The sequence below is a fragment of the Frigoribacterium sp. AC394 genome (assembly GCF_979258095.1).
Genome location: NZ_OZ409834.1, coordinates 1036779 through 1092493 on the forward strand (window position 1 = coordinate 1036779; position 55715 = coordinate 1092493).

A 55715-nucleotide genomic window follows, 5' to 3' on the forward strand; every position below is an offset into this window, starting at 1 on the left:
TCCGGCGTTGTTCGCCGCGATCTTGCTGAGCGTGTTCTTCACCACGGCGTACGTCGCGTCTGCACTGATGGACTTGCGGAGCTCTTTCAGCTCGGCAACAGTGAGACCGCGGTACTCGGTGAGCAGAACGGCGGTCGAGTCACGGAAGTTCTCCGTGAGCTCGGCGACCGATGCTTCCTTGTTCGCCATGGCTCTCCTAAAACGTGGGTGTGCCGGTAGCCCCCCGGTCTCGAACGCTGCACGCCTCAGGTCTGAGATCAGAGGACTGATCTCGGGTCTGAGGTGTTCAGCACAAAGAAAAAAGCTCCGGCGCGAGGGGCACGGAGCTGGATCTCTTCGAGAAGAGGAACGACTTCACACACCTGCGCTGGTCGCTCTCTCTCGAGAACCTTCGGTATCCGTCTGCGAGCAGGCGGACACGACCGGCGGTCTTGGGCTGTGATCAGAGTAGACGCAGGAGGCGCGATCACGCAAGTCGCGCCTCCTGCGCCCGCGTCAGCTCGCGTCGGGCCGAGCCGCGGCCGTCGCGGGGAACGGCAGTCGGATGGTGAAGACGGCCCCGGCCGGCGAGCTGTCGACGTCCACCCGACCGCCGTGCGCCTGCACCACGGCCTGCACGATCGCCAGGCCGAGACCGGTCGAGCCGGCCTTGCGCGACCGCGAGCTGTCGGCACGGGCGAACCGCTCGAACAGCACGGGCAGCACCCCGGGGTCGATGCCCGGGCCCTCGTCGGCGACCCGGACGACGGCGGCGGCCGACTCGACCGAGAGCGTCACGTGCACGCGGGTGCCGTCGGGAGTGTGGGTGCGGGCGTTCGTCAGCAGGTTGGCGACGATCTGGTGCAGCCGCATGCCGTCGCCCGAGACCACCACGGGCTCGTCGGGCACGTCGACGTCGACGTCGTGCGAGGGCCCGGCCACGTGCGCGTCATTGACCGCGTCGAGCACGATGCGGGTCAGGTCGACGTCGGCGAGCACGAGGTCGCGCCCCTCGTCGAGTCGGGCCAGCAGCAGGAGGTCCTCCACGAGCGAGGTCATCCGCAGCGCCTCGGACTCGATCCGCCCCATGGCGTAGACGACGTCGTCGGGCAGATCGGTGTTCATGCGACGGGTGAGCTCGGCGTAACCGCGCACGGACGCGAGCGGGGTGCGGAGCTCGTGCGAGGCGTCGGCGACGAACTGCCGCACCTTGTTCTCGGACTGCTGCCGCGCCTCCAGCGCTCCGGCGACGTGGCCGAGCATGCGGTTCAGCGACGCGCCGACGCGACCGACCTCGGTGCGGGTGTCGGTGTCCTGCTCGTCGACGCGCTCGGCGAGCGCCACCTCGCCGCGGTCCAGCGGGAGCTCGGCGACCCGCAGAGCCGTGTCGGACATCCGCTGCAGCGGCCGCAGCGCCGAGCGGACCACGGCGAACGCGATGGCTATCGCGACCGCGAGACCGACGATCGTCACGGCGGCGATGGCGACGACCATGACGGTGATGGTGCGGTCGACGCTGCTGGTGGGCAGACCGACGACGAGATAGGCCGGCGTCGAGCTCGACAGCAGGGTGCCCCGCAGGGCCTCGACCCGGTACGACCCGAGATCGCCGCCGAGGTCGACCGTCATCGCCGGCGTGCGCCCGTCGCCGTCGACGGGGCTCTCGACGACGGCGGCCAGCGAGTCGCCGGATCCACCGAGGTCGACGGTCTCGAGGTCGCCCCCGTCGGTGATGCGGTAGGCGGCCCGCACCGCTCCGTCGACGACCACGGCGGTCACCGTGCCGGGAGCCTGACGCGGTCCGTTGAGCTCGTCGCCGTCGGGCGAGAGGGAGGGTTCGGAAGCGCCGCCCGGCGAGGCCGCGCGCGTGGTCGCCCCGGCGAGCTCGCCGTCGAGCTGGTCCATCAGCGACACGCGCAGCACGAGGACGCTGAGCGAGCCGATCACCACGGTCAGCAGCACGACCAGCGCCACGATGCTGAGGATCAGGCGCTGCCGCAGGGTGAGGGGGCCGGCGACGCCGGGCAGGCTCCGCCCCAGGCTCCGCCAGGAACTCCGGAGGCGCGACCCGGCCGGAGCGGGGAGGGGTCGACTCACGAGACGGGCTTGATCACGTAACCCACACCGCGCACGGTGTGGATCATGGCCTCCTCGCCGGCGTCGATCTTCTTGCGGAGGTACGAGATGTAGATCTCGACGACGCTCGACTTGCCGCCGAAGTCGTAGCTCCAGACCCGGTCGAGGATCTGCGCCTTGCTCAGCACACGACGCGGGTTCCGCATCAGGAACCGGAGCAGCTCGAACTCGGTCGCCGTCAGCTCGATCTCGCGATCGCCTCGGTGCACCTCGTAGCTCTCCTCGTCGAGCACGAGGTCGCCCACCGTGATGCGCGAGTCGGCGCTCTCGCTGAGGGCGGACGCCGAACGGCGGATCAGCCCGCGCAGGCGAGCCACGACCTCTTCGAGGGAGAACGGCTTGGTGACGTAGTCGTCGCCCCCGGCGGTGAGCCCCTGCACGCGGTCCTCGACGGCGTCCTTCGCGGTGAGGAACAGGATCGGGGTGTCGTCGCCGCCCTGTCGGAGGCGGCCGAGCACCTGGAGACCGTCGATATCGGGCAGCATCCAGTCGAGCACCATCGCGTCGGGCTTGAACTCGCGGGCGAGCGTGAGCGCGCTCTGCCCGTCGGAGGCGGCCTTGACGTCCCAGCCCTCGTACCGGAGCGCCATCGAGAGCAGGTCGGTGAGGCTGTTCTCGTCGTCGACGACGAGGACTCGGAGAGGCGATCCGTCGGCCCGGGTGAGTCTCGGGGCGGCTGCGGTGGCGGGGGTTGTCGTGGTCACGCTCTCCAGTATCGGGAGATTCCTATGAGCGGACTGTGCAGCGCCGATGGAGGAGCCGTGACGGCGTTCAGGCGAGGGGGTAGTCGGCGCAGGCGAAGCGGGACGAGTCGGGCGACCAGCCGGGCACGTTGACCGTGCCCTGGCCGCCGAACAACGCGAGGACGTCGTGCGGCGTCGCGCCCGGCTCGGGCAGTCCGTCGCCGCCGAGCGGGAGGGTTCGCAGCACGACGTCGCGGTTCTCGGGGTGGCCGAGCGTCCCCGGCTCGAACGAGACGTACAGCAGCGTGCGACCGTCGGGCGACACGTGCGGGAACCAGTTCACCCGCTCGTCGTGCGTCACCTGCACGGCCTCCGTGCCGTCGAGACCAGCGCGGAACAGCTGTGCGTGACCGGCGACTCCCCCGGAGGCGCGCTCCGAGTTGAACCACAGCCGGGCGCCGTCGGGAGCGAACTCGGCCCCGTCGTCGGGGTGCTCGTCGTCCGTGACCGGGGTGGCCGCGCCGTCGGACACCGTGACGAGGGCGACGTTCGTGCGCCAGTCGACCCGAGCCTCCTCGGCTCCGGGGTCGGCGACCGGCGCGGGCAGGGCTCCGACGATCACGCTGAGCGTGCTGCCGTCGGGCGAGACCCCGTGCAGGTAGTTCTTGTGGTTCCGCCCCTCGGGGTGCGCGCTCGTGACGCGGCGGGCCGACTCCCCCGCGGGCACCCCCTCCCACGGGATCTCGTAGACGTGCCCGTCGCGGGCGCTGACGAAGACGACCGACCCGTCGGGCGCGATCACGTGGTCGTTGTTGATCTCCGGCACGTCGCCCATCGGCACGGCCTGGAGCGCGGTCTGGTCGGCGGCCCGGGCGTCGACCGGCAGGCGCCAGAGCAGACCGTCGCCGTTGACGACCAGCCAGCGGCCGTCCGGGCTCCAGTTGGGGGCCTCGACGAGCAGGGTGCCGCTCTCGAAGACGGTCTCGGTCGCCCCGGTCGCGGGGTCGACGATCAGCACGCGGCAGCGCTGGCCGGGAAGGAGGGTGCGGGGCATGTCGGGGTCTCTCGGGCTACTGGTTCGAGAAGGCGGAGTCGAAGGAGGCGGTGGGCCGCTTCCAGAGCAGCGAGCGGATGTGCGCGAGCGCCTCGGGAGCGCCGTGCAGGCGGTCCATGCCCGCGTCCTCCCACTCGATCGAGATGGGACCGTCGTAGCCGATGGAGTCGAGGGCGCGGAAGGCGTCCTCCCAGTTCATGTCGCCGTGACCGGTGGAGACGAAGTCCCAGCCGCGCCGGGGGTCGCCCCAGGGCAGGTGCGAGCCGAGCACGCCCGACCGACCCGACGGCGGCTTGATCCGGGTGTCCTTGCAGTCGACGTGGTAGATCCGGTCGGCGAAGTCGGTGATGAAGCCCACGGTGTCGACGCCCTGCCAGAGCATGTGCGAAGGGTCCCAGTTGAAGCCGAACGCCTGACGGTGCTCGATGGCCTCGAGGGTGCGGACGCTCGTCCAGTGGTCGTAGGCGATCTCGCTGGGGTGCACCTCGTGCGCGAACCGGACCCCCTCGGCGTCGAAGACGTCGAGGATGGGGTTCCAGCGGTCGGCGAAGTCCTGGTAGCCGGCGTCGATCACCGACGCGGGCACCGGGGGGAACATCGCGACGTAGGGCCAGATCTTCGAGCCGGTGAAGCCGACGACGGTGTCGACCCCCATCTTGCGGGCGACCCGCGCGGCGCGCTTCATGTCCTCGGCGGCGCGCTGCCTCACGCCCTCGGGGTCGCCGTCGCCCCAGGTCGAGGGGCGGACGATGGCCTGGTGTCGGAAGTCGATCGGATCGTCGCACACGGCCTGTCCGGTGAGGTGGTTCGAGATCGCCCAGACCTTCAGCCCGTGGCGGTCGAGGACCTCGAGACGCGACCGCAGGTACGCGTCGTCGACGTCGGCTCGCTCGAGGTCGAGGTGGTCGCCCGATGCGGCGATCTCGAGCCCGTCGTACCCCCAGCCGGCCGCGAGCGCGGCGACCTCCTCGAAGGGCAGGTCGGCCCACTGGCCGGTGAACAGGGTGACGGGGCGGAGCTCTCGGTCATGGGTCCTTCTCGTTCGGGGCGGTCGTCGGTCTCGGCGCGGGTGCGGGCGCCCTGCTCAGGGCACGTCGACCCAGGTGCGGCCGGCCGCCGAGTCGAGCACGGCCTCGGTGACCCGTGCGGCCCGCAGGCCGTCGGCGAAGGTGGGCAGCCCCTCGGGCGCGCCGCCGCGGACGGCGTCGTGCGCGTCGCGGACGAACGCCGCGAAGGCGTCGACGTACCCCATCGGGTGGCCGGCCGGCACGGTCGAGAGCCGTGCGGCGTCGGGCGAGAGGATCGACGCGTCGCGCGGCACCAGGCGTGCGCCCGAGCGGCGGCCGACCCAGAGGGTCTCGGGCTCCTCCTGCGAGAACTCGAGGCTCTCGGCAGTGCCCGACACGTCGAGCAGGAGGCGGTTCTTCCGACCCGGGGCGACCTGCGAGACGAAGAGGGTCCCGATCGCACCGCCGAGCGTCTCGAAGACCACCGCGGCCTCGTCCTCCGTGTCGACTCGGGTGCCGCCCCGGCTGTCGTGCGCACGGCTGGTGGTCGACGTCAGCCGCGCCAGCCGATCGCCGATCACGAACTCGAGCAGATCGACCAGGTGGCTGCCGATGTCGGCGAACGCCCGCGACGGCCCGCCGGCCGCCGAGTCGACCCGCCAGTCGACGTCGCCGCTGTCGAGCAGCCAGTCCTGGAGGTACGAGCCCCGCACGCTGAGCACCCGACCGGCCTCGCCCGCCGCGACCCGGGCCCTGGCCTCGCGCACCATCGGGTGGTAGCGGTAGACGAACGGGACCGCGCCGACGAGTCCGCCCGCGGCGGCGGCCTCGACGAGAGCCGTCGCCTCGGCGGCCGAGGTCGCCAACGGCTTCTCGCAGACGACGTGCTTCCCCGCCGCGAGCGCGGCGAGCGCCACCGGGGCGTGCGTCGCGTTCGGCGAGCAGACGTGGACCACGTCGACCCGCGGGTCGCGCACGAGGTCGTCGACCGTCTCGTGCGCGGTGTCCACGCCGAGGGCGCCGGCCGCGCGGCCGGCGCTCGAGGCGCTGGACGAGGCGAGGGCGACCACTCGGGCACCGGCCGCCCGAGCCGCGCCGGCGTGGACGCGGGCCATGAAGCCCCCGCCCACGATGCCGACACGGAGCGGTTCGACCGGAGCCGCGCCTCCGGCGGTCTCCCCCTGGAGGGCGAGACCGACCGCCGCGACCTCGCCCGGTGGGGTCACTTCACGGCCCCCGACGAGAGCCCGGTGATCAAGTGTCTCTGCACGAGCATGAAGCCTATGAGAACCGGGAGCGACACCACGACCGAGGCGGCCATGAGCTGGTTCCAGTAGACGTCCTGCTGCGACGCGTAGGCCCGGAGTCCGATCGACAGGGTGCGGGTGTCCTTGCTGGTCAGCACCGAGGCGAAGAGCACCTCACCCCAGGCGGTGATGAAGGCGTACACGGCGACGGCGATGATGCCGGGCTTCGCGACCGGGATGATCACGCGGAACAGGGCGCCGAGGCGACCGGTGCCGTCGATCATCGAGGCCTCCTCCAGCTCTTTCGGGATGGACGCGAAGTACCCCGTCAGCATCCAGATCGAGAACGGCAGCGAGAAGGTCATGTACGTGATGATCAGCCCGAGGTAGCTGCCCGTCAGCTGCACCCCGACCGTGCGCTGGATCTGCACGAAGATGAGGAACAGCGGCAGGAGGAACAGGATGCCGGGGAACATCTGCGTCGACAGGACGACCAAACTGAAGCTGCGCTGGCCGCGGAACCTCATGCGGGCCAGGGCGTAGGCGGCCAGCACGGCCATCGACACCGACAGGATCGTCGCCGACACCGTCACGATCAGGCTGTTCTTGAAGTACGTCGCCAGGGGCACCGTCTGCCAGATCTGCAGGTACGGCTCGAGCGTCACCCGCGAGGGGATCCAGGTGAACAGCCCCTGCACGTCGGCGAGCGGCTTGATCGAGGTCGTGAGCACCACGTAGAGCGGGATGACCACGACCAGCGACAGGAAGGCCAGCCCGAAGAAGCGGAAGATCTTGAATCCGCGGGTCTCAATCATTGTCGTTCTGTCCCTTCGGGAGCACCATGCGGATGTAGAACGCCGAGGCGATCAGCAGGACCACCAGGAGCATGACGCTCATGGCACCGCCGAGACCGAAGTTCCAGTTGTTGAACGACTGCTGGTAGATCAGCGGCGAGATCAACGTCGCCTGCTCGGGCGACGCCGGGCCGAAGAGCACGTACGGCACGTTGAACTGGTTGAAGATCCAGAGGCTCATGATCAGCAGCAGCACCGCGTTGGCGGGCTTGACCATCGGCAGCGTGATCTGCGTGAACTGCTTCCAGAGGCTCGCGCCGTCGAGGCTGGCGGCCTCGTAGACGTCGCCGGGGATGTTCTGCAGCGCGGCCAGCAGCATCAGGAACGCGAACGGCCAGAACTGCCACGCGGTGACGATGACGATGGCCCAGAACGAGTTGCCGCCGAGCAGCCAGAAGGGGCGGTCCTGCAGGATGCCGAGGTCGTCGACCAGGAACCGGTTGATGGCGCCGTCGCGCTGGTTGAACATGAACGCCCAGGCGATCGTGCCGACGTACGAGGGCAGCGCGTAGGGCACCAGGAAGAGCGTGCGGAGCACGCCGCGGCCCTTGAACGAGCTGGTCAGCAGCACCGCCCCGAGCATGCCCATGCTCCAGGCGATCGCGACGACGATCACGGTGAAGAGCAGCGTCCGCCCGAGCGCCCCGTAGAGCTGCATGGCGATCGGCGAGCTCGGGTCGAGCGCGGTGACGAAGTTCTGCAGCCCCACGAAGGGGGCGTTGACCCAGTTGGCGATGCTCAGCTGGTTCAGGGTGATGAAGGCGATCCAGATGCCGAGCACCATCGGGACGATGTGGACGAGCAGCTCGGCCAGGGCGGCCGGCGTGACCAGGAGGTACGCCAGGGGTGAGCGGTGCCTCTTGCGTTTCGCGGGCTCGATCGGAGCCCGCTGATGCGGATCGGGCGGCGTGTCCTTCTCGGACGTCGCGGGGGGCAGGACGTTGACGGTCATGAGGGTCCTCTCGGGGCCTCGGCCGGGGCGGCCGGTCGTCGATCGACCGGCCGCCCCGACCTGCAGCGGTGGGACGGGCTACTGACCCGAGCTCATCTGGCTGTTCGCGTCCTCGAGGGCCGACTTCACGTCGTCCTCGCTGACGGAACCGCCCTGGGCAGCGGTGGCGAGGAGTCCCTTGACGGCGGTGCCGACCAGGGTCTCCATCTGTCCCTCCGAGGGGAAGAGGGGCATCGGCTGGGCGTGGTCGGCGAGCGTGACCTGCTTCAGCTTGATGGTCTCCGACTGGAACGCCGGGTCGTCGTACGCGCTGGTGACGACGGGCAGCGAGCTGAACGACTGGTTCAGGTAGACCTGCTCCTCGTCGCTCGTGAGGTGCTTGACGAAGTCGATCGCCGCATCCTTGTTGTCCGAGTTGTCGAAGACGCTGACGTTGATGCCGGCGACATGGCTCTGGGTGCCGAGCAGACCCGTCGCGTCGGCGCTCTCCATCGGCACCGGTGCCGCGGCGTAGTCCGTGAAGTCACGGGCGGCGAGGTTCGCGTCGGGCGCCTGGTCGAAGAACATCGCAGCCTGACCGTCGGCGAAGGTCGCCGCCATGTCGGAGCCGTTGACGCTCTCCGCGTCGGAGGGCGAGACGACCTTGTCGACGGCCATGAGGTCGACCCACTGCTTGACGCCCGCGACGACGCCGTCGTTCGCGAAGTCGGGCTCGCCGCTGTCGTCGTACAGGGCCCCGCCGTTCTGCAGACCCCGGACGAACGCCTGGTGCGAGTTGTTCGAGATGCTCGAGCCCGCCATGGTCACGCCCCACTGGTCGATCTCGCCGTCGCCGTCGGTGTCGATCGTCAGCTTCTTGGCGTCCTCGACGAACTCGTCCCACGTGGCGGGCGGGTCGGTGATGCCGGCCGCCTCGAACATGGCCGTGTTGTAGTACAGCGAGTACGAGAGACCGTAGAGCGGCACCGACGTCGGAGCCTGCCCCTCGGCGCCACCGGTCGCGAAGCTGGACTGCACGAAGCGGTCCTGCCCGCCGACGGCCTCGAGCGGGTCGCCCTCCCACGGGACGAACGCGCCGCTCGACTGCAGCGACACCGCCCACGTGTTGCCGATGTTCAGCACGTCCGGGCCCTCGCCGCTCGACACGGCGGTGAGGATGCGGTTGTAGAGGTCGGACCACGGGATGACCTCGAGCTCGACCTCGACCCCGGTCTCCTCCGTGTAGCGGTCGATGGACTCCTGGAGGATCTCCGCGTCCTTCTCGACCGTGGGGGCCTGGTTGCTGGCCCAGTACGTGATCGTCTTGCTGTCGCCGTCGCCGCCTGAGGCGGAGCAGGCGGTCATCGACCCTGCGGCCACGACTCCTACGGCCAGTGCTGCGATCCAACGGGTCTTGTTCGTCATGACTTCTCCTGGTGTCTCATCTTCGAGATTTCTCTTCTTCGAGTAGGGAAGGTGCTGGTGGTGCTGTGTCTCTGGTGCTGTGTCTCTGGTGCTGTGCGTCGGTGGTGCGGTCTGTGGGGTGGGGTGGGGTGGGGTGGGGTGGGAGGTGCTGCGGCCCGGGGCCCCGGGTGCCGGTCTCGTCGTCGAGGGGCACCCGGAGCCGGGCGTCGGTGGCGGTTCAGCCGAGGGTCGCGACCGAAGGGTCCCAGTCCTCCGGCAGCTCGGGTGTCGGTTCGAGGGTCGAGTCGACGACGACGCCCTCGTGGCGATCGGCCGACTCGGCGAGCGAGACCATGACGTCGAGCACGTGGAACGCGAGCTCGCCGGGCACCCGCTCGCGTCGACCGCCGCGGATGGCCTGCGCCAGCTCGGCGACGCCGGTGCCGCGGGTGAAGGTCGACCCGCTCGACGGCACGACCGTCGGCTCGTCGGCGCCGGTGTGCACGAGCGTGTCGCCCTCGAACTCGTTCGGGTCGGGGAACACGGCCGTGCCCTCGGTGCCGGCGATCTCGACGAAGCCCGCACGGGCCAGCTTCGAGTCGAAGCTGAAGACCGCCTGCGCGCTCGCGCCGCTCTCGAACTCGAGCAGAGCGCTGATGTGCGTCGGCACCTCGACGGGGAACACCGTGCCCGCCTTGGGGCCCGAGCCGATCGTGCGGGTGTCGCGGGCCTTCGACGACGTCGCCGTGACCTTCGCGACCGGGCCGAAGACCTGCACGAGCGTCGTGAGGTAGTACGGCCCGACGTCGAACATCGGCCCGGCGCCGTAGGCGAACAGGAACTCGGGGCTCGGGTGCCACGACTCGGGGCCGGGCACCTGGAACAGCGCCAGCCCGGTGAGCGGCGTGCCGATGTCGCCGCGGCGGACGACGCGGAGACCCGTCTGGAGCCCGGCGCCGAGGAACGTGTCGGGGGCCACGGCCACCCGCACGCCGGCCTCCTTCGCCGCGGCGAGCAGTCGCGCCCCGCTCTCGCGATCGAGCGCGTACGGCTTCTCGCCCCAGACGTGCTTGCCGGCGGCGACGGCCTTGAGGGCCACCTCCACGTGAGCGGCCGGGATGGTCAGGTTGACGACGATCTCGACGTCGTCGACGGCGAGCAGGTCGTCGACCGATCCGCTGGCCGGGACGCCCCACTTCTCGGCCTGCGCCGCGGCGCGCGCCTCGTCGATGTCGGCGATGAACAGCACCTTCAGATCGGGGAACCGCGTCAGGTTGCCGAGGTACTGGTCGCTGATGACGCCGGCGCCGATGACGCCGACTCCGACGGGCCCGGTCTTCGCCGCGGCGGAGGGGGCCCCCGAGGAGGCGGTGGTCGCGGAGGCGGTGGTCGTGTCGGTCATGCGCGCACCCCGTCCAGGAACGAGTGGCTCTGCTCGAGCGCCGTGAACACGTCGCCGTTGTGGTCGTCGAGCTCGACGACGGCGAGCGCCTGAGGGGCGGCCCGCAGGATGTCGCGGACGGGCATCGTGCCCCGGCCGACGGCGACCTGCTCGGTGTCGTCCTTCGTCTTCGGGCCGTCCTTGATGTGCAGGAACCGCACGCGGTCGCCCAGGCGGGCGAGCAGCTCGGCGGCGTCCACGCCCCCGACCTCCACCCAGTAGGTGTCGATCTCGAGCACGACGTCGGCGGGCAGCGCAGCCGCGAAGACCTCGAGCGCCGGGGTGCCGTCGATGAGGTTCTCGAGCTCGAACGCGTGGTTGTGGTAGCCCACGGTGAGACCGTGCGCACGCGCCGCTTCGGCGACCTCGCCCAGCTCGGCGGCGACGGCCTCGACGTCTTCGCGGGTGATCCAGCGCGTCTCGTCGATGTGCGGGTCGATGACCGTGGAGACGCCGAGGCGCACCGCGGCCTCGAAGATCGGCTGGAGGTCCTGTCCGACGAGCTTGGCGTGGGCGCTCGGCGCGGTGAGGCCGGCGGCCGGGAGGGCCTCCGCGTACTCGTCGACCCGTTCGACGAACCCCCACGGCTCGACCTGCGTGTAGCCGATGTCGGCGAGGCGCTGGAGGGTGCCGGGCAGGTCGGCCGCGATGGCGTCCCTGACGGTGTAGAGCTGGACCGAGATCGGTGATGTCACCTGATGGACTCCTCTTCGAGTGGTGGCGGCACCGACGGGACCACCCCCGTTCGGGAGTCGATCGCCGGTGATCGAGACTCACCATAGGACCGCTTCTGTCGACGCGCAAGCAAAAGTCGTCGTGAATCGACGAGCTTGTCTCGATCGTCATCTCCGCCTGTGCTTTACTGCTCACATGTCCGACACGACCCGGTCGTCGGCGCTGGGGAGCGCCGGCGCGAGCGAGCTCTTCCAGCTGCTCCGCGACGGTCGGCCGCGGACTCGCGCCGAGCTCGCGACCATGACGGGGCTGGCCCGCTCGACGATCGGCCTGCGACTCGACGCGCTCATCGAGCTCGGTCTCGTCGGCCCCTTCGCCGACGCGGTCTCCACCGGGGGTCGCCCGCCGTCGCGGGTCGCCCTCGTCCCGTCGGCCAGGGTGGTGCTCGGCGCCGACTTCGGGGCGGGGCATCTGAACGTCGCCCTGACGGATCTGATGGGCGACGAGCTCGCCGTGCTGCGCACCGAGATCGACATCGCCGACGGTCCGGTCGCCGGGTTGACGGCCCTCCTCACCGCGGCCGACACGCTCCTCTCGGGCTTCAGCCGCAGTCGGGACGACCTGATCGGCGTGGGCATCGGCCTGCCCGGCCCCGTCCAGTTCGGCACGGGCCGCCCCGTGAACCCGCCGATCATGCCCGGCTGGGACGGCTTCGACGTGCCCGGCTGGATGCGGCGTCACCTCGACGTGCCCGTGCTCGTCGACAACGACGTCAACATCATGGCCCTCGGCGAGCGCGGTCACGCGTTCCCCGACACCGACCACTTCCTCTTCGTCAAGGTCGCAACCGGCATCGGCTCGGGCATCATCTCGGGCGGTCGCCTGCAGCGCGGCGCGCAGGGGATCGCCGGTGACATCGGGCACGTGCAGATCCCCCGCGGCGCGGGCATCGCCTGCCACTGCGGCAACGTGGGCTGCCTCGAGGCCGTCGCCTCGGGGCCGGCCATCGCCCGCGCGCTGCGCGCCTCGGGCCGCGACGTGGCCGGAGGTCGCGAGGTCATCGATCTCGTCCGTAGCGGCGACATCGAGGCGATCCAGGCCGTCCGCCAGGCCGGTCGCGATCTCGGCGAGGTGCTGACCGCCTGCGTCAACGTCATCAACCCGTCGGTCATCGCCATCGGCGGGTCGATGGCCCAGGCGGGCGAGCACCTCATCGCCGGGGTGCGCGAGATCGTGTACACGCGGTCGATGCCCCTCGCCACCGAGCACCTCAGCATCGTGCAGTCCCGGTCGGGCGACCGGGCGGCGATGATCGGGGCGAGCATGCTCGCGATCCACCACGCCCTCTCCCCCGCAGCCATCGACGAGCTCGCCGCCGCGGTCTGACCGCACGACGCAGGCGCCCGCTCCGAGCGACACGACCCGACTCCGGACGACACGGTCTCCCCCGGTTCGATCGAGCCGCCTCGACGAGCGACAATGGAGTCATGACCGTCGTCCAGCCCATGCTCTCCCTGTGGGACGACGACGAGACCGAGCCCGCGCCTCCTCGGCGACTCCGTCTCCCCGCGCACGAGACCCGCGTGCTGGCGGACTCGACCGACCGCATCGCCTGGCTCCGGGCCCGCAGCCAGGGCATCACGGCCACCGACGTGGCCCGCCTGTCGAGCGCGAAGGCCGTGCAGGCGGTCGTGCTCGACAAGCTCTACGGCAACGGCTTCGGCGGCAACGCCTACACCGATCACGGTCGTGCGCGCGAGCCCGAGATCGCCCGCTGGGTGCTGCGCGAGCACGGCATCGAGCCCAGCTCGAAGCTGTTCCACGCCGCCGACCAGCGCCGCCACCTCGCGACCCCCGACGGCGTCGCCGTGCGGCCCGACGGCCGTGTCGAGCTCTGCGAGATCAAGACGACCAAGAAGGCGTGGACGAGCATCCCGCGCACGTACCTGCGTCAGGTGTTCTGGCAGCAGTACGTTCTCGGTGCCGAGCGCACCCTCGTCGTCTGGGAGCAGCACCTCGACTTCGTGCCCGTCGACGAGGTGCCCCTCAGCCGCTGGGTCGACCGCGACGACGACGAGATCCACCGCCTCGTGACGCTCGCCGACCACGTGCTCGACACCCTCGCGCGGCAGGCGCCCGTCGACCCCTTCGCGCTCGGTCGCCGCGCGTACGAGCCCCCGCCGTACGACCCGCTGCGCTGACTCCGCGGCCGGGCCGCGCGAGGGTGCTCCGCGCGCCCCGTCGAGACTTCTCCGAGCAGTGACACCGCCGAAACACGTCCGACTCACGGTCGCCCTTTACTGGGGAGGACCCGCGAAGGCCGGCCGTGCACCTGACGTGCACCGCGCCCAGGGGTCCGAGGGAGAGCGATGACGACGACGATGGCGACGACGATGCGCGCGATGGTGATCGACGAGACGGGCGGTGCCGATCGGATCGTCGCCCGAGACGTCCCCCGGCCCCGACGGATCGGCAGCGAGGTGCTGATCGAGGTCGTGGCGGCCGGGGTCAACCGCTGCGACGAGGAGGCGCGCGAGGGTCTCGGGGACGGCGTCGCCCCCACCGCGTTCCCCGCCGTGCCCGGCCACGACTTCAGCGGGGTAGTCGTCGAGACGCCCTACGCCGCCCATCCCCTCCGGGTCGGCGACGCCGTCTACGGCATGACCGCCTTCCCCCGAGGAGGCGGCAGCTACGCCCCCTACGTCAGCGTGCCCGCGCAGTCGGTCACCCGCAAACCCCCCGCGCTCTCGCACGTCGAGGCGGCGGGTGTGCCGCTCGCGGCCCTGACCGCCTGGGGCCTCGTCGTCGACCTCGCCAAGGCCCACGAGGGCCAGCGCATCCTCGTCCACGCGGGCGCGGGCGGGGTCGGGCACTTCGCCGTGCAGTTCGCGTCGTACTTCGGGGCGCACGTGGTGGCGACGGGTTCAGGCCGGAACTCGGGCTGGCTCCGCGAACTCGGAGCGGCCGAGGTCGTCGACTACTCCGTCTCGGAGTTCGACCGCACGGTGCGGGACATCGACGTGGTGGTCGACCTCCTCGACGACGTCGACGTGGCCAGACGATCGCTCTCGGTGCTCCGACCGGGCGGGCTGCTCGTGCACGCGTCGCCGTCGACCTGGCCGGCCGTCGCCGAGCTGGCGACCGAGGCGGGCGTCCGCTCGACGGGCTTCGCGGTGACTCCCGACGCGGCGACCCTGGCGGTCGTCACGCGCCTCCTCGACTCGGGCGACGTCCGGGTGTACATCGACGACGTCTACGACCTCGCCGATGCGGCGGACGCCCAGCGGAGGCTCGCCCAGGGGCACACCCGCGGCAAGCTGGTGCTCCGCGTCGGCGACGAGTGACCCTGCTGCCGGCCGCGTGTCAGACGGCGCACTCGAGCACGAGGTCGTCGTGCTCGCGACCGCCCACGACGAAACGCCTCGCACCCACGGTCTCGAAGCCCCGGCCGGCGTAGAACGCCTGAGCGCGCGCGTTCTCGCCGTTGACGCCGAGCCAGACGGACTCCGCGCCATCGGTGGCGGCGGCCTCGAACACCGCGGCCATCATGCGCGCCGCCACGCCCTGCCCATGCCGGTCGGGCATCACGTAGAACTTGCTCAGCTCGACCGTGGGCCGGGCGGTCACGGCCGTGGCGACGTCGGCGTCGGACGGCTCGCCCTCGATCAGCATCGCGTAGCCGACGACATCGTCGATCTCCTCGTCGACGGCGACGAGGAGGGTCCGCGCGGAGTCGTCCAGGTACTCGGCGAACCGCTCGGCGCTGAGGGTCGTGGTGACGAACCGCGCGATCTCGACGAGGGGCGTGCCGGGTGGGCAGGCGAGAGGGAACGTGACGGCTGCGACGTGCGCGAGTCGTCGGACGTCGGGGGCGGCGGCGAGGCGGATGGAGACGGTCACCCGGCCATCGTGCCAGGGGACGACGAAGGCCGCCCCGCTCGAGAGCGGGACGGCCTGTCGTGACGATCGGTGTGATCGAGGCTGATGCCTAGAAGACGTTGATGTCGAGGGGGATGCCGGGACCGAAGGTGGTCGACAGCGTGCCCTTGGTGATGTAACGGCCCTTCGAGGACGACGGCTTGAGGCGGACGACCTCGTCGAGCGCGGCGTCGAGGTTGGTGTTCAGCTGCTCTTCCGAGAAGCCGGCCTTGCCGATGACGAAGTGCACGTTGGAGTGCTTGTCGACACGGAACTCGATCTTTCCGCCCTTGATGTCGTTCACGGCCTGGGCCACGTTCGGCGTCACGGTGCCGGTCTTCGGGTTGGGCATCAGACCACGCGGGCCGAGGACCTTGCCGAGACGACCGACCTTGCCCATGAGCTCGGGGGTCGAGACCGCGGAGTCGAACGACGTGTAACCGCCGGCGACCTTCTCGATGAGCTCGTCGCCACCGACCTCGTCGGCGCCGGCGGCGAGAGCCGCCTCGGCTGCCGCACCGGTCGCGAAGACGATGACGCGGGCGGTCTTACCCGTGCCGTGCGGCAGGATGACCGTGCCACGGACCATCTGGTCCGCCTTGCGGGGGTCGACGCCGAGCTTGAGCGCGACCTCGACGGTCGAGTCGAACTTCTTCGAGCCGGTCTCGCGAGCGACGGCGACGGCCTCGCTGGTGCTGTAGAACTTGCCTGCCTCGATCTTCTCGGCAGCGGCGCGGTACGCCTTGGACTTCTGAGCCATGCGGAAATCTCCTGATTTCGAGAGTGTGGTTACGAGCCTGGCCGGCTCTCCCACGGATGTCTGGGGTGGTGGGGTGCCCGGGGGCGAGTGCTTACGCGTCCACCGTGATGCCCATGGAACGGGCGGTGCCGGCGATGATCTTCGCCGCGGCGTCGATGTCGTTGGCGTTCAGGTCGGCCTGCTTGGTGGTGGCGATCTCGCGGACCTGGTCCATGGTCAGCTTGCCGACCTTGTCGGTGTGCGGGGTGCCGGATCCCTTGGCGACGCCGGCGGCCTTCTTGATGAGCTCCGCCGCGGGCGGGGTCTTCAGGATGAACGTGAACGAACGGTCTTCGTACACGGTGATCTCGACCGGGACGACGTTGCCGCGCTGCGACTCGGTCGCGGCGTTGTACGCCTTGCAGAACTCCATGATGTTCACGCCGTGCTGACCCAGGGCCGGGCCGATGGGCGGGGCGGGGTTCGCGGCGCCGGCGTTGATCTGAAGCTTGATCAGACCCGTGACCTTCTTTTTCGGTGCCATTCTTCTTTTCCTTCTTGTGGGTGTCGAGCCGGCTGCGGTCGCAGTCCGCTCTCCCGGTGGCCCGCGGGCGGACTCCGGTGATCTGTCGGCGTGGGGTGGTCCGCCCGGAGGCGCACCACGTCACGGAGGTGTTAGAGCTTGGTGACCTGGTCGAAGCTCAGCTCGACCGGTGTCTCACGCTCGAAGAGCGAGACGAGCACCGTGAGCTTGCCGCTCTCGGGTTTGATCTCGTTGATCGTACCGGGAAGACCGGCGAACGACCCCTCTTTGATCGTGATCGTCTCGCCGATCTCGAAATCGACCTCGGCGGGGATGACGCGCTGGGCCTGCTTGCCGCCCTTGGCGCCGCCCTTGACGGGTGCCGGGGTCGTGTCGATCTGCACGAGGCTCTTCAGCATGTTGAAGGCCTCCTCGAAGCGCAGCGGCGTCGGGTTGTGGGCGTTGCCCACGAAGCCGGTGACACCGGGGGTGTGGCGGACGACCGACCAGCTGTCTTCGTTGAGATCGATGCGCACCAGCACGTAGCCGGGGATCCGCACACGGGTGACCAGCTTGCGCTGCCCGTTCTTGATCTCGACGACGTCCTCCATGGGGACCTCGACCTGGTAGATGTAGTCCTCCATGGTCATGGAGACCATGCGGTTCTCGATGTTCTGCTTCACGCGGCGCTCGAAGCCGGCGTAGCTGTGGATGACGTACCACTTGCCGGGCTTGCCGCGCAGCTCGGAGCGGAACTCCTCATAGGGGTCGACCTCGACGGGCTCGGCCTCGTCGTCGGTGGCGACGTCGTCGCCGTCGAGGACCTCGTCGCCGAACGCGGCCTGCGCGTCGGCGTCCTGGACGGACTGCTCGGCCTCGGCGACGACCACGTCGTCGGACGAGGAGTCGATCTGGACGTCGGCGGTGTCCGCCGCGTCGGACTCGACCGCGGCGTCTTCGGCCTCGGTCTCGGCCTCGTCGTCGGTCGCCTCGACGGCGGCCTCCGCCTCGGCGGCGTCGTCGATGTCGAGAGCGTCGTCGACGATGGCGTCGGCCTCGGGGTCGCGGGCCTCGGCCAGCGTGTCGAGCAGACCATCGAGGTCGTCGGTGCTGTCGGTGCCGGCCTCGCCGTCGTCGACGACCGTGATGGCCTCGCTCTCGGCGGGCTCGACGGAGTCCTCGTCGGCGGCCAGCGTGCCGCCCTCTTGGGCCTCTTCGACCTCGGAGGACTGCTCCGCAGCGGTGGCGAGATCGATGTCGTCGCGCTCGTTGTCAGGCAAAGGGTTCTACTTCCGTTCGTGGGGTTCGGATCGGCTGGCCGTCGGGCGGGGCCGGATCACGTGTGGCGTCAGGAGCGACGCCGGACTCAGCTGCCGGTGGGGCCGTTGCCGAAGACGTAGCCGACGACGATGCCGAACACCGTGTCGAGACCGCTGACCAGCGCCATCATGATGACGACGAAGACGAGCACGACGCCCGTGTAGCTGAACAGCTCTTTGCGGGTCGGGGTGACGACCTTCTTGAGCTCGTTGATCACCTGCCGGATGAACAGGGCGATCCGGGCGAAGGGACCGCGACGTGCCGCGGTGTCTTTCTTCGCCTTGTCGACGACGTCCTCGCTGGGAACGTCAACGTCTTTTCTCGCCACTGTGGGTACCTTCCGAGCTCGGCCCGCGGGCCTGTGTCCGTGATTCGGGCCGTCGCGCTGAAACCTGCTGGATCAGTCGCGACGGCCCGACCGGGCTGCAGGGCGGACAGGACTCGAACCTGCAACCTGCGGTTTTGGAGACCGCTGCTCTACCAATTGAGCCACCGCCCTTCGGGGTCGATGCCAAGCCACCAGCGCCTGAACAACGGCGATGAACGACGCCGTGAGGCGCGCAAAAGCTTGGCGATCATCGACCGCCTCGACAAGTGTAGGCGACCGCCCGGGCCGGTGTAAAGCCGAGGCCGCGGGCTAGGCTGGCGGGCGTGACCACGCCAGCGCGCCGCCTCTCGTCCCGCATCGCCTCCATCGCCGAGTCCGCGACCCTGAAGGTCGACGCCAAGGCGAAGTCCCTCGTCGCCGCAGGGCGTCCGATCATCAGCTACGGCCCGGGCGAGCCCAACTTCGCCACCCCCGATCACATCGTCGAGGCGGCGGCGGCCGCGGCTCGCGACCCCCGCAACCACCGGTACTCGGCGGCCGCGGGTCTGCCCGAGCTGCGCGAGGCCATCGTCGCCAAGACGCTCCGCGACAGCGGCACGACGGTCACGACCTCGCAGGTGATCGTCACCAACGGCGGCAAGCAGGCCGTCTACCAGGCGTTCCAGGCGCTTCTCGACGACGGCGACGAGGTCCTGCTGCCGGCGCCGTACTGGACGACCTACCCCGAGGCAATCGCCCTCGCCGGCGGAGTGCCTGTCGAGGTCTTCGCGGGGGCCGACCAGGGTTACAAGGTCACCGTCGACCAGCTCGAGGCCGCCCGTACCGAGCAGACCAAGGTGCTGCTGTTCTGCTCGCCGTCGAACCCCACCGGGGCCGTCTACTCCCCCGCCGAGGTCGAGGCCGTCGGCCGCTGGGCCCTCGAGCACGGCGTCTGGGTGGTCACCGACGAGATCTACCAGAACCTCACCTACGACGGGGTCGTCGCGACCTCGATCACGCAGGCCGTCCCCGAGCTGGCCGACCAGACCATCCTCGTCAACGGCGTGGCGAAGACCTACGCCATGACCGGATGGCGGGTCGGCTGGATGATCGGCCCGACCGACGTGATCGCCGGCGCCGCGAATCTGCAGTCGCACCTGACCTCGAACGTGTCGAACGTGTCTCAGCGCGCCGCGATCGCCGCGCTGACCGGCTCCCAGGACGCGGTCGAGGCGATGCGCGCCTCCTTCGACGCCCGTCGCGCGACGATCGTGCGCGAGCTGAACGCCATCGAAGGCGTCGTCACCCCGACCCCCGAGGGCGCCTTCTACGTCTATCCCGACGTCACCGGTCTGCTCGGCCGCGACTGGAACGGCGTCATGCCCACCACGTCGCTCGAGCTGGCGGACCTCATCCTCGAGCAGGCCGACGTCGCCGTGGTGCCCGGCGAGGCCTTCGGGCCGAGCGGCTACCTGCGGTTGTCGTACGCGCTCGGCGACGACGAGCTGCTCGAGGGCGTCCGACGCCTGCAGCGCCTCTTCGCCTAGCACGGCGCCGACCGACGGGGGGTCGTCCGACCGGACGACCCCCCGTCGTCCGATCCACCCTGGTGCGCCGGTCGTCGACGGCGCACTCTGGTGACATGACCCCAGAACCCGTCGTGCGTGTGCGCGACCTCACGAAGAGCTACGGCACGACCAGGGCCCTGCAGGGCGTCTCGTTCGACGTCGAACCGGGCGAGACCCTCGGTCTGCTCGGTCCGAACGGCGCCGGCAAGTCGACCACCATCGAGATCCTCGAGGGCTACCGGGACCGCACCGGCGGCGACGTCTCCGTGCTCGGCATCGACCCGCGCCACGGGGGGCTCGACTGGAAGGCCCGGCTCGGCATCGTGCTCCAGAGCTCTGGCGACCAGGGCACCGCGACCGTCCGCGAGCAGATCGCTCACTTCGCGGGCTTCTACCCCCGGCCCCGCGACGTCGACGAGGTGCTCGTCGCCGTCGGGTTGGAGCACAAGGCCGACGCCCGGATCCGCTCACTGTCGGGCGGGCAGCGTCGACGCGTCGACGTCGCCCTCGGTGTCGTCGGCCGACCCGAGCTGCTGTTCCTCGACGAGCCGACCACCGGTTTCGACCCCGAGGCCCGGCGTCAGTTCTGGCAGCTCATCCGCTCGCTGTCCTCCGACGGCACGAGCATCGTCCTGACGACCCACTACCTCGACGAGGCGGCCCAGCTGAGCGACCGGGTCGCCGTGGTCACCGGCGGCCGGCTGGTCGCCCTCGGGCGACCGGACGAGCTCGGCGACGAGGAGGCGCGCACGCCCCGGGTGAGCTGGCTCGACGCCGACGGACGGCACGAGGTCCGCACCACCGAGCCCGGCGCCCTGGTCGCCCGCCTGCACGCCGACGGCGGCGAGCCCCGGTCGCTCGAGGTGATCCGGCCGTCGTTGGAGGACGTCTATCTCGACCTGGTGGCGCGAGCGGAACAGGAGGCCGGGGGCGTCGAGGAGGCGCGGGGCGCGACCGACGGACACCGCGCCTCCTCGGCGGGGGTGTCGTCGTGAGGACCCTCGCGCTCGGCGCCAGCCGTACGCGCTACGAGGTGCGCGCCTACTTCCGAGCCGGAGACACGGTGTTCTTCACGTTCCTGTTCCCGATCGTGATGCTGGCGATCTTCTCGACCGCCTTCAGCGCGTCGGGGTCGTTCGGCACCCGGCCCGACGGCAGCGAGGTCGGCGCCGCGGCGTTCTACCTGCCCGGCATGATCGCCGCGGGCATCCTGCTGTCGGGGGTGCAGAACCTCGCGGTCGACATCGCCCTCGAACGCGGCGACGGCACCCTCAAGCGCCTGGCGGGCACGCCGCTGCCCGTCGCCTCGTACTTCGTCGGCAAGCTGGGGCAGGTGCTCGTCACGAGCCTGCTGCAGGTCGCCCTGCTCGTGCTCGTCGCCCGCCTGCTGTTCGGGGTGCCGCTGCCCTCCGACGCCTCGTCGTGGGCGACCTTCGCCTGGGTGTACCTGCTGGGCATCGCCACGTCGGCGCTCGTCGGCATCGCTCTGTCGCGGGTGCCCCGCAGCGGCAAGAGCGCCACGGCGGTGATCGTGCCGATCACCCTCGTGCTGCAGTTCATCTCGGGCGTGTACCTCCCGTTCACCCAGCTGCCCGAGTGGCTGCAGAGCGTGGCGTCGGTGTTCCCGCTGAAGTGGCTGGCCCAGGGCATGCGCAGCGTGTTCCTGCCCGACACGTTCGCGGCGGCCGAGGCCGGCGGCTCATGGGACCTCCCGGGGGTCGCGCTCTGGCTGGCCGTCTGGCTCGTGGCCGGCGCCGCGGCCTCGGTGCTGACCTTCCGCTGGATCAGGAAGGACACGTGACGGGTGCCGGGGTGACCGGGCCGGCGTGGCGGGCGCTAGCGTGACGGGCATGGACAGAGGCCGCAGCGACGCCGAGCAGGCCACCCCGGCGGGCACCGCGATCTCGATGCGGTGGTGGGACGCGGGCCTGGGTCTCACCGTGGTCGTCCTGACCGTGCTCGGCTCGGCGTCGTCGGACCGGCCGACGGAGGCGTCTCTCGGGGTCGTGGCGGGGCTCGTGGTCGTCTGGGTCGCCGTCGTCCGACCGGTGATCCGCCGCGACGACGGGCTGCTGTCGCGATCGGCGGTCGTCGCGGCCTCGGCCGTCGTCGCGGTCGGCGGAGCGGCCGTCGCCACCACGCCCGGATTCGCCGCCGTGCAGGCGTTCCTCATGCCGACCCTGTGGATCCTCATGCCGACGATCCGATCGGCGATCACGGCGAACGTCGCACTCTGCCTGACGATCTCGACCGGCTTCGTGATCAGTCTCGGCTGGTCGCCCGAGACGCTGGCGACCGTGGTGACCAGCGAGGCCCTCTCGCTCGTCTTCAGCATCGCGCTCGGCCTGTGGATCACCACCATCGCCCGGGTCGGGACCGAGCGGGGCCGCCTGCTCGACGAGCTCCGCGAGGCCCAGGCCGAGCTGGCGGCGCGGAACCGCGACATCGGCGGCAGCACGGAGCGCGAGCGACTCGCCCGCGAGATCCACGACACCATCGCGCAGAGTCTCACCGGCGTCGTCATGCTGACCCAGCGCACCCGCCGCACGCTCGCCGAGGGCGACGTCGACGGGGCGCTCGACCGGCTGACCACGATCGAGTCGGCGGCGCGGGAGGCGCTCACCGAGGCGCGCACGCTCGTCGCGGCCACCGCCTCCTCGGGGCTGACCGGTCACGACGTCGCCGCGGCCGTCGAACGCGTCGCCGAGAGGTTCCGACGCGAGAGCGGCGTCGACGTCTCGGTGCGGGTCGAGGCGGTCGATCTGCCGCGCGACCTGCAGGTCGTGCTGATCAGGGTGGTGCAGGAGGCGCTGGCCAACATCCGCAAGCACAGTGCGTCGCCCACGGCTCGGGTCGTGCTCTCCACCCGGCCTGGCACGGCGGAACTGAGCATCGCCGACGACGGGCGCGGGTTCGACCCCGAGTCACCCTCCACCGGCTTCGGGCTGCCCGGTCTGCGCGAGCGGATCGCACTCGCCGGCGGATCGTTCTCGATCACCAGCGGCCCCTCGGGCACGACCGTCACGTGCGGGCTGCCGCTCGAGGCGGGCGCGACCGCCCCGACGCAGCCTACGACGGTCGACGCTCGGCCCGCCTTCGCCGGGGAGGTCCCGACATGACGGTGTTCCGGACGCTGGTCGCCGACGACCATCCGATCGTCCGCCAGGGCGTCGCGGCCCTGCTGGGGGCGACCGACGACTTCGACGTCGTCGGACAGGCGAGCGACGGGCTCGAGGCCGTGGCCCTCGCCGCCGCTCTGCAGCCCGATCTGGTCGTCATGGACCTCCGCATGCCGGGCCTCGACGGCGTCGCCGCGACGGAGGCCGTCCTGGCGGCGCGACCGACCACGCGCGTGGTCGTGCTGACCACCTACGAGACCGACGACCACCTGCTCTCGGCGATCGAGGCGGGTGCGAGCGGCTATCTGCTGAAGGCGTCTCCGGAGGACGAGCTGCTCGCCGGGCTGCGTGCCGTCGTCGCGGGTCAGGTCGCCCTGGCGCCGGCGCTGGCCGCTCGTCTCGTGGGTTCGGCCCGCCGAGGGCCCGCGCCGGACGACGGGGACGACAACCCGCTCAGCCCCCGCGAGACCGAGGTGCTGACCCTGGTCGCGGCGGGCTGCTCGAACCCCGAGATCGCCCGACGGCTGTTCATCGGCGAGCCCACCGTCAAGACGCACCTGGTGCACGTCTTCGGCAAGCTCGGCGTCGGCGATCGCACGCGCGCCGTGACCCTGGCCATCGAGCGGGGCTACCTGCCGAGCGACGGGCGGGGCTAGATCGCGAGGCCGAGGAGCACGGGCTCGGGGTGCAGCACGACTCCGAACTCGGCCGTGACCCGCTGCTGGACGAACCGTGCGAGCTCGACGACCTCGTCGCCCGTCGCCGAGCCCCGGTTCGTGATCGCCAGCGTGTGCTTCGAGGAGATGGCGGCTCCCGAGCCCGGGAGGCGGAAGCCGCGACCGATGCCGGCGTTCTCGATCAGCCAGGCGGCGCTGAGCTTGACCGCCCCCGTGCGTGCCGGCGGCGGCGCGGCCGGCTCTTCGCCGAGCGGCACGACGCGAGGCTCGGCGTCGGGCTCGAGTCGCCATCGAGGGGCGTCGGCAGGCAGCTCGGCCGCGACGGCCCGCGAGACGATCGGGTTCGTGAAGAAGGAGCCGCTGGAGGCGGTGTCGCGGTCGGTCGCGTCGAGCACCATGCCCTTGGCGGCGCGCAGGGCCAGGACGCTGGCCCGTACGTCGGCGACGGACACGCGCGCGCCGAGCTCGACCCCGAGGGCCTTGGCGAGCTGCGGGTAGGCGACCTGCTCGCTGACGCCGCCGTCGTCGACGAGGGCGAACTCGACGGCGGTGACGACGCCGCGTCGCCCCTTCTTGAAGACGCTCGTGCGGTAGCCGAGCTCGAGATTGGCGGCGGGGATGCGCACGAACTCGCCGCAGTCGTCGTCGAGGAAGTCGACGGCGACCAGGGTCGATGCGACCTCCTGGCCGTAGGCGCCGATGTTCTGGATCGGCGACGCCCCGGTCGAGCCGGGGATGCCGCTCAGGGCCTCGAGACCCGACAGCCCCTGGTCGACGGTGGCGGCGACGAGATCGTCCCACGGTTCGCCGGCGGCCACGCGGAGGTGCACGAGGCCGTCGTCGGAGGCGACCCGCTCGACGCCCCGCGTCGCGACGCGGACGACGGTGCCGTCGAACGGCTCGTCGGAGGCGACGGTGTTCGACCCGCCGCCGAGCACGAACCACGGCTCGCCGTCGGACGACGCGTCTCGCACGGCGGAGAGGAGCTCGTCGGTGGTGGTGGCCTCGACCAGGCGAGCGGGGGTGCCGCCCACCTGCATCGTGGTGAGCTCGGCGAGAGTCGTCACGCCAGCGTCACCCCGACCTGGGCCTTGCCCAGGACGGTCTTGTCGGCGTAGGTCACGGTCAGGTCGACGCGCGCGGTGCCCTCCGCCTCGTCGAGGCGGGCGATGGTCGCGATGACGGCGATCTCGGCGCCGACGATCGGGTCGACGACGACAGGACGCGTGAAGCGGACCTGGTACGCGCTGACCCAGCCGAGCACCCCGGCGTCGTCGCCCGCGCCCTCGAGCCACTCGACGACGGGTTGGACGGCGGTGCCCATCGTCAGCATGCCGTGGGCGAGCACGCCCGGCAGCCCGACCGACGCGGCGACGTCGTCGCGGTAGTGGATCGGGTTGAAGTCGCCCGACGCCCCGGCGTACCGCACCAGGGTGTCGCGGGTGACGAGGTACCTCTTGTCGGCGACGACCTGGCCGACCGCGAGCCCGCTCACGAGTCGGACCCGTCGTCTTCGGGGCGGACGACGAGCGTCGACACGGCGGTGACGACGTGAGCGCCGTCGGCGTCGACCATGTCGGACGACGCGGTGACCATCGAGTTGCCACCCAGCGTCTTCACGCCGGTGACCGTGAGGGTCGCCGTCAGCTCGTCGCCGGCGACGATCGGCCGGGAGAGCGAGAAGCTCTGCTCGCCGTGCACCACCCGCGAGAAGTCGATGCCCGCGTCGGGCTCGGCGAGCAGCTGGGCCAGCGTCGCCTCCTGGACGACGACGGCGAAGGTGGGCGGTGCCACGACATCGGCGTGGCCGGCGGCGCGAGCGGCCGCGACGTCGAGCGACAGCGGACTCGTCGAGCCGGTGGCCCGGGCGAATTCGCGCACTTTCTCTCGGCCCACCAGGTACGGCGGCGCCGGCGGGAAGACCCGCCCTGACAACTCGGGATTCACAGACACGCCGACGAGTCTAGCGAGCGGGGTACGCGAGCGGGCCGGTGTCGGTGGCACGGCGTACGGTCGCGTCATGAGCGACTCCAACATCGATCCCGACATCACCCCCGTCGATCCCGCTGCGCCCGAGGGCGACGAGACCACGGCCGACAGCACCACGACGACCCCCGGCGGCGAGACCCTCGGCGGTCAGGCCCCGAGCGGCGGCTCCCCCGCCGGCGAGACTCTCGGCGGCGAACGCCCCGACGCCTCGAACACCGCCTCGAAAGACCCCGAGCAGTGGGTCACGGGCGACGAGCCGATCACCGGCCCGCAGAAGAGCTACCTCGACACCCTCGCCCGCGAGGCCGGAGAAGAGCTGCCCGCCGACATGACGAAGGCCGAGGCGAGTGAGCACATCGACCGCCTGCAGCAGAAGACGGGGCGCGGCGCCTGAGTCCGCGCGGTCGGGGTCTGTTCACGACGACCGGGTCGACGTATGCTCGACCCACGTCTGGGATGGTAACTCGGCGCAGGTGTCCTCTCTCGGTCTGGAGCTGGTTCTGATCCGCTCGCTTCCGCGGCCGGTGGGCACCGGAACACGTGCCCGGGCCTTCCACGGTCCGGGCACGCTTTTCCGTGTCGCCTGCTCACTGCCCACAGCGACCGGGGTCGACAGGTGACGCTGCTCGGCGCCGTCTGGCGCTCATCGCACCCCGGGCCGACCCTGATGGTCACCGTGCTGACCATCGTGCTCGGCGTCGCCGTCGGTCTCCCGCCCGTCAGACTCGCCGTCATCGCCCTCGCGGTGCTGGCCGGCCAGCTGACCATCGGCCTGTCGAACGACCTCCTGGACGCCGAGCGCGATCGTGCCGTGGGGCGTCTCGACAAGCCGATCGCCCGGGGGCTGGTGTCCGCTCGTGCGGTCACGACCATCGCCGTGGCGTGCGCCGTCGTCGCGTTCGCCCTGCCCTTCTCCCTCGGCGTCGGAACGGGCGTGGCCCACGCCGTCCTGGTCGCCTCCGGTCTCGCCTACAACGCCGGGCTCAAGTCCACCGTGGCATCGGTCGTCCCCTTCGTCGTCAGCTTCGGCGTGCTGCCCGCGGTCGTCACGCTCGCCGCGGCGCCGCCGACGCCGCCCGCCGCCTGGGCCCTCGGAGTCGGTGCCCTGTTCGGCGTCGCCATCCACTTCACGAACGTCCTGCCCGATCTCGGCGACGACGCCCGCACCGGCGTCGTGGGGCTGCCGCACCGACTGGGTCGGCTCCGTGCGGGGCTCGTGGCGTTCGGCGCGCTCGGCACGGCGGCGGGTCTCGCGGTCGTCGGGCAGCTCACGAGCGGCGGCGCGGCCGAGCGGCCGTCCGCCATCTTCGCGGTGGGCGGGGCCGCGGTCGTCGTCGCCCTCGCCGCCGTCGGCGCGATCGCGGTCGTGCGAGGGGGCTCGTCGCGGTTGCTGTTCCGGCTGATCATGCTCGCGGCGCTCGTGCTCGTCGCGCAGCTCGCCACGAGCGGCGCGGCTCTCACCGCCGGCTGACCGCAGGCGCCGCGGCGTCGGGCCGACCCGAGGTCGATGGATCCCGGGTCAGGCGAACCGCATCGAGTAGGTGGCGGCCAGCAGCCGTGCGGTCGGCAGGGCGAGGGCGACGCGGAGCCCGTTCTGGCGGACCGCCGAGGCGACCGGTCCGCACGGGCGGCCGAGTGCGGTGTTCAGCTGCGCCTGACGGGCGGCACGCCGGGCCGACCGCCCCCGCGCCTCCTCGTATCGGGCGAACGCCTGAGGGTCGAGGCGACGCCCACCGGCCCGGCGCAGGGCCTGTCGGACCACCGGGACGACCGCCTGCGCGTCGAGCCAGCCGACGTTCATCCCCTGACCGCCGATCGGGCTGATCTGATGGGCCGCGTCGCCGAGCAGGACGACGCGCCCGGCCACGGTCGAGGTCGCCAGCCGGGTCCGCACCGAGAAGGCGCTGGTCATGGTGCTGGTCGCCGCGTCGAGCGGGAGGCCGGTCCGCTCCGTCACGAGTCGCACGACGGTCTCGGCCGACACGTTCTCGGCCGGAGCGTCCGTGGCGACGACGAATCGGCGCACGCCTCCCGGCAGCGGGAACGACTCGACGACCCCGGCGGGTTCGACCGAGACGACGGCCCGGTCGCCGTCGCCCGTGTCGTCGCGGACGTCCGCCATCGCGTAGTGGTCGCCGCGCTCGACGACGGGGGCGGAGATGCCCAGGAGGCGCCGGACGGTGCTGCGGGCGCCGTCGGCCGCCAGCACGAATCGAGCCGCGATCTCGACCGGACCGTCGGGACCGACCCCGTGCAGCACGACGTGCTCGGCGCTCTGCTCGAGCGCTCGCAGCTCGACGCCGCGGCGGAGCGACCCCGGTGCCGCCGATTCGAGCCGGGACCTCAGCAGCCGCTCGGTCTCGGACTGCGGTCTCGCCGCGACGAACGGATACCGACCGTCGGCCGCCCCGAAACCCAGCCGGCCGAGGGTGCGGCCCGAACCCCGCGCCTCGGCGTCGGTGATGCGGACCGCGCCGGCGACGATCTCGTCGGCCAGATCGACGGCCTCGAACGCCCGGAGCGACGGCGGGTGGATGCCGATAGCCCGAGACAGCTCAGGAGGCGCGGTGCGACGCTCCCAGACCACCACGTCGACCCCCTGCCGGGCCAGCAGCAGCGCGGCGAAGACCCCCACCGAGCCGCCGCCCACCACGACGACGTCGTGCATCCGCATCATGCGCGGCCTCCTCCCGGGAGGCGACCCGCCTGCGGAGCCTCGGCCGCCGTCGACTCCGACGCCGCGCCTCCTCGGCCCGCGGCGGGTGTCTCGTGCAGGAGCCACAGGCGGAACGGCTCGCGCTCGACGACCCGCCACCCGGGAGGGGCCACGGCGCGCAGCTCGTCGGCCCGGAAGCTCCGCCGGATCGATCGCAGGCCGTCGACCCGGACGAACGACCGGCGGTCGAGCACCAGGCTGCCGAGCCAGTAGCCCAGGTACGCGAGGCGCGCCCGCCGGATGTCGCTGTGCACGACGAGCCGGTCGGCCAGCAGCTCGCTGTCGGCGAGCACCGACTCGCGAGCCTCGTCGTCGAGGTGATGCAGCACGTGATTGGAGATGACCACGTCGAAGGTCTCGCCCGCAGCCACGAGCCCGCCGCTCGACACGCAGCGGTACTCGACGCCGGGCTCGGGCCGACGGGACGCCCACGCATGGGCCCGCTCGTCGGGATCGACCGCCACGACCTGCAGCGGGAGACCGTCGCGACGGGCGCGGCGGACCAGCCATCGTGCGACGTCTCCGCCGCCCGAGCCGAGATCGAGCACCCGCAGTGTCCGCTCCGCCGAGAGCAGGGGGCGCAGCAGCTCGCGGTAGACCCGCCCCCACCCCGCGACGACGCCGTTGACGAGCGGGAACGCCGCGTAGGTGCGCTCGAGGCGGCCGAGGTCGCACGCGGGGTCGTCCATCAGCTCGACGAGCCCGACGTCCCGACGACTCAGGTCGATGGGCGGTCCGCCCCGCACCGCCTCCGCCGCTCGGCTCACGACGCGACCCGGCTGCGGAACGAACCCGTCTCGACCGTCAGCCCGGGTCCGAACGCCATCGCGACGATCCTCTGGGGCCGAGGAGGCGCGGTGGACGACCACGCGCCTCCTCCGCTCTCGAGGGCTTCGCGCAGCACGAAGAGCACCGTCGCGCTCGACATGTTGCCCGAGTCGCGCAGCACCCGACGCGACGCCGCGATGTGCGCGTCGTCGAGGCCGAGTCGGCTCTGCACCCGGTCGACGATGCTGCGGCCACCGGGGTGCACGGCCCAGAGATCGACGTCGGCGGCGCTCAGGCCGTCCACCCAGAGTGCGGCGAGGGCCTCGTCGACGTGCTCCTCGACGATGTGCGGGACGTAGCTGCTCAGCACCATGTCGAAGCCGCTGTCGCCGATGCTCCAGGCCATGTCGCCCTCGCCGACCGGCGTCAGCACCGTCTCGAGGGCCTCGACGTCGAGCACCCGGCTGCCGGCCGGTGCGGGTCGGGCCGTGACGATGACGGCGGCGGCTCCGTCGGCGAAGACGGACGACGCGACGATCGCGTCGGGGTCGGACGAGCTGCGGAGGTGCAGCGTGCAGAGCTCGGCGCAGACGACCAGCACGACGGCGTCTGGATCGGCCAGGCACGTGTCGCGGGCCGAGCGGATCGCGGGGAACGCCCCGTAACAGCCCATGAAGCCGATGTGCAGCCGCCGGGTCGACGGCGCGAGCCCGAGCGCCCGGACGAGCAGGTAGTCGGGCCCCGGGGCGAAGAACCCGGTGCACGAGACCGTGACGACGTGCGTGACGTCGGCGGCGGTGATCCCGTCGGCGCGATCGAGCGCGTCGCGCGCGGCCGCCTCGAAGAGGGCCGGGCTGCGCTCGACGTAGACGTCGTTGCGGGCCCCGGTGCCGGGGTCGAGAATCAGTCCGGTCCCGGGGTCGAGGAAGACGGGCGGGGTCGCGGCGCCTCCGTCGTCGGTCGCGTCGGTCGCGGTCGCGTCGGTCGCGGTCGCGTCGGTCGCGGTCGCGTCGGTCGCGGTCGCGTCGCGCACGGTCGCGCCGAGCTCGTCGATGACCGTGTGCCGCGTGTCGATGGCGGCGGCGTCGAAGACGGAGCCCACCAGCCGGGTCGCCAGCCGGCTCAACCCGGGTTGCGAGCGGAAGACGTCGCGGATGTGGTCTTGACGGATGACGGTGTCGGGAACGGCGGTGCCGATGCTGCGGATGCTGACGGGGTCTGCTTGAGCGGACATACGTCATGCTATGCCGCCGCCGCTGGCACGCGACCGGTAGGAGAGCGGTCGGGTCGACACCGCATGACGAGAGAAGGCCCTCCGAAGAGGGCCTTGCGGTAGCGAGGGCGGGACTCGAACCCGCGACACCACGATTATGAGCCGTGTGCTCTAACCAACTGAGCTACCCCGCCGCAGGCTGTGAACCCCGTCGGATCGCTCAGCGACGGGATGATGACAGCCGGAGCCCCGAGTCAGGTTTGAACTGACGACCCCTTCCTTACCATGGAAGTGCTCTACCACTGAGCTATCGGGGCGTGACCACCAGGTCGCGAACTGCTCGCGGCCGATTGGCACCAGGCAATGTTAGCAGAGCCGGAGGAGTGCTGATGCCACCTCGCACGAGCGCGACGACGAGCGAGACGACGGGTGCGGCGTCGGAGCAGACTCGGAGGGTGCACAGCATCGAACTGCTCCTCGACGAGACGACCGACCGCGCCGTCCGCGACTCGTGGCAGGTGCTGGCCGACGCCGGTCTGCCCTCGCTCGCGCACCACTCGGGAGCGACGAACGCACCGCACGTCTCCGTCTCGGTGGCGGCCGGGTTCGACGACCGGGCCGACCCGCGCCTCCGGCGGATCGCCTCGGCACTGCCCCTGCCGGTGGCGTTCGCCGGCCTGATCGTCTTCGGCCGACCCCCGCGCGGGCTGGTGCTCGCCCGGGCCCTCGTGCCGACCGCGGACCTGCTCGATCTGCACCGCGACGTGCACGAGAGCGTAGGAGGCGCGGCGCCGGTCGACCACGCCGCCCCCGGTCGCTGGTCGCCTCACCTCACGCTCGCCTCGCGGCTGTCCGCCGACCAGCTGGCGCGGGCCGTCGAGGTCCTCTCCGTGGCGGAGGAGGCGACGGACGCCGGGCGGGTCTCCACCAGCCGTCTCGTGTCGATGCGGCGATGGGACTCGGACGCGAAGGTCGTCGTCGGGCTCTGACCCGTGGGGATCGGCCTCAGGTCGAGGGGATCGGCGTCGACGCGGTCTCGAGCGCCTCGAGGTCGTGCTCGGAGAACTCCACGTGGGCCGCGTCGAGCAGACCTTCGAGCTGGATCGTCGTCCGGGCGCTCGCCAGGGCTCCGATGACGTTCTGCCGCGAGGCCAGCCACGCGATGGCGACGGCGCCGGGCACGACCCGCTGCCGCTCGGCGATGTCGGCCAGCACCTCCACGATGGCGAGGTTCTGGGGGGTGACGTAGCTGAGCGCGCGGTTGCCCCTCGGCGAGTCGCCTCGACCGGTGTCGCCGCGGTACTTGCCGGTGAGGAATCCGCTGGCCAACGAGGAGTGCGGGAGGACGGCGAGACCGAAGTGGTCGACGAGGGGCTGGACGTCGCTCTCGTAGTCCGCCCGGCGGACGAGGTTGTAGGCGGCCTGGACCGCCGCGAACGGATGCAGGCCGTCGCGATCGGCGATCGCGAGCGCCTGGCGGAGGCGCGCGCCCGTGTAGTTCGACGCGGCGGGATGGCGGATCTTGCCCTCGTCGACGAGCTCGCTGAGGGCGCCGACGGTCTCGTCGAGAGGGGTCTCGTCGTCGTCGAAGTGGGTGAAGTAGTAGTCGATGTAGTCGGTGCGCAGACGACGGAGCGAGGCGTCGACGGCCGTCCGGATGCTCGTGCGCGTCAGGCCCGGAGCCTCGGGGTGCTGACCGCACTTGGTGCTCAGCACGACCCGCTCGCGGTTGCCGGGTCGTGCGATCCACCGCCCGATGATCGTCTCGGACTCGCCGCCGACGTTGCCCGGCAGCCAGGCGGAGTAGACGTCGGCCGTGTCGATGATGCGTCCGCCGTCTCCGACGAACACGTCGAGCACCTCGAAGGCGGTGGGCGCGCCCACCGTCCAGCCGAAGACGTTCGTGCCGAGGGCGAGCGGGAAGGGCGTTCCGTCGGGCTGCGACGCCGCGGGCGACGGCTCGACGGTCGGAGGGACGCTCTGAGGGGTCACGGTCGGTGCCAATCGTGGTCGGGTGGTGATTGCACGCTAGCGGATGGCGGGTCGAGGCCCTGCCGTATCGTGGCCTCATGTCCTCAGCAGAGCCCACGGGCGACACACTCGACGCCCCCGCAGACTCCGAGACCGACACGCCGACCGCTCTCGACGAGGCCCCCGCCGCCTCGTCCGAGAAGGGCGGCGAATGGTGGCGCTCCGCCGTCATCTACCAGGTCTACCCCCGATCGTTCGCCGACTCCGACGGCGACGGCGTCGGCGATCTGCCCGGCATCACCTCGCGACTCGGCGACCTCGCCGACCTCGGGGTCGACGCCGTCTGGCTGTCGCCGTTCTACCGGTCGCCCCAGCGCGACGCCGGTTACGACGTCGCCGACTACCGCGACGTCGACCCCCTGTTCGGCACGCTCGCCGACTTCGACGCCCTGCGCGCACGCGCCACCGACCTCGGGCTCCGGGTGATCGTCGACGTCGTGCCCAACCACACCTCGTCCGAGCACGCCTGGTTCCAGGCGGCCCTGGCGACCGAGCGGGGCTCGGTCGAGCGCGGGCACTACCTGTTCCGCGACGGCCGCGGCGTCGACGGCGAACTCCCCCCGAACAACTGGGAGTCGATCTTCGGCGGACCGGCCTGGACGCGGATCACCGAGGCCGACGGCACGGCCGGCCAGTGGTACCTCCACCTCTTCGACTCGTCGCAACCCGACCTCGACTGGACCGACCCCTGGGTACGCGAGCAGTTCGTCGACGTGCTGCGCTTCTGGCTCGACCGCGGCGTCGACGGATTCCGGGTCGACGTCGCCCACGGCATGATCAAGGCCGAGGGCCTGCCCGACTACACGCCCCCCGCCGACTCGGGCAGCATGGGCGGCGGTCAGGGCGAGTCCGCTCCCCCGCCCTACTGGGGCCAGGACGGCGTGCACGAGATCTACCGCTCGTGGCGGAAGGTGCTCGACGAGTACGAGGGCGATCGCGTCCTCGTGGCCGAGGCCTGGGTCGAGCCTCTCTCGCGACTGGCCGAGTGGGTCCGCCCCGACGAGATGCACCAGGCCTTCAACTTCTCGTATCTCGAGACGGGCTGGTCGGCGAGCGAGATCCGCCGCGTCGTCGACGCCTCGATCGAGGTGTTCTCGAGCGTGGGGGCCCCGAGCACCTGGGTGCTCAGCAACCACGACGTCGTCCGGCACGCGAGTCGCCTCGCCCTCACCGCCGAGAACCCCCAGGGCCACGGCATCGGTCCGCGCAGCGCCGGGCTGCCGATCCCCGAGCTCGGTCTCGCCAGGGCCCGGGCCGCGACGGCCGTCATGCTCGCCCTGCCGGGCAGCGCGTACCTCTACCAGGGCGAGGAGCTGGGCCTCCCCGAGGCCATCGACCTCCCCGACGAGAGCCGACAGGATCCGACCTGGTTCCGCACGGGGGGCGAACGATACGGGCGAGACGGATGCCGTGTGCCGCTGCCCTGGGAGTCCGCGGCGCCGGCCTTCGGGTTCAACTCGACCGGCGCCTCCTGGTTGCCCCAACCGAGCGACTGGTCGACCTACGCCCGCGACGAGCAGACCGGCGTGACGGGCTCGACCCTCGAGCTGTACCGCCTGGCGCTCCGGCTGCGCTCGGAGATCGGCCTCGGTACGTCGGACATCGTCTGGCTCGACGACTACTCGGACGAGGTCGTGGCGTTCCGCAGCGCGGGCGTGACGGTTCTCGCCAACCTGGGCGAGGTCGCCGTCGAGCTGCCCCTCGGCGACGTGCTGCTGTCGACCATGAGCCTCGACGGGCCGGCCCTGCCGCCGAACGCCGCGGTGTGGCTGCGCGAGACCGACAGGTGATCTTGACGCGCTGAACGACGAGACCCCCGGGCGGACTGCCCGGGGGTCTTCTCGTGCTGCCGTTCCGTGCCGCGCGGATCGACCGGCCTGCGTCGGCTCTCGCCGGTCAGATCAGTTGGTGTTGGCGGTCAGCCACGGGTACGGGTCGACGGGGACGCCGTTGAGGTGGATCTCGAAGTGCAGGTGCGCGCCGGTGCTGTTGCCGGTGCTGCCGACGGCGCCGATGATCTGACCGACGGTGACCGTGTCGCCGACCGAGACCTCGACCGAGCCGGACTGCATGTGCGAGTACGTCGACGTGACCTTCTGGCCGTTGACGACGTGCTCGATCTCGACGTGGTTGCCGAAGGCGCCCGACGGACCTGTGACTGCGCTGACGGTGCCGTCGGCGATCGCCTGGATCGGCGAGCCCGCACCCGGGATGAAGTCGAGACCCTGGTGGAAGGTGGAGCAGAAGCTGCAGTTGCTGACCTGACGGGCGCCGAAGCCGCTGCTGATCGGCACACCGGTCTGGAAGGGCCACTGGACGGTGCCGGCGACGTCGTTCGTGAACGTGCTCGAGCTGGTCGAGGCGTACTCGTTGACCACGATCGTGCTGACCGAGTAGCCGTCGCGCGAGACGCTGGCCTCGGGGGCGGCACCGGCGGCGACGAAGCTCTGAGCTCCTGCGGCCTTCTTGGCCGCGGTCAGCTCGGGGGTGTCGACGAAGAAGGCGTTGGCCGGCACCGAGGTCGCCACGAGCATCGCGCTCGCGAACAGCATGGCGCCGACGACGGTCACGCGCTGCGAGGTGCGCGAGAACGACGAGCCGCGGGAGGCGGTGGTCGCGGACGATGCGGAGGAGCGGGCCGAGGAGGCGCGGCTCGAGGACGTGCTGCGCGCTGCGGTGCTGCGCGCGGCGCCGCTGCGACGCCCTGTGGCCGCGGCGCCGACGGCGGGAGTCGCTGCGGTGGACGAGACGGTGCGGGGCGAGCGCTTGCGAGCGGAGGCGGCGGCTGCGGCCTCGGCAGCGCGACGGGCCCGACGCGAGTCGGGGGCCGGGGTCGCGGGGGTGGCGGCGGCAGCGTCGTCGTTCGTGACGATGGACGCCGACTCGCCCCCGAGCACCGCGGGTGCGACGTCAGGCGCGGCGACGACGGGCGACGAGATGCCGGATGCGGCGGGGGTGCTCCGCTCGACGCCGACGGCCGCTGCGGACGACGCGAGGCGGGCCGTCTCGGACTCGTCGGCGATGGTCGGTGCGGCGAGGGCTGCAGCGGCGCGCTCGGCCTCGCGGAGCTCGCGGCGCGTCGCGAAGGTCGGGATGGTGATGCTCGCCGTCGGGGCGTCCGAGACGGTGACCAGAAGATCGTTCTCTGCTCGAAGCGACGGGGTTCCGTCGCCGGCGGGCTCGGAGATGTTCTGGTATTTCGACACGTCTGATGGATCCTCGGGGTTGTCGGGACGGAGAGGCGGATGCTCCCTCTTCTTCTCGGCCGCTACCCCGTAGAACATGTCACGGAAAAGTAACGAACCAGTCAAGGGTAGCCGAATGGTGAACGAATGGCTAGCCGCGACCGGTGCCCGACGGTCAGAAACCGGCGTCGGCGAGGGCGTCGCGGAACGCGTCGGAGATGCTCGGCGCCGCCGCGACCGTCAGTCGCTCATCGGCCGGGGCGTCGCCCTCGCCGCCCACGACGGCCCCCGCCTCGGCCGCGACGAGCGCGCCCGCAGCGTGATCCCACGGCTTCAATCCGCGTTCGGCGTAGGCGTCGAGACGTCCGTCGGCGACCGCGCAGAGGTCGAGCGATGCCGCCCCCATGCGACGGATGTCGCGGACGCTCCCGATGAACCGGCCGAGCACGGCGGCCTGCTCGACCCGCCTGTCGGCGTCGTACGAGAAGCCGGTCCCCACGAGCGACTGAGACAAGGAGGCGGGGGTCGAGACCGCGAGGCGACGACCCGACGACCAAGCGCCTCCTCCCCTCGCTGCCTCGAAGGTCTCGCCGGCGAGCGGATTGACGACGCAGGCGGCCAGGGCACGCCACGAGCTCGGATCGGGTCCGTGCTCGACGACCGCGACGCTGACCGCCCACTGCGGGATCCCGTAGAGGAAGTTCACCGTGCCGTCGATCGGGTCGACCACCCAGGTCAGCCCGGTGCGGGAGTCGTCGGGCTCGCCCTCCTCGCCGAAGAACCCGTCGCCCGGGCGCTCGCGTGCGAGCCGCGCACGGATGAACTCCTCGACCTCGCGGTCGGTGTGCGTGACCACGTCGACGAGGCTGCTCTTCGTCGCGGCGACCTCGACGCCCTCGGAGCGGCGTCGGGCGGCGAGCGCCGCGGCGTCGGTGGCGACGGAGCGGGCCACGTCGAGGAGGGCGGACACGGCCCGACCGTCGAACCCGGACTCCCCGAGCCCGGGCCGCTCGGAGTCGGGCACGTCGCGCTCGGGATTCTCGGGATTCTCGGGCACGGTGCCTCCTGAGGGCGATCCAGTCGTGAAACACGAACGGACTCGAGTGATCGAGTCCGTTCGTGGTGTTGCTCGGTGTTTCGCGTGTGGCAAGTGAGGGATTCGAACCCCCGAATGCTGAGCAGTCTGATTTACAGTCAGATCCCTTTGGCCGCTTGGGTAACTTGCCATGCACACCCAGCCCGTGTGTTCACCGACCGGAGGCGCCAGACAAATATACAGCCTTTCGACCCTCCCGTGGACCACCCGCCGCTCCCCCCGCGCCCCGCACCCGCGTCCCTGCCCGCGCCTCCCTACCCGCGCCTCCTAGGTGCAGATCGCGACCGATCGTCTCGCACGGCGTCCATCTCGTGGCGTTTCGACCCCTGAGCGCGACTTCTGGTCGGGTTCGGCCCGCGACACGGATGTTTCGAGGTCGGGTTCGGTACGCGAACGGCCTCGCGCCGTCCCTCCACAGCCTCGCGCAGCCTCGAACCGTCCACAAGACGATCCGACCTCGCCGCGGAACTCGCACGTCATCGTCAGGCTCGGAAGATGACACGCGATGTTCCGACCCTCATCGACATGCTCGGCGGCCTCGCTCATCGTCGCGAACTGCTGCGAGCCGGGGTCACTCGTCGGCAGATCGAGGCATCGTGGGCTGCTGGCGAGATCATGCGGGTGCGCCACGGCCTCTACGGTCTGGACTCGTTGCCCGCTGCAGTGATCCGGGCAGCCCGATCAGGAGGCACGCTGTCGGGAGCGACGTCACTCGCGGCCCGCGGGGCGTGGCAGACGCCCACCCCGCGACTCGTCGTCTCCGTGGCGCACAACGCCCGGGACCTGCGCGATCCCGACGATGCGGGGTCGCGGTTGGACCCCGATCGTGACGACGTCGTGGTGCTCCGTGACGGTGACCGGTTCGATCCACGGACGGAGCGCCTCCTCGCCTCGCCCAGCCGCGCCGCCGCCCAGGTGCTCGTGACCGAGACGCCGGAGTACGCGGCAGCGATCATCGACTCGGCGATGAGACTCCCGCTCCGGCAGCGACCCGATCTCCACGAGGTCATGCGGCACGTCGCCCGTCGCCGCTCTCGGACGGGCGATGTCGTGTCGATCGATCCGCGGGCGGAGGCCGGCACGGAATCCGTGGCCCGCGTCCGTCTGCTCCGAGAGGGGATCACGGCCGAACCCCAGGTCTGGGTCGACGAGGCCATCCGGGTCGACCTCCTGATCCACGGCTGGCTGGTCGTCGAGTGCGTCAGCGTCGGACACCACTCGTCGCCGGCCGATTACAAGCGAGATCGAGCGCGGATCCTCCGACTGATGACCCTCGGGTACGTCGTCGTCGAGGCGACCTATGAGCAGATCCTGTTCGACTGGCCCACCGTCCGCGACGCCGTAGCCACCGCCCTCGCCGGGCGGGCGGAGAGGCGCGGACCGGCTCATTTCGACCTCACGGCGTCGTCACGGCGCTGAGTCTTCTGCGCCGAACCGCGTACCGGACCCGACCTGTCGTCGATGCGGCTGCACCAGACCCGACCTGTCGTCGGGCGTGCTGCACCGAAGCCGACCTCTCGTCTGGCCGGCTGCGTGCCGAACCCGACCTGTGATCGCTTCCACGGCGTACCGAACCCGACAAAAAGCACGATTCTGGGCGCAGATGACCGTGTTCCGCCCGCTTTCCGGGCGAAACGGTCGCGATTTGCACACCGCACGCGAGAGGGCGGGGCGCGGCGGGGCAGAGGCAGAGGCAGGGCAGAGGCAGAGGCGGCGCGGTGGGGCGGCGGCAGAGGCTACTGCACGGCGGAGGTGAGGCGGGCGACGTTGTCGAGCACCTTCGACCGGAACGGCCGGGCCAGCCACTCGTCGAGGAGGAGCTCGCGGCTCGCCTCGCGGTACTCGTGCTCGACCTGGCGAAGCTGGCGCACGAAGCGCCTCCCTCGGATCATGACCGAGATCTCGAGGTTGAGACTGAACGAGCGCATGTCCATGTTGCTCGAGCCGACCACGGCCACCTCGTCGTCGATCGTGACGTGCTTCGCGTGCAGCACCGTCGGCGAGCGGTAGAGGAAGATGCGCACCCCGGCTCGCAGCAGCGCCTCGTAGTACGAGCGCTGCGCGTGGTAGACGACCGGCTGATCTCCGATCTCGCTGACGAAGAGCTGAACGTCGAGCCCGCGCTGCGCGGCCGTCGTGACCGCGTAGAGCATCGACTCGTCGGGCACGAAGTACGGGCTCGTGAGGATGATGCGGTCTTGCGCGCTGTAGAGCAGCGAGTTGAACAGCCGCAGGTTGTTCTCGCCCTCGAAACCGGGGCCGCTCGGCACGACCTGGCAGTCGATCGTCTCGACCGAGTCGGCGACGTGCACCGGGTCGGTCTCCCGCAGCAGCAGCTCGTCGGTCTCGCTGTACCAGTCGGTCACGAAGAGGGCGTTGATGCCGGCGACGATCGGCCCGTCGAACCGCACCATGAAGTCTTTCCAGGTGAGGCCACGACGGCGGTTCTTCCGCCGCTGGTAGCCGCGCTCGATCATGTTCTGCGAGCCGGTGAAGGCGACCGTGCCGTCGATCACGAGCAGCTTGCGGTGGTTGCGGAGATCGGGCCGCTGGTACCTGCCCTTGAACGGCTGCACGGGCAGCATCAGCCGCCACTCGACCCCGATGCGGTCGAGGCGTCGACGCGTCTTCCGGTAGCCCGGGTACCCGCGACTGGCGATGTGATCCATCAGCAGCCGCACGGTGACACCGCGACGCCGGGCGTTCTCGAGGGCGACGAAGAACGGCTCGGTCGTCGCGTCAAGACTCGTGATGTAGAACTCGGCGTGCACCCAGCGCTCGGCGTCGTCGACGGCGGCCACCATCGCGTCGATCGAGGCCTGGTAGTCGGAGTGCAGCTCGGCCGTGTTGCCGCCGACGAGGGGCATCGCCCCGAGAGTGCGGTTCAGCTCGACGATGGTGTCGAGCCAGGCGGGCCAGGGGTGGTCTCGTTTGACCCGCTCGATGCCCTCGGTGGTCTCGACGATGTACTTGTTGATCTCGGCCTGCTTGTCACGGCGACGCCGCGGCAGACGCCTGCTGCCGACGAGGAGGAAGAGGACGAAACCGACGTACGGGATCAGGAAGATCGCGAGGAGCCACGCGGTGGCCGTCTGCGGCCTCCGGTTGATCGGCACGTAGACGATCGCGAACACGCGGATCGCGATGTCGACCACGATGCCGATCACGGCGAGGGTGGGGGCCACCCACGTGGGTATCTCCATCGACTACCTGAAGTTGACGAACTGCAGATCGACCTCGAGGTCGGCCTTCTTCAGCAGAGCCATGGTGGTCTGCAGGTCGTCGCGGCTCTTCGACTGCACGCGCAGCTCGTCGCCCTGGATCTGGCTCTTGACGCTCTTCGGCGCCTCGTCGCGGATGATCTTGCCGATCTTCTTCGCCTGGTCCTGCTCGATGCCCTCTTTGAGCGCGGCCTCGATGCGGTACTCCTTGCCGCTGGCGAACGGCTCGCCCGCGTCGAGGTGCTTGAGGCTGATGCTGCGCTTGATGAACTTCGACTCGAGCACGTCGAGCACGGCCTTGACCCGCTCTTCGGTGTTCGCCTTCAGCAGCAGCTTCTCGCCGCTGTAATCGACGGACGCACCCACGCCCTTGAAGTCGTAGCGCTGCTCGATCTCCTTCTGCGCCTGATGGAGGGCGTTGTCGACCTCCATCTTGTCGACCTTGCTGACCACGTCGAAAGAACTATCTGCCATGCCGGACAGCCTAGCGACACCCTCCGACGGTGGTCCGGCCGGACGCACCACGGGCCGCCCGCGGCCAGCACGGTCGCAGGGCGGCCCGGACGTGCGGACTCAGGAGGCGCGGGTCAGGCGGTCTGCCCGGCCTCGGACCGCGAGACGCGCACCATCTCGTCGCGGGGGACGACCTTGACGCGGACCCGCTCGTGCTCGTGGGCGGCCCCGAGCGCCTGCTCGTGCTCATCGAGGCGGTGCCAGCCCTCGAGATCGGTGTAGGCGACGCCCCGCTCGGCGAGCAGCGCGGGGACGGCCTCGGGGTCGGTCTCGGCGGGCTGCCACCAGCTGGCCTGGTCGTTGATGACGTGCGAGACGGTCTCCATCGCGTCGCTCTTCGTGTGGCCGATGAGGCCGACGGGGCCGCGCTTGATCCAGCCGGTGGCGTAGACGCCGGGGACGATCTGGTTGTCGTCGTCCATCACCTGGCCCTCGTGGTTCGGGATGACGCCGCGGCGCTCGTCGAACGGGATGCCGTCGAGCGGCGAGCCGAAGTAGCCCACGGCGCGGTAGACCGCCTGCACAGGGACGTCGCGCACCTCGCCGGTGCCCTCGACGCCACCCTGGCCGTCGGGCCGGGTCCGCTCGTAGCGGAAGGCGGAGACGCGCCCCTGCTCGTCGCCGACGATCTCGACGGGCTTGGCGTAGAAGTGCAGGTGCAGACGACGGGACGCCTCGCCGACCTCGCGCTGACGCCACTGGTTCAGCACCTTGTCCATCACGAAGACCTGCTTGTTGGTCGCGATGGCCGTCTTCGACGCCTCGTCGTGGTCGAAGTCCTCGTCGTAGACGATCATGTCGACGTCGCGGAGCTCTCCGAGCTCGCGCAGCTCGAGCGGCGTGAACTTGACCTGCGCGGGGCCGCGGCGCCCGAAGACGTGCACGTCGGTGACTGGCGACGCCTTGAGCACCTCGTAGACGTTGTCGGGGATCTCCGTCGGCAGGAGGTCGTCGGCGTGCTTCGCGAGGATCCGCGAGACGTCGAGCGCGACGTTGCCGACGCCCACGACCGCGACGGAGGAGGCGTCGAGCGGCCAGGTGCGGGGGACGTCGGGGTGACCGTCGAACCAGCTGACGAAGTCGGCGGCGCCGTAGCTGCCCTCGAGCTCGATGCCGGGCACGTCGAGGTCCGCGTCGCGGATCGCACCGGTCGAGAAGACGACCGCGTTGTAGTGCTTCTTCAGGTCGTCGAGGGTGATGTCGACGCCGTAGCGCACGTTGCCGAAGACTCGGATGTCGCCGCTGTCGAGCACATCGCGCAGGGCGTTGACGATGCCCTTGATGCGCGGGTGGTCGGGCGCGACCCCGTACCGGACGAGGCCGTAGGGCGCGGGCAGCTGCTCGAACAGGTCGATCTGGACGTCGAAGCCCTTCGGCGTCTTGAGCAGGATGTCTGCGGCGTAGATGCCGGCTGGTCCGGCTCCGACGATGGCCAGTCGCAAGGTGGTCACGGTGTTCTCTCTCTCGCTGAGGGGCTCGGCGATGCGAGCGGGTTGACGGTGATGCGTGATTCGGGGACGAGGGGGGCGGTGCCGGTCAGGCGGACCGCTCGACCACTCGATCGGCGAAGCGGGTCAAGGCCTTCTTCACCGGGCCGGCGGGCAGCGGGGCGAGGGCGTCGAGCGCCTCGCGCGCCCACCGGTGGGCTTCGAGACGGGTGCGCTCGGTGACGTCGTGCTCACGCAGACGCCGGACCACGTCGGCGAACTCGTCGTCGAGGGTGGTCTCGGCGGCGTTGCGCGCGGACTCGTCGAGCTCGGCCCCGTCGGCGTCGCCGTGAGTCGCCTCGACGATGCGGTCGATCTCGGAGAGCAGCGCCGACGCCTCGAGGTCGGTGCGGGCGAGCTCGCGCAGATAGAGCACGGGGAGCGTGACGACACCGGCGCGCAGGTCGGTGCCGGCCTTCTTGCCCGTCTCGGCGGGCTGATCGGAGAGGTCGATGACGTCGTCGATCAGCTGGAAGGCGATGCCGATCTTCTCGCCGAACTCGGCGACGGGCGCGAGGTACTCGCGCGGTGCGCCGCTGAACATGACGCCGGCCCGTGCCGCCGTCGAGATGAGGGATCCGGTCTTGTCGGCGAGGACGTCGATGTAGTGGGCGATGGGATCGTCACCGTCGCGCGGCCCGATCGTCTCGTGCAGCTGACCGAGGCAGAGCCGCTCGAACGTCTCGGCCTGCAGCAGGATCGCCTCCTGGCCGAGACCGGAGACGATGGTGCTGGCCCGGGCGAAGAGCAGGTCTCCGCTGAGGATGGCGACGTTGTTGCCCCATACGGCCTGCGCGCTCGGCACCCCGCGGCGCATCTGCGCCTCGTCCATGACGTCGTCGTGGTAGAGCGACGCGAGATGCGTGATCTCGGTGGCCTGGGCCGAGGCGACGATGCCCGGCGTCGCGCCGTCGCCCAGCTGGGCGATGAGGAGCGTCAGGGTCGGACGCACCCTCTTGCCACCCGCGGCGAGCAGGTAACGGGTGGTGGCGTCGGCGATCTCGTCGGCGAAGGCGATCTCGCGCAGCAGGCCCTCTTCGACGAGCTCGAGCCCGCTGTCGACGGCGGCGACGAAGCGCCGCTCGGCCGGTGTCGCGAAGAGCTTCTCGCCGAGCCCGAGCGAGGTGCCGAGGCTGTTGCGGTGGGTCGTCGGCCCACCCGCGCTCACGAGGTCGCCCGCTTCTTCGAGGAGGCGCGGGTCGACGGAGCGGACGGCTTGCGACCGCGGTGCAGCGCGACGATGCCGAACGACAGGTTGCGGTAGGCGACGCGGCTGAAGCCCGCACCGCGCAGCCACTGGCTGAGGACCTGCTGGTCGGGCCATTGGGCGATCGAATCGGCGAGGTAGGTGTAGGCCGGGCCGTTGCTGCTGGCGAAGCGCGCGATGAACGGCATGCCGAAGCGGAGGTAGGCGCGGTAGGCCGCGCGCAGCAGACCGAAGGGCGGTGTCGAGAACTCGCAGACGACGAGGCGTCCGCCGGGCTTGAGGACCCGGTTCATCTCGGCGAGCGCCACCTGGGGGCGGTTGACGTTGCGGAGGCCGAACGAGATGGTGACGGCGTCGAACGTGGCGTCGTCGAAGGGCAGCTTCTCGGCGTCGCCCTCGATGAACTCGATCTCGGGGTGGCGCTTCCGCCCCACCTCGACCATGCCGTGGCTGAAGTCGAGGGCGACGACCTCGGCACCGCGCTTGGCGATGGCCGCCGAGCTGGTGCCCGTGCCCGCTGCGATGTCGAGGACCCTGTCGGCGGGGCCCGCCCCGATGGCCTTCACGGTGGCCACGCGCCAGAGGACGGCGTTGCCGGCCGACAGCACGTCGTTGGTGCGGTCGTAGTTCGCGGCGACGCCGTCGAACATCGACGCGACCTCTGCGGGTTGCTTGTTCATGTCGGCCTTGGTCACGAGGAGCGATCCTACCGGCACCTCCGGTGCATAGCCCGAGTGTGAAGCACGCTCCGCGAGTAGTCTGTCGCGGTGGACCTCCCGTCGTTCCGAGCCCCGTCGTTGTCCGTGCGCAGCACGCGGATCGACCACATCAGCCCCCTCCTCGACGTCGTCGATCGGCGCGATCCCCTGATCTTCGTCCGGGGCGGTGCCGGGATGGCCGGCATCGGCGAGGCCCTCCGGCTCGAGTTCACCGGTCCGACGCGCATGACCGACGCGGCCGACGCCTGGCGCGAGGTCGCCGCGCGGGCCACGGTCGACGACGAGGTGGGCGTCGCCGGCAGCGGTCTGATCGCCTTCGGCTCGTTCGCCTTCGACGACGAGTCGACCGACACGAGCGTCCTGATCGTGCCTCGCATCGTGCTGGGTCGGCGCGACGGCGTCGCCTGGATCACGCGGGTCGACGGTGCCGCGACGCCCGCGGCCATGCCGGTGGGCGCCTCCGTCCGGCTGCGGCTGTCCGACGGAGACCTGTCGGCCGCGGGTTACGCCGACGCCGTCGCCCGTGCCGTCGAGGCGATCGAGCACCGCGACGTCAGCAAGGTCGTGCTCGCCCGCGACCTCGTCGGACGCATCCCCGCCGAGGCCGATCTGCGCCTCGTCGCCGCGACCCTCCTGACGGCCTACCCCGACTGCTACACCTTCGCGGTCGACGGGCTGATCGGCGCGAGCCCCGAGACGCTCGTCCGCACCGAGCGCGGCGAGGTGACGGCGCGCGTGCTGGCCGGCAGCGCTGCTCGGGGCGTCGACGCGGCGAGCGACGAGCGCGCCGCCCACGCTCTGGCGACCTCGCCGAAGGACCTGGACGAGCACTCGTACGCGCTCCGCAGTCTCCTGCTCTCGCTGGGTCGGCATGCCGACGGCATCGTCACGGCCGAGCAGCCGTTCACCCTCAAGCTCCCGAATCTGTGGCACCTCGCGAGCGACGTGCGCGGTCGACTCACCGACGGGTCGAGTTCGCTCGATCTGATCGCGTCCCTCCATCCCACGGCCGCCGTCGCCGGCACCCCCACCCGGGAGGCGCTGGCTCTGATCCGAGAGCTCGAACCGTTCGACCGCGGTCGCTACGCCGGCCCGGTCGGCTGGGTCGGCGCCGACGGCGACGGCGAGTGGGCCATCGCGCTCCGTTGCGCCCAGGTCTCCCCCGACGGCACCGTGCGGGCCTTCGCCGGGGCCGGCATCGTGGCCGACTCCGTGCCGGATCGCGAGGTCGCCGAGACCCGCATGAAGTTCCAGCCCGTGGTCGGGGCGTTCGCGCAGTGACCCCACCCGCGCCTCCTCGGGATCCTGCTGAGACCGGTCCACTCGACCCGGAGACCGCACCCGGGTCGTGGTCGCGACCGGTGGCGCTGGTGGTGGCCGCGGCGTTCTTCATGGAGAACCTCGACGCCACGATCCTGTCGACGGCCACCGCCTCCATCGCCCGCGACTTCGAGATCGTGCCCGCCGAGGTGGGGATCGCCGTGACGAGCTATCTCGTCGCGGTGGCGGCGTTCATCCCGCTCGGGGCCTGGCTCGCCGAGCGGTGGGGCGCACGTCGGGTGTTCCTCGCCGCCGTCGTCCTGTTCACGGTCGCCTCGCTCGCCTGCGCGCTCAGCGGCGACCTCGTCTCGCTGACGGCCTCGCGCGCCGTGCAGGGTCTCGCCGGAAGCATGATGGTGCCGATCGGGCGGCTCATCGTGCTGCGCAGCACCGAGAAGTCGGAGCTGATCCGAGCCATCGCGTACCTCACCTGGCCCGCCCTGGTGGCACCGGTCATCGCGCCGCTCGTCGGCGGCCTGCTCACCGAGCACCTCGGCTGGCAGTGGGTGTTCCTCGTGAACGTGCCCGTCGGGGCGGCGCTGCTGATCGCCGCGTGGCGCGTGATCCCGGCCGTGCCTCGTGCCCCGCGCGCCCGTCTCGACGTCGTCGGTCTCGGCCTCGTCGTCGCCGCCGTCGTGTCGGGGGTGGTCGCCTTCGAGCTGCTCGGCGGCGCCCCGACCGCCGTCACGGGCGCGGGGCTGCTCGTGCTCGCGGTGCTGCTGGTGCTCGCCGCCGGCCGCTGGTTCCGTCGGGTGGCGCCCCCCCTGCTCGATCTGACGGCGTTCCGCATCCCGTCGTTCCGGGTGACGAACCTCAGCGGCTCGGTCTACCGCGCCGTCGTCAACGGGGTGCCCTTCGTCGTGCCCCTGCTGCTGCAGGACGGCTTCGGGTGGTCGCCCGCGGAGGCCGGTCTGATGCTCACCTGGGTCTTCGTCGGCAACCTCGGCGTCAAGCCGTTCACGACGCCGCTGCTGCGGCGGTTCGCGGTCATCCCGATCGTCACCGTCTCGACCGTCGGCCTGGCCGCGACGTTCGTGGCCGCGGCCCTCGTGACGGCCGAGACGTCGCCCGTGGTCATCGCCCTGGTGCTGCTCGCGAGCGGGGTCTTCCGTTCGGTCGGCTTCACCGCCTACAACACGCTGCAGTTCGCCGACGTGCCGCCCGAGCGCCTCGGTGCGGCGAACGCGCTGTCATCGATCACCGGCCAGCTCGCCGTCGGGCTCGGGGTCGCGCTGACCGCTCTCGTGGTCCGCGTCGCCGACGGCGTGCTCGGGACGACCGGCGCCGGCGACCCGACCGGCTACCGCATCGCCTTGATCGTGCTGGCGGCTCTGGCTCTGCTGAGCATCGTCGAGGGCCTCCGGCTGCCGCGAGGCACGGGAGCCTCGCTGCGGGCGGCCTCGCGCTGAGGCGGCCTCGCGCTGACAGGACCTCGCGCTGGCGACCCCGAGCGGGCGACCCGCGGTGGAGTCCGGCGCCTAGGTGGACGAGAGGCGGGTCTTCTCGAGCTCGACGTCGAACTCGGCGCGCGGCCACTCCGGGCGGCGTGCCGCCAGGGCGTCGATCAGGAGGCGCTGGACGGCCACCCGGGCGTACCACTTCCGGTCGGCGGGGACGACGTACCACGGAGCCGAGTCGGTCGACGTCCGCCTGATCGCGGTCTGGTAGGCCTCCTGGTAGTCGTTCCAGAGCAGGCGCTCGTCGAGGTCGCCGGGGTTGTACTTCCAGTTCTTCTCGGGGCGGTCGAGTCGTTCGCGCAGCCTCGACTTCTGCTCGTCCGACGAGATGTGCAGCATCACCTTGACGACGGTCGTGCCGGCCTCGGCCAGTTCGCGCTCGAATGCGACGATGTCGTCGTAACGGCCCTCGACCTCCTCCGGCGAGGCGAGGCGGCGCACCTTGCCGATCAGGACGTCCTCGTAGTGCGACCGGTCGAAGACGCCGATCATGCCCGGGCCCGGCAGCTCGCGGCGGACGCGCCACAGGAAGTCGTGCGCGAGCTCCTCCTCCGTCGGGGTCTTGAAGGCGTGGTGGGCGACGCCCTGAGGATCGACGGCTCCGACGACATGACGGACGATGCCGCCCTTGCCCGCGGTGTCCATGCCCTGCAGCACGAGCAGCACCGAACCCTTGTCGCCGCCATGGCGACTGGAGGCGAAGAATCTCTCCTGCAGGTCGCCGAGCGTGTCACGACCGGACTCGAGCGACTGCGCGGCGTACTGCTTGTCTCCCGCGAACCCGGGCGTCGACGAGGGATCGATCGCCGCCAGGTCGACGGCGTCGTCGGCTCGGAGGGACACGGCGGGCGGGGTCGTCCAGGTCTTGGCCATGGGTCGAGCCTACGACTCGGGCGTGAGGCGGGGACCAAGACCGCGGGAGGCCGCGAGCAGGGCCGACCGGAGTCCGGACAGCGAGCCGCCGCCGTCGGGTCAGCGCGTCAGCGGTACCTCGATCAGCACGGGGCCGTCCCAGCGTCGGGCGAGGTCCCGGTCGAGCTCGGCCCGGGTGCCGGCGCGTGAGTACTGCCACCCGTAGGCCGCGGCCAGGGCCGACAGCTCGACGCTCTGCGGGGTGAACTGCACACGGGTCATCGCATCGGCGGGGGCCGTGGCCGCCACCTCGAGCCCGTCGAAGATCGTCCCCCCGCCGTCGTTGCCGACGATCACCTGCAGGCGGGGTCGCACCTCGCCGTCGCCGAAGAGCATCGAGCCGACGTCGTGGAGCAGGGTGAGATCGCCGAGCAGCACCCGCGTCACGCCCGGGCGCGATTCGTCGAGCTGACTCGCGTAGGCGATGCCCGTGGCGGTGGCGATCGTGCCGTCGATGCCCGCGAGACCCCGGTTGGCGTGCACGGGGATGCGCTTGCCGGGCACCACCTCGTCGACCTCGCGGATCAGCCGGGACGCACCGAGCACGAGTCGGTCGTGGGGCCAGGTGACGCGCCACAGGGTCTCGGCGAGGGCGCGACGCGAGACCTCGCGACGCAGCAGCGCCACCTCGCCGCGGAGGAACGCGGCGCGCTCGGCGGGTACGTCGCTCGTGGCGGCCTCGAGGTCGGGCGCGGACTCCGCGTCGCCGACCACGAGTCGTCCGGCCTGGACCCAGCGACCGACCCAGGCTCGATGCGGGCGGTCGTCCGGCGACGGGCCGTCGGAGGCGGCACCCGTGGCCGTCGTCGTGGCGGTGGCCGTGGCCGTCGCCGTGGCCGCGGCGTCGTCGACCACCGCCGCGTCGGCCTGGTGTCGACCGTGCCTCCGTGGCTCGACGGCCGCGCCGCCGTCGGGGACATCGACCGCGTCGACCACGCGGGCGTCGCGGCCCGGGTCGTAGGCCTCGGGCGACGATCCGCGGACGACGATCACCTCGACGTCGGACCGCCGGATCAGTGCCGGGATCTGCCGGGTCAGGGTGGGGTGACCGAAGACGATCACGCGCCGCACGGCGCCGCCGAACGCGTGCTCGCCGAGCAAAGCCCGGTAGCCCAGCGCCAGATTGGGGCCGAAGTGCGCGCCGCTCGAGACCTCGGCCACGAGCGGCGCACCGAGGGCACGGGCGACCCGCTCGGCCTCGTCCGTCGCCGCGTGACCGGCCACGACGAGCGTCGCCGGGACCCTGTCGACCTCGAGGGCGAGACGGGACACCGGGGAGGCGCGGGTCACCGGGTCGGGGCGGGCGTCGGGGATCCGCACGACCGGCGCCGACAGGGGCTCTCGGAAGGCGATGTTCAGCTGCACCGGCCCGGGGGCGGGCAGATCGCCGTACGGCGAACCCCCGGCCGCCTGCCGGTGACCGAGGGCGGCCGAGACCGCATCGAGCGCGAGGGTACGGACGGCGTCGACGTCGACCGGCCCCTCCACCGGAGCCTCGACGTCGCGGACGAACGCGACCGCGCGACCGAAGAGACCGGGCTGGTGGGTGGTCTGGTTGGCGCCGATGCCCCGCAGCTCGGGCGGTCGGTCGGCGGTCAGCAGCAGCAGGGGCACCCCGGAGTGATGGGCCTCGAGGACGGCCGGATGCAGGTTGGCGACGGCGGTGCCCGACGTCGTGATCACGACGACGGGCGCACCGCTGTCGACGGCCAGCCCGAGGGCGAGGAACGCCCCCGACCGCTCGTCGATGCGGACCCTGAGGTGGATCCGCCCCGAGCGCTCGAGCTCGGCGGCGGCCAGCGCGAGCGCCTGCGAGCGGGAGCCGGGGCTGAGGACGACATCGCGGACGCCGACGTCGACGAGGGCGGACAGCAGCTCGACGGCGTAATCCGTCGCGGGGCTGCCGCTCGACTCATCGTCGCGGTCGCTGGACATGGCCGGCTTACGCCGTGCCCGTCTTGCCGTCTTCGTCGAGCTCGGAGAGCTCCTGCTCGAGACGTCGGATGCGCTCGTCGGTGGTCTCGCGGTCGAGGTCGCTGATGTTGGACGCCGAACGACCGGAGAACTCGGGGTCGTCGTCTGGAGCGACGAACCTGCGCCGTTCGGGCTGCCGGTTCTTGCGGTTCTTGCCGAGGAGGAACCAGAGGATGGCGCCGATCACGGGCAGGACGACGATGATCAGCGCCCAGAGGGGCTTGTTCAGAGCCCGGAACCTGGAGTTGTCCGCGAAGAGGCAGTCGACCAGGGCGTAGATGATGAAGGCAGCGGCGATCACGATGCCAACGACGTACAACCTCACCATTCCTCGACTATAGGCGGCGTCCCGGTGCGGATCCTGACCGTGGGCCCTTCCGTGGCCGACCTGTGATCCACCCGGCTGGGGCACGGTCTCGCCGCCGTAGAATCGCCGGGTGAAACCCTGGGTCAAGTACACGTTCATCCGTCTCGGGATCTTCGCAGTGGCGCTGGCCGTCCTGCTCGTGATCCGCATCGACCCCTACATCGCGACGATCGTCGCGGCGATCGTCGGACTCTGCGTCTCGTACATCTTCTTCGCACCGCTCCGACGTCGTGTCGCCCTCGACCTCGCCGAGCGTCGATCGAAGCCCGAGACGCGTCACGGCGACGACATCGCCGAGGACGAGGAGATCCGCCGCTCCGACCGCGACGACGTCTGAGCGTCGAGAGGAGCGCAGCCGGGCCGCGGCCTGGCCGCGCAGCCGGGCCGCGGCCTGGCCGCGCAGCCGGGCCGCGCAGCCGGGCCGCAGCCTAGAAGTACAGGACCGCCGACAGCGCCAGCGCCCACAGCAGTGCCGTCAGCGACGACAGCTGCAGAGCGAGGATGAGCTCGCGCGGCGTGCGACCGGTGACGCCGATGATGGCCGCGGGGATGGCCGCGATCAGCGTGAAGTAGACGTACGGCGCATCGAAGTACAGGAACCCGAAGTACGCCAGGATCAAGAACGGCAGCAGCAGGAAGAGCGCGTAGAGCGCCCGCGCGACCGGGTCGCCGACCACGACCGCCAGGGTGCGCTTGCCCGCGGCGGCGTCTTGGGGGATGTCGCGGATGTTGTTGACCATCAGCACTGCGCAGGCGAAGAGCCCTGCCGCGACGCCCGCGATCCAGGCGTCGGCCGGGAACCGGTCGAGCTGGACGTACGTCGTGCCCACGGTCGCGACGAGGCCGAAGAACACGAAGACGAAGACCTCGCCGAGGGCGTTGTAGCCGTAGGGACGCTTGCCGCCGGTGTAGAACCATGCGGCGACGACGGCGGCGGCCCCCACGGCGAGCAGCCACCAGTGCCCCGACAGGATCACGACGGCGACACCGGCCGCGGCGGCGACGGAGAACGAGCCGAGCGCGACCCGGAGGACGCTGCGGGGACGGACGGCCCCGGAGGCGGTGAGCCGCGACGGCCCGACCCGGAAGGCGTCCGTGCCCCGGATGCCGTCGGAGTAGTCGTTCGCGAAGTTCACGCCGATCTGCAGGAGGACGGCGACGACGAGGCACAGGACGGCGAGGAGGAGGTCGCTCGACCCGTTGGCCTCGGCGACGCCGGTGCCGAGCGCGACCGGCGCGACGGCCAGGGGCAGGGTGCGCAGACGAGCACCGCCGATCCAGTCGCGGGCGGTCACCCGCCGTGCGGGCTGCCGACCGGGTCGCCCGCCGGGTCGTCCGCCGGGTCGTGCCTTCTTGCTCTTCGTCTTCGCCACGGCCCGATTCTAGTTCGGCCGGTCGCCCCCGACCGCGCGCTCGAGGGCGCGACGATCGGGCTTGCCGCTCGAGAGGAGCGGCAGCGCGGCCAGCACGACGACGCGATCGGGCGCGGCCGCCCGCCCCGCACGCTCGACGACCGCCCGCCGCAGCTCGAGCAGATCGGGCGTCGCGCCCGTGGTCACGACGACGGGCACCTCGCCCCAACGGGGGTGCGGGGAGCGCACGACGACGGCGGCGGCGAGACCGGGTCGTTCGCGCACGACGCGCTCGACCACCCCGAGCGAGACCTTCTCGCCGCCGGAGACGATGACGTCGTCGAGGCGTCCCGTCACGGTCAGCACGCCCTCGTCGGACACCGCGCCGTGGTCGCCTGTGCGGTACCAGCGGAGGCCGTCGCGCGTCGTGAGCGCCGCCTCCGTCCGCTCGGGATCGGCCAGGTACTCGTCGAACAGCGACGGCCCGCTCAGCTCGATCTGCCCGTCGACGATCTCGACCCGGGTGCGACCGACGGGCACGCCGTCGTAGACGCAGCCACCCGAGGTCTCGCTCGCCCCGTAGGTGCGGACGATCGGGACGCCGAGGAGGCGCGCTCGGGCGATCAGGGACGCCGGCGTCGCCTGCCCCCCGACCAGGACCGCCGCGAACCCGCGCAGCGACCCGACCACACCGGCGTCGTCGGGTGCGGACCCGGCCCCTGCGGCCTCGGACCCCGGCTCCGATTCGGCGGCGTCGAGCAGGGCCGCGAGCTGTGCGGGCACGAGCGAGACGTAGCGCACCGGGTGGTCGAGTCGCCGGGCCGCCCGGGCGAAGGCGCGCGGATCGAAGCCGCCCGGCCCGAGCAGCACCGGCTCGGTGCCGGCGGTGATCGACCGCACGAGCACGTTCAGACCGGCGATGTAGTGGGCGGGCAGCGCGAGCAGCCACTGACCCGGCCCGGACAGCGCCTGGTCAGCGGCGGCGGCACCGGCCAGCAGCGCGTCGGCGGAGAGGGCGACGCGCTTCGCGTGACCGGTCGACCCGCTCGTCTCGACGACGAGCGCGATCGCCACCGGGACGGTCGCGGGGAGGTCGTCGGGCACCCGGTCGTCGGTGCGGGGCGCGACGGCCGGGCCACCCGCCAGGGCGACCCGGAGCGCGTCGAGCACGGCGACCTGGTCACGGGCGTCGATCGGGCGGAGGGGGCGGGTCATGCGCCGCGCCTCCTCGGCTCGCGGTGTCGGCCTCGCGGCGCCCGACTCGCGAGCCCGGCGTCGACGACGGGCATCAGTACTGCCAGGGGAACGGCGACCAGTCGGGCTCGCGCTTCTCGAGGAACGAGTCGCGACCCTCGACGGCCTCGTCGGTGCCGTACGCCAGGCGCGTGGCCTCCCCCGCGAAGACCTGCTGCCCGACGATGCCGTCGTCGGTGGCGTTGAACGCGAACTTGAGCATGCGGATGGCCGTCGGCGACTTGGTGAGGATGGTGCGCGCCATCGCGAGGGCCTCGCGCTCGAGGTCGACGTGCGGGACGACGCGGTTGACCGCGCCCATCTCGTACGCGCGGTCGGCGCTGTACTCCTCGGCCAGGAAGAACACCTCGCGGGCGAACTTCTGACCGATCTGCTTCGCGAAGTAGGCGCTGCCGTAGCCGGCGTCGAACGAGCCGACGTCGGCGTCGGTCTGCTTGAACCTGCCGTGCTCGCGGCTGGCGATCGTCAGGTCGCAGACGACGTGCAGCGAGTGTCCGCCGCCGGCCGCCCACCCCGGCACGACGGCGACGACGACCTTGGGCATGAAGCGGATCAGGCGCTGGACCTCGAGGATGTGCAGACGCCCCGCCGACGCCGGGTCGGCCACATTCGCCTGATCGCCCTCGGTCTTGTAGCCGTCGCGACCGCGGATGCGCTGATCGCCGCCGCTGCAGAACGCCCACCCGCCGTCTTTCGCACTCGGCCCGTTGCCGGTCAGCAGCACGACGCCGATGCGGCTGTTCATCCGGGCGTGATCGAGTGCCCGGTAGAGCTCGTCGACGGTGTGCGGACGGAAGGCGTTGCGCACCTCGGGCCGGTCGAACGCGACCCTCGCCACCCGCCCGTCGACGCTGTGGTGGTACGTGATGTCGGTGAGGCCGTCGAACCCGTCGACCTCTCGCCACTCGGTGGGGTCGAACAGGTCGGAGACGGCGTCGCTCATGCGCCCCAGCCTACGACCGGGTGCCGACGTGCGGGTGCGGGTGACGGCGACGCGGTTCAGAAGGCGGGGAGCATCCGGGCGAGCAGGAAGACGAGCACGAACGGGTTCGCCAGCACGCTGAGCAGCACGGCCGCCACGGCGAACCAGCGACCGCGCCGGAGGACGACCGCGACGAGCGCGACGGCCCCGACGACGATCGAGGCCAGCATCGTCACGAGCGCGATCGTCGCGGCCGGGGTGACCAGGTCTCCGGCCAGGAGCGCCACCGCGATCCCGTCGAGGGCCAGCAGAGCGAGCGCCAGCACGAACGTCACGAGGCCGAGACGCGACGACCCCTCGGGCCGATCGCCGACCTCGACGCCCGAGGCGTCGTCGGCCAGGATGTCGAGGCCCTCCGGTGCGGCCGGGCGGGTGGTCGGGTCGTTCGCGTCGTTCTCTGCTGCGGCCATGGCCAACGACCCTACCGAACCCATGGGTCCGCGGGCGGGCGCCGTGCGCCGAGCCCGCGGTGCGAGACTGGCCCCGTGTCGAACAGCAGCCCCGCCCCGCGCGCCACGCCGCGCCTCCCCCCGCTCGCCGATCTGCTCGACGACGCGCACGTCGTGCGCCTGCCGCTCCGCACGAGGTTCCGCGGCCTCGACGCCCGCGAGGCCCTCGTCGTCGAGGGCCCGAACGGCTGGACCGAGTTCAGCCCGTTCGTCGAATACGGCCCCGCCGAGGCGAGCGCCTGGTTGGCGGCGACCATCGACTTCGGGTGGGGCGTCGAGCACGCGACCCGCGCCTCCTCGGTGGCGGTCAACGCGACGCTGCCGACCGTCGCTCCCGGCGATGTGCGGACGGTGCTCGACCGCTACCCCGGCTGCCGCACCGTCAAGGTGAAGGTCGCCGACCCCGGCGAGACGCTGCACGACGACGTCGCCCGCGTCGCCGCCGCCCGCGAGTACATCGGAGACAGCGGTCGCGTGCGCATCGACGCGAACGGAGCATGGACGGTCGCGCAGGCCGAGGAGGCGCTGGTCGCCCTGGCCCCGTACGCCCTGGAGTACGTCGAACAGCCGTGCGCCACGGTGCCCGAGCTCGCGGAGCTGCGGCGTCGCACCGCCGGGCTCGGCGTCCCCGTCGCCGCCGACGAGAGCGTGCGCAAGGCCGCCGACCCGCTCGCCGTCGCCCGGGCCGGGGCCGCCGATCTGCTCGTGATCAAGGCGCAGCCGCTCGGCGGGATCACTGCCGCGCTCGACATCGTCGCCGCCGCCGGGCTGCCGGTCGTCGTCTCGAGCGCCCTGGACACCTCGGTGGGGCTGAGCATGGGCGCCCACCTCGCCGCGGCGATGCCCGGACTGCGGCACGACTGCGGACTGGGCACGGCCGCGCTGCTGGCGGCCGACGTGACACGGTCACCGCTGCTTCCGGTGGACGGGGCGGTCGAGGTGCGCCGCATCGACGTCGACGTCGACCTGCTGCGGCAGCACGCGGCGAGCGACGACCGACGGGAGTTCTGGGTGGAGCGGCTCCGCGCCTCCTACGCCGTGCTGGCCGGCTGAGGGCGGCGGCACTGCGGCGGCGGTGCTGCGGCGGCGGTGCTGCGGCGGCAGCGGCAACGTACTGCGGCGGCGGCAACGCTGTGCGGCGGGTTCCCGTCATCCGGGGCGGGTCAGCGCTGACCCGCCATGGATGACGGGAACCCGCCCGACCCCGATCTACGCACGGCAGCGCGCGTCAGAAGCGGCGCGGGTCAGAGGCCCGAGTACGCGTGCAGACCCTTGAAGAAGACGTTGACCACCGAGAAGTTGAACATGACGGCCGCGAAGCCGATGATCGACAGCCAGGACGACCGCGAACCGCGCCAACCGCGCGTCGCCCGGGCGTGGATGTAACCGGCGTAGAGCACCCAGATGATGAAGGTCCAGACCTCTTTGGTGTCCCAGCCCCAGTAGCGGCCCCACGCGCGCTCGGCCCAGACGGCACCGGCGATGAGGGTGAAGGTCCAGAGGACGAAGCCGACGAGCGCGACGCGGTACGCGAGGTCCTCGAGACGATCGGCGCCGGGCAGCGTCTGCATGAAGCCGAGACCGGCGAGCTTCGCCTGCTCGCGACGAGTCTGGATCAGCTGGGCGATCGACAGGCCGGCCGCGATGGCGAAGAACCCGGTGCCGAGGATCGCGACGAGCACGTGGATGACGAGCCAGGCGGACTGCAGTGCGGGCTGCAGCGGCACGACGGCGACGTAGTAGTTGACCGTTCCGATGGCGAGCAGGATGAGGTTCAGACCCATCACGTACGCGCCGAGGAACGAGATGTCGACGAACTGCTTGACCAGCAGATACACGCCCACGATGATCGCCGTGCCGGTCAGCGAGAACTCGAACATGTTCGCCCACGGCACCCGCTCGGCGGCGACGCCTCGCATGA

The 55715-nt window shown here is 71.4% G+C and carries 54 protein-coding genes, 4 tRNA genes and 1 pseudogene (2 of these 59 cut by a window edge); 17 read left to right on the forward strand and 42 right to left on the reverse strand.

The window, feature by feature from the left end; translation table 11 throughout:
- The 11 genes and pseudogenes from rplJ to ACZZY9_RS04730 form a co-directional block, all read right to left on the reverse strand.
- A pseudogene (gene rplJ / locus ACZZY9_RS04680) lies at window positions 1-189 on the reverse strand (50S ribosomal protein L10) (it extends 328 nt beyond the left edge of the window).
- A 306-nt stretch (window positions 190-495) separates the two neighbouring features.
- On the reverse strand, window positions 496-2076 hold the full coding sequence (locus ACZZY9_RS04685) for a sensor histidine kinase (protein ID WP_463463177.1): 1581 nt from the start codon (window positions 2074-2076) through the stop codon (window positions 496-498).
- Entirely contained in the window at window positions 2073-2831 is a 759-nt protein-coding gene (locus ACZZY9_RS04690) for a response regulator transcription factor (RefSeq protein ID WP_463464636.1), read from the reverse strand. Before ACZZY9_RS04690 ends, ACZZY9_RS04685 begins: the two co-directional genes overlap by 4 nt.
- A gap of 55 nt (window positions 2832-2886) precedes the next feature.
- Window positions 2887-3852: a TolB family protein gene (locus ACZZY9_RS04695; protein WP_463463178.1), complete on the reverse strand. Its 966-nt coding sequence runs from the start codon at window positions 3850-3852 to the stop codon at window positions 2887-2889.
- A 16-nt stretch (window positions 3853-3868) separates the two neighbouring features.
- Window positions 3869-4855, reverse strand: coding sequence for a sugar phosphate isomerase/epimerase family protein (locus ACZZY9_RS04700; protein WP_463464637.1), 987 nt, complete (start codon window positions 4853-4855; stop codon window positions 3869-3871).
- Window positions 4856-4936: 81 nt separating this feature from the next.
- Complete coding sequence (locus tag ACZZY9_RS04705; RefSeq protein ID WP_463463179.1) at window positions 4937-6085, reverse strand: Gfo/Idh/MocA family protein; 1149 nt, start codon at window positions 6083-6085, stop codon at window positions 4937-4939.
- Window positions 6082-6921, reverse strand: coding sequence for a carbohydrate ABC transporter permease (locus tag ACZZY9_RS04710; RefSeq protein ID WP_463463180.1), 840 nt, complete (start codon window positions 6919-6921; stop codon window positions 6082-6084). The genes ACZZY9_RS04705 and ACZZY9_RS04710 overlap by 4 nt, the downstream gene beginning before the upstream one ends.
- Window positions 6914-7912 (reverse strand): carbohydrate ABC transporter permease, encoded by a 999-nt coding sequence (locus tag ACZZY9_RS04715; protein WP_463463181.1) that lies wholly within the window; start codon window positions 7910-7912, stop codon window positions 6914-6916. Before ACZZY9_RS04715 ends, ACZZY9_RS04710 begins: the two co-directional genes overlap by 8 nt.
- 78 nt (window positions 7913-7990) lie before the next feature.
- Complete coding sequence (locus ACZZY9_RS04720) at window positions 7991-9316, reverse strand: ABC transporter substrate-binding protein (protein WP_192058762.1); 1326 nt, start codon at window positions 9314-9316, stop codon at window positions 7991-7993.
- 217 nt (window positions 9317-9533) lie between these two features.
- Window positions 9534-10697 (reverse strand): Gfo/Idh/MocA family protein, encoded by a 1164-nt coding sequence (locus ACZZY9_RS04725; protein ID WP_243214570.1) that lies wholly within the window; start codon window positions 10695-10697, stop codon window positions 9534-9536.
- The gene (locus ACZZY9_RS04730; RefSeq protein ID WP_192058766.1) at window positions 10694-11431 is read right to left on the reverse strand and encodes a sugar phosphate isomerase/epimerase family protein; all 738 of its coding nucleotides are present in this window, start codon (window positions 11429-11431) and stop codon (window positions 10694-10696) included. The genes ACZZY9_RS04725 and ACZZY9_RS04730 overlap by 4 nt, the downstream gene beginning before the upstream one ends.
- A gap of 175 nt (window positions 11432-11606) precedes the next feature.
- Between ACZZY9_RS04730 and ACZZY9_RS04735 the strand changes: the two genes are divergently transcribed.
- From ACZZY9_RS04735 to ACZZY9_RS04745, 3 genes are all read left to right on the forward strand, one after another.
- Window positions 11607-12797, forward strand: a complete 1191-nt coding sequence (locus ACZZY9_RS04735) for an ROK family transcriptional regulator (RefSeq protein WP_463463182.1) — start codon at window positions 11607-11609, stop codon at window positions 12795-12797.
- Window positions 12798-12898: 101 nt separating this feature from the next.
- Window positions 12899-13612, forward strand: a complete 714-nt coding sequence (locus ACZZY9_RS04740; protein WP_463463183.1) for a YqaJ viral recombinase family protein — start codon at window positions 12899-12901, stop codon at window positions 13610-13612.
- A gap of 168 nt (window positions 13613-13780) precedes the next feature.
- Window positions 13781-14755, forward strand: coding sequence for an NADP-dependent oxidoreductase (locus ACZZY9_RS04745; RefSeq protein ID WP_463463184.1), 975 nt, complete (start codon window positions 13781-13783; stop codon window positions 14753-14755).
- Window positions 14756-14774: 19 nt separating this feature from the next.
- Here the strand turns inward: ACZZY9_RS04745 and ACZZY9_RS04750 are convergent, their stop codons facing one another.
- The 6 genes from ACZZY9_RS04750 to ACZZY9_RS04775 all read right to left on the reverse strand — a co-directional run bounded on the left by ACZZY9_RS04750 (window position 14775) and on the right by ACZZY9_RS04775 (window position 18410).
- Window positions 14775-15311 (reverse strand): N-acetyltransferase family protein, encoded by a 537-nt coding sequence (locus ACZZY9_RS04750; RefSeq protein ID WP_463463185.1) that lies wholly within the window; start codon window positions 15309-15311, stop codon window positions 14775-14777.
- A gap of 88 nt (window positions 15312-15399) precedes the next feature.
- On the reverse strand, window positions 15400-16089 hold the full coding sequence (rplA, locus tag ACZZY9_RS04755; protein ID WP_055795799.1) for a 50S ribosomal protein L1: 690 nt from the start codon (window positions 16087-16089) through the stop codon (window positions 15400-15402).
- A gap of 91 nt (window positions 16090-16180) precedes the next feature.
- A complete protein-coding gene (gene rplK / locus ACZZY9_RS04760; RefSeq protein WP_055795796.1) occupies window positions 16181-16612 on the reverse strand; it encodes a 50S ribosomal protein L11 in 432 nt (143 codons plus the stop codon).
- A gap of 131 nt (window positions 16613-16743) precedes the next feature.
- Complete coding sequence (nusG, locus tag ACZZY9_RS04765; RefSeq protein ID WP_463463186.1) at window positions 16744-17871, reverse strand: transcription termination/antitermination protein NusG; 1128 nt, start codon at window positions 17869-17871, stop codon at window positions 16744-16746.
- An 86-nt stretch (window positions 17872-17957) separates the two neighbouring features.
- Complete coding sequence (gene secE / locus ACZZY9_RS04770; protein ID WP_055795792.1) at window positions 17958-18239, reverse strand: preprotein translocase subunit SecE; 282 nt, start codon at window positions 18237-18239, stop codon at window positions 17958-17960.
- Window positions 18240-18337: 98 nt separating this feature from the next.
- Window positions 18338-18410, reverse strand: a tRNA-Trp gene (locus tag ACZZY9_RS04775).
- A gap of 152 nt (window positions 18411-18562) precedes the next feature.
- Between ACZZY9_RS04775 and ACZZY9_RS04780 the strand changes: the two genes are divergently transcribed.
- The 5 genes from ACZZY9_RS04780 (at window position 18563) to ACZZY9_RS04800 (ending at window position 23561) form a co-directional block, all read left to right on the forward strand.
- Window positions 18563-19765, forward strand: a complete 1203-nt coding sequence (locus ACZZY9_RS04780; RefSeq protein WP_463463187.1) for a pyridoxal phosphate-dependent aminotransferase — start codon at window positions 18563-18565, stop codon at window positions 19763-19765.
- A 95-nt stretch (window positions 19766-19860) separates the two neighbouring features.
- Window positions 19861-20781: an ABC transporter ATP-binding protein gene (locus ACZZY9_RS04785; RefSeq protein ID WP_463463188.1), complete on the forward strand. Its 921-nt coding sequence runs from the start codon at window positions 19861-19863 to the stop codon at window positions 20779-20781.
- A complete protein-coding gene (locus ACZZY9_RS04790) occupies window positions 20778-21587 on the forward strand; it encodes an ABC transporter permease (protein WP_463463189.1) in 810 nt (269 codons plus the stop codon). The genes ACZZY9_RS04785 and ACZZY9_RS04790 overlap by 4 nt, the downstream gene beginning before the upstream one ends.
- A 49-nt stretch (window positions 21588-21636) precedes the next feature.
- A complete protein-coding gene (locus ACZZY9_RS04795) occupies window positions 21637-22905 on the forward strand; it encodes a sensor histidine kinase (protein WP_463463190.1) in 1269 nt (422 codons plus the stop codon).
- Window positions 22902-23561, forward strand: coding sequence for a response regulator (locus ACZZY9_RS04800; RefSeq protein ID WP_463463191.1), 660 nt, complete (start codon window positions 22902-22904; stop codon window positions 23559-23561). The genes ACZZY9_RS04795 and ACZZY9_RS04800 overlap by 4 nt, the downstream gene beginning before the upstream one ends.
- Here the strand turns inward: ACZZY9_RS04800 and ACZZY9_RS04805 are convergent.
- Genes ACZZY9_RS04805 through ACZZY9_RS04815 form a run of 3 tightly spaced genes read right to left on the reverse strand, consistent with a single transcriptional unit; the run spans window position 23558 to window position 25535 of the window.
- Window positions 23558-24649 carry a UDP-N-acetylmuramate dehydrogenase gene (locus ACZZY9_RS04805; protein ID WP_463463192.1) on the reverse strand — a complete coding sequence of 364 codons (1092 nt, stop codon included), beginning with the start codon at window positions 24647-24649 and terminating at the stop codon, window positions 23558-23560. The two genes, ACZZY9_RS04800 and ACZZY9_RS04805, sit on opposite strands and share 4 nt — an antisense overlap.
- A complete protein-coding gene (locus ACZZY9_RS04810; RefSeq protein ID WP_463463193.1) occupies window positions 24646-25077 on the reverse strand; it encodes a MaoC/PaaZ C-terminal domain-containing protein in 432 nt (143 codons plus the stop codon). The genes ACZZY9_RS04805 and ACZZY9_RS04810 overlap by 4 nt, the downstream gene beginning before the upstream one ends.
- Window positions 25074-25535: an FAS1-like dehydratase domain-containing protein gene (locus tag ACZZY9_RS04815; protein ID WP_463463194.1), complete on the reverse strand. Its 462-nt coding sequence runs from the start codon at window positions 25533-25535 to the stop codon at window positions 25074-25076. Before ACZZY9_RS04815 ends, ACZZY9_RS04810 begins: the two co-directional genes overlap by 4 nt.
- Before the next feature lie 94 nt (window positions 25536-25629).
- Between ACZZY9_RS04815 and ACZZY9_RS04820 the strand changes: the two genes are divergently transcribed.
- Both ACZZY9_RS04820 and ACZZY9_RS04825 read left to right on the forward strand, forming a co-directional pair.
- Window positions 25630-25965, forward strand: coding sequence for a DUF3072 domain-containing protein (locus ACZZY9_RS04820; protein ID WP_463464638.1), 336 nt, complete (start codon window positions 25630-25632; stop codon window positions 25963-25965).
- Between the two features lie 222 nt (window positions 25966-26187).
- Window positions 26188-27042 (forward strand): UbiA family prenyltransferase, encoded by an 855-nt coding sequence (locus ACZZY9_RS04825; RefSeq protein WP_463463195.1) that lies wholly within the window; start codon window positions 26188-26190, stop codon window positions 27040-27042.
- Window positions 27043-27090: 48 nt separating this feature from the next.
- Here the strand turns inward: ACZZY9_RS04825 and ACZZY9_RS04830 are convergent, their stop codons facing one another.
- The 5 genes from ACZZY9_RS04830 to ACZZY9_RS04850 all read right to left on the reverse strand — a co-directional run bounded on the left by ACZZY9_RS04830 (window position 27091) and on the right by ACZZY9_RS04850 (window position 30585).
- Complete coding sequence (locus ACZZY9_RS04830; RefSeq protein ID WP_463463196.1) at window positions 27091-28248, reverse strand: FAD-dependent oxidoreductase; 1158 nt, start codon at window positions 28246-28248, stop codon at window positions 27091-27093.
- Window positions 28245-29054: a class I SAM-dependent methyltransferase gene (locus tag ACZZY9_RS04835; RefSeq protein ID WP_463463197.1), complete on the reverse strand. Its 810-nt coding sequence runs from the start codon at window positions 29052-29054 to the stop codon at window positions 28245-28247. The genes ACZZY9_RS04830 and ACZZY9_RS04835 overlap by 4 nt, the downstream gene beginning before the upstream one ends.
- Entirely contained in the window at window positions 29051-30289 is a 1239-nt protein-coding gene (locus ACZZY9_RS04840; protein WP_463463198.1) for a type III polyketide synthase, read from the reverse strand. The genes ACZZY9_RS04835 and ACZZY9_RS04840 overlap by 4 nt, the downstream gene beginning before the upstream one ends.
- Window positions 30290-30388: 99 nt before the next feature.
- Window positions 30389-30462, reverse strand: a tRNA-Met gene (locus ACZZY9_RS04845).
- Window positions 30463-30513: 51 nt separating this feature from the next.
- Window positions 30514-30585 (reverse strand) — tRNA-Thr (locus ACZZY9_RS04850).
- A 72-nt stretch (window positions 30586-30657) separates the two neighbouring features.
- Between ACZZY9_RS04850 and ACZZY9_RS04855 the strand changes: the two genes are divergently transcribed.
- Window positions 30658-31257 carry a 2'-5' RNA ligase family protein gene (locus tag ACZZY9_RS04855; protein ID WP_463463199.1) on the forward strand — a complete coding sequence of 200 codons (600 nt, stop codon included), beginning with the start codon at window positions 30658-30660 and terminating at the stop codon, window positions 31255-31257.
- Window positions 31258-31273: 16 nt separating this feature from the next.
- On the opposite strand, the gene ACZZY9_RS04860 is transcribed toward ACZZY9_RS04855, so the two are convergent.
- The gene (locus ACZZY9_RS04860) at window positions 31274-32260 is read right to left on the reverse strand and encodes an aldo/keto reductase (protein ID WP_463463200.1); all 987 of its coding nucleotides are present in this window, start codon (window positions 32258-32260) and stop codon (window positions 31274-31276) included.
- A 77-nt stretch (window positions 32261-32337) separates the two neighbouring features.
- Here ACZZY9_RS04860 and ACZZY9_RS04865 point away from each other — a divergent pair, with 77 nt between their 5' ends.
- Window positions 32338-34089 (forward strand): glycoside hydrolase family 13 protein, encoded by a 1752-nt coding sequence (locus tag ACZZY9_RS04865; RefSeq protein WP_463463201.1) that lies wholly within the window; start codon window positions 32338-32340, stop codon window positions 34087-34089.
- Window positions 34090-34200: 111 nt separating this feature from the next.
- Here the strand turns inward: ACZZY9_RS04865 and ACZZY9_RS04870 are convergent, their stop codons facing one another.
- The 3 genes from ACZZY9_RS04870 to ACZZY9_RS04880 all read right to left on the reverse strand — a co-directional run bounded on the left by ACZZY9_RS04870 (window position 34201) and on the right by ACZZY9_RS04880 (window position 36710).
- Entirely contained in the window at window positions 34201-35505 is a 1305-nt protein-coding gene (locus ACZZY9_RS04870; protein ID WP_463463202.1) for a M23 family metallopeptidase, read from the reverse strand.
- Window positions 35506-35659: 154 nt separating this feature from the next.
- Window positions 35660-36454, reverse strand: a complete 795-nt coding sequence (locus tag ACZZY9_RS04875; RefSeq protein ID WP_463464639.1) for an inositol monophosphatase family protein — start codon at window positions 36452-36454, stop codon at window positions 35660-35662.
- Between the two features lie 174 nt (window positions 36455-36628).
- A tRNA-Tyr gene (locus ACZZY9_RS04880) sits at window positions 36629-36710 on the reverse strand.
- A 365-nt stretch (window positions 36711-37075) separates the two neighbouring features.
- Here ACZZY9_RS04880 and ACZZY9_RS04885 point away from each other — a divergent pair.
- Complete coding sequence (locus tag ACZZY9_RS04885) at window positions 37076-37999, forward strand: hypothetical protein (protein ID WP_463463203.1); 924 nt, start codon at window positions 37076-37078, stop codon at window positions 37997-37999.
- Between the two features lie 317 nt (window positions 38000-38316).
- Here ACZZY9_RS04885 and cls read toward each other — a convergent pair whose 3' ends face one another.
- From cls to ubiE, 5 genes are all read right to left on the reverse strand, one after another.
- Window positions 38317-39783, reverse strand: a complete 1467-nt coding sequence (cls, locus tag ACZZY9_RS04890) for a cardiolipin synthase (protein WP_463463204.1) — start codon at window positions 39781-39783, stop codon at window positions 38317-38319.
- 3 nt (window positions 39784-39786) lie between these two features.
- Entirely contained in the window at window positions 39787-40275 is a 489-nt protein-coding gene (locus ACZZY9_RS04895; RefSeq protein WP_463463205.1) for a YajQ family cyclic di-GMP-binding protein, read from the reverse strand.
- 113 nt (window positions 40276-40388) lie between these two features.
- The gene (locus tag ACZZY9_RS04900; RefSeq protein ID WP_463463206.1) at window positions 40389-41765 is read right to left on the reverse strand and encodes an FAD-dependent oxidoreductase; all 1377 of its coding nucleotides are present in this window, start codon (window positions 41763-41765) and stop codon (window positions 40389-40391) included.
- Between the two features lie 85 nt (window positions 41766-41850).
- A complete protein-coding gene (locus tag ACZZY9_RS04905) occupies window positions 41851-42969 on the reverse strand; it encodes a polyprenyl synthetase family protein (RefSeq protein ID WP_463463207.1) in 1119 nt (372 codons plus the stop codon).
- Entirely contained in the window at window positions 42966-43703 is a 738-nt protein-coding gene (ubiE, locus tag ACZZY9_RS04910; protein WP_243215408.1) for a bifunctional demethylmenaquinone methyltransferase/2-methoxy-6-polyprenyl-1,4-benzoquinol methylase UbiE, read from the reverse strand. The genes ACZZY9_RS04905 and ubiE overlap by 4 nt, the downstream gene beginning before the upstream one ends.
- Window positions 43704-43775: 72 nt before the next feature.
- Between ubiE and ACZZY9_RS04915 the strand changes: the two genes are divergently transcribed.
- Together ACZZY9_RS04915 and ACZZY9_RS04920 are read left to right on the forward strand one after the other, a co-directional pair.
- Window positions 43776-45008: an isochorismate synthase gene (locus tag ACZZY9_RS04915; protein ID WP_463463208.1), complete on the forward strand. Its 1233-nt coding sequence runs from the start codon at window positions 43776-43778 to the stop codon at window positions 45006-45008.
- 80 nt (window positions 45009-45088) lie between these two features.
- Window positions 45089-46456 carry an MFS transporter gene (locus tag ACZZY9_RS04920; protein ID WP_463463209.1) on the forward strand — a complete coding sequence of 456 codons (1368 nt, stop codon included), beginning with the start codon at window positions 45089-45091 and terminating at the stop codon, window positions 46454-46456.
- 69 nt (window positions 46457-46525) lie between these two features.
- Here the strand turns inward: ACZZY9_RS04920 and ACZZY9_RS04925 are convergent, their stop codons facing one another.
- From ACZZY9_RS04925 to ACZZY9_RS04935, 3 genes are all read right to left on the reverse strand, one after another.
- On the reverse strand, window positions 46526-47377 hold the full coding sequence (locus ACZZY9_RS04925; RefSeq protein WP_463463210.1) for a PPK2 family polyphosphate kinase: 852 nt from the start codon (window positions 47375-47377) through the stop codon (window positions 46526-46528).
- Between the two features lie 99 nt (window positions 47378-47476).
- Window positions 47477-49351 (reverse strand): 2-succinyl-5-enolpyruvyl-6-hydroxy-3-cyclohexene-1-carboxylic-acid synthase, encoded by a 1875-nt coding sequence (gene menD, locus ACZZY9_RS04930; protein WP_463463211.1) that lies wholly within the window; start codon window positions 49349-49351, stop codon window positions 47477-47479.
- Window positions 49352-49358: 7 nt separating this feature from the next.
- A complete protein-coding gene (locus ACZZY9_RS04935; protein ID WP_463463212.1) occupies window positions 49359-49718 on the reverse strand; it encodes a PLD nuclease N-terminal domain-containing protein in 360 nt (119 codons plus the stop codon).
- Between the two features lie 109 nt (window positions 49719-49827).
- Between ACZZY9_RS04935 and ACZZY9_RS04940 the strand changes: the two genes are divergently transcribed.
- Window positions 49828-50094, forward strand: a complete 267-nt coding sequence (locus ACZZY9_RS04940; protein WP_192058812.1) for a DUF4229 domain-containing protein — start codon at window positions 49828-49830, stop codon at window positions 50092-50094.
- Between the two features lie 91 nt (window positions 50095-50185).
- Here ACZZY9_RS04940 and ACZZY9_RS04945 read toward each other — a convergent pair whose 3' ends face one another.
- From ACZZY9_RS04945 to ACZZY9_RS04960, 4 genes are all read right to left on the reverse strand, one after another.
- The gene (locus ACZZY9_RS04945) at window positions 50186-51130 is read right to left on the reverse strand and encodes a 1,4-dihydroxy-2-naphthoate polyprenyltransferase (RefSeq protein WP_463463213.1); all 945 of its coding nucleotides are present in this window, start codon (window positions 51128-51130) and stop codon (window positions 50186-50188) included.
- A 9-nt stretch (window positions 51131-51139) separates the two neighbouring features.
- Entirely contained in the window at window positions 51140-52324 is a 1185-nt protein-coding gene (locus tag ACZZY9_RS04950) for an AMP-binding protein (protein WP_463463214.1), read from the reverse strand.
- 73 nt (window positions 52325-52397) lie between these two features.
- Window positions 52398-53306 carry a 1,4-dihydroxy-2-naphthoyl-CoA synthase gene (locus tag ACZZY9_RS04955; protein ID WP_243215415.1) on the reverse strand — a complete coding sequence of 303 codons (909 nt, stop codon included), beginning with the start codon at window positions 53304-53306 and terminating at the stop codon, window positions 52398-52400.
- Between the two features lie 56 nt (window positions 53307-53362).
- Window positions 53363-53755, reverse strand: a complete 393-nt coding sequence (locus ACZZY9_RS04960) for a hypothetical protein (protein ID WP_463463215.1) — start codon at window positions 53753-53755, stop codon at window positions 53363-53365.
- A gap of 75 nt (window positions 53756-53830) precedes the next feature.
- Here ACZZY9_RS04960 and ACZZY9_RS04965 point away from each other — a divergent pair, with 75 nt between their 5' ends.
- Entirely contained in the window at window positions 53831-54847 is a 1017-nt protein-coding gene (locus tag ACZZY9_RS04965) for an o-succinylbenzoate synthase (RefSeq protein ID WP_463463216.1), read from the forward strand.
- A gap of 191 nt (window positions 54848-55038) precedes the next feature.
- On the opposite strand, the gene ccsB is transcribed toward ACZZY9_RS04965, so the two are convergent.
- Window positions 55039-55715: the 3' portion of a c-type cytochrome biogenesis protein CcsB gene (gene ccsB / locus ACZZY9_RS04970; protein ID WP_463463217.1), read on the reverse strand. 334 nt of this gene lie beyond the right edge of the window; 677 of the gene's 1011 nt are visible here — the last part of the coding sequence; its start codon lies beyond the right edge, outside the window; its stop codon occupies window positions 55039-55041.

What these genes read in the sequence shown, in the direction of transcription:
- ACZZY9_RS04695 (WP_463463178.1), bottom strand. Translation starts at nt 3,852, where the DNA reads ATGCCCCGCACCCTCCTTCCCGGCCAGCGCTGCCGCGTGCTGATCGTC.
- ACZZY9_RS04710 (WP_463463180.1), bottom strand. Translation starts at nt 6,921, where the DNA reads ATGATTGAGACCCGCGGATTCAAGATCTTCCGCTTCTTCGGGCTGGCC.
- ACZZY9_RS04715 (WP_463463181.1), bottom strand. Translation starts at nt 7,912, where the DNA reads ATGACCGTCAACGTCCTGCCCCCCGCGACGTCCGAGAAGGACACGCCG.
- ACZZY9_RS04720 (WP_192058762.1), bottom strand. Translation starts at nt 9,316, where the DNA reads ATGACGAACAAGACCCGTTGGATCGCAGCACTGGCCGTAGGAGTCGTG.
- ACZZY9_RS04725 (WP_243214570.1), bottom strand. Translation starts at nt 10,697, where the DNA reads ATGACCGACACGACCACCGCCTCCGCGACCACCGCCTCCTCGGGGGCC.
- ACZZY9_RS04735 (WP_463463182.1), top strand. Translation starts at nt 11,607, where the DNA reads ATGTCCGACACGACCCGGTCGTCGGCGCTGGGGAGCGCCGGCGCGAGC.
- ACZZY9_RS04740 (WP_463463183.1), top strand. Translation starts at nt 12,899, where the DNA reads ATGACCGTCGTCCAGCCCATGCTCTCCCTGTGGGACGACGACGAGACC.
- ACZZY9_RS04745 (WP_463463184.1), top strand. Translation starts at nt 13,781, where the DNA reads ATGACGACGACGATGGCGACGACGATGCGCGCGATGGTGATCGACGAG.
- rplA (WP_055795799.1), bottom strand. Translation starts at nt 16,089, where the DNA reads ATGGCTCAGAAGTCCAAGGCGTACCGCGCCGCTGCCGAGAAGATCGAG.
- rplK (WP_055795796.1), bottom strand. Translation starts at nt 16,612, where the DNA reads ATGGCACCGAAAAAGAAGGTCACGGGTCTGATCAAGCTTCAGATCAAC.
- ACZZY9_RS04785 (WP_463463188.1), top strand. Translation starts at nt 19,861, where the DNA reads ATGACCCCAGAACCCGTCGTGCGTGTGCGCGACCTCACGAAGAGCTAC.
- ACZZY9_RS04795 (WP_463463190.1), top strand. Translation starts at nt 21,637, where the DNA reads ATGGACAGAGGCCGCAGCGACGCCGAGCAGGCCACCCCGGCGGGCACC.
- ACZZY9_RS04800 (WP_463463191.1), top strand. Translation starts at nt 22,902, where the DNA reads ATGACGGTGTTCCGGACGCTGGTCGCCGACGACCATCCGATCGTCCGC.
- ACZZY9_RS04830 (WP_463463196.1), bottom strand. Translation starts at nt 28,248, where the DNA reads ATGATGCGGATGCACGACGTCGTCGTGGTGGGCGGCGGCTCGGTGGGG.
- ACZZY9_RS04840 (WP_463463198.1), bottom strand. Translation starts at nt 30,289, where the DNA reads ATGTCCGCTCAAGCAGACCCCGTCAGCATCCGCAGCATCGGCACCGCC.
- ACZZY9_RS04855 (WP_463463199.1), top strand. Translation starts at nt 30,658, where the DNA reads ATGCCACCTCGCACGAGCGCGACGACGAGCGAGACGACGGGTGCGGCG.
- ACZZY9_RS04865 (WP_463463201.1), top strand. Translation starts at nt 32,338, where the DNA reads ATGTCCTCAGCAGAGCCCACGGGCGACACACTCGACGCCCCCGCAGAC.
- ACZZY9_RS04885 (WP_463463203.1), top strand. Translation starts at nt 37,076, where the DNA reads ATGACACGCGATGTTCCGACCCTCATCGACATGCTCGGCGGCCTCGCT.
- cls (WP_463463204.1), bottom strand. Translation starts at nt 39,783, where the DNA reads ATGGAGATACCCACGTGGGTGGCCCCCACCCTCGCCGTGATCGGCATC.
- ACZZY9_RS04895 (WP_463463205.1), bottom strand. Translation starts at nt 40,275, where the DNA reads ATGGCAGATAGTTCTTTCGACGTGGTCAGCAAGGTCGACAAGATGGAG.
- ACZZY9_RS04925 (WP_463463210.1), bottom strand. Translation starts at nt 47,377, where the DNA reads ATGGCCAAGACCTGGACGACCCCGCCCGCCGTGTCCCTCCGAGCCGAC.
- menD (WP_463463211.1), bottom strand. Translation starts at nt 49,351, where the DNA reads ATGTCCAGCGACCGCGACGATGAGTCGAGCGGCAGCCCCGCGACGGAT.
- ACZZY9_RS04935 (WP_463463212.1), bottom strand. Translation starts at nt 49,718, where the DNA reads ATGGTGAGGTTGTACGTCGTTGGCATCGTGATCGCCGCTGCCTTCATC.
- ACZZY9_RS04950 (WP_463463214.1), bottom strand. Translation starts at nt 52,324, where the DNA reads ATGACCCGCCCCCTCCGCCCGATCGACGCCCGTGACCAGGTCGCCGTG.
- ACZZY9_RS04955 (WP_243215415.1), bottom strand. Translation starts at nt 53,306, where the DNA reads ATGAGCGACGCCGTCTCCGACCTGTTCGACCCCACCGAGTGGCGAGAG.
- ACZZY9_RS04960 (WP_463463215.1), bottom strand. Translation starts at nt 53,755, where the DNA reads ATGGCCGCAGCAGAGAACGACGCGAACGACCCGACCACCCGCCCGGCC.